This window comes from Paenibacillus wynnii (genome assembly GCF_030812855.1).
Taxonomy (GTDB): Bacteria; Bacillota; Bacilli; order Paenibacillales; family Paenibacillaceae; genus Paenibacillus_AQ; species Paenibacillus_AQ wynnii_A.
Genome location: NZ_JAUSTK010000004.1, coordinates 1 through 56,241, shown reverse-complemented (window position 1 = coordinate 56,241; position 56,241 = coordinate 1). Strand labels below are relative to the sequence as shown.

Sequence of the window (56,241 nt, the reverse complement as noted above, 5' to 3'; positions counted from 1 at the left end):
TTCCCTGATTGCGATTAGTTCGAACGAAGTGACTGGGGACTATATTGCGGGTAGCGTAAATACAAATCCAGTAGTAATTCGTAGAATTATCAGTATGTTAAAAAGGGCGGGGTTAGTGGATGTACGTCCTGGGATAGGAGGAGCTTTTTTACTCAGAGCACCTGAGGTGATTACGTTGCTCGATATTTATCGATCCGTAAATTTGATTGAAGATAACCAATTATTTGGTGTTCACGAAGAATCTAATGTGCGATGCCAAGTCGGACGTAACATTGAGAAGGTTCTTCAATCCGAATTGAAAGAAGCTCAATCCGCTATGGAACTCAGGTTGGCTCAGACGACTTTGAGCCAGATCACAGCTAGGTTCAAATAAATGAGAGCTCGTTAAGAGCTTTTATTTTATAAATTCGTTGTAACTTAAGTGGTTATATCTAAAAATGAATTCAACAAACTAATTTCTTGGAGGTAAGAAAAATGAAAATGTTAATAACAGGTGCAACAGGGAAATTGGGAACAAAAGTTGTAGAATCTTTATTGAAAACTGTACCAGCGAGTCAACTGGCTGTTAGTGTACGAAATCCAGAAAAAGCCGAAGGACTGCAAGCTCGAGGAGTAGAGGTTCGGTATGGAGATTTTGACCGCCCCGAAACATTGGATACTGCATTTGCAGGAATCGATCGGTTATTACTCATCTCGGCAGATGGGGACAACGAAACAAGAATTCGGCAGCACACGAATGCGGTAGCTGCAGCTCAACGAGCGCAAGTTGGATTTATTGCATATACCAGTGCAACGAATGCAAGTGAGAGCGCACTATTCCTTGCTCTTGTACACCGTGTCACCGAAGAAGCCATTCTCAAAACGGGAATTCCATATACCTTCTTACGTAACAATTGGTACTTGGAGAATGAGATTGGGAATATTCAAGGCGCTATTGCAGGTAATCCATGGGTAACCTCTGCTGGCACTGGTAAGGTAGGTTGGGCACTGCGAGAAGAATACGCGGAGGCAGCTGCAACAGTATTGGCGGGGATTGGACACGAAAATAAGATCTACGAGCTTGCGGGTAAACTGATGACACAAGAAGAACTAGTCACTGCAATTGGATCGGTATTAGGTAAAGAAATACTTGTGCACCAGGTCGATGATGCCAAGTTTGCTGAAATCATGACAAGCGCTGGTGTACCCGAATTCGTTATCCCAATTCTCGTAGGTATTCAGAAAGGCATTCGGGAAGGTACATTGGAGATTGAAAGTAACGATTTGGAAAAACTGCTCGGTCGTCCAGTTACGCCAATCAACGAGGCTCTGATTCAAATCATTAACGATATATCTTAAACATCATAAGAAAATTGAAATCCGACCTTCGTAAATCGAGGTCGGTTTTTTAATGTTTTCAATGCTCCCATGGTATTTTGCTCTATATAGCAAAATCGCTTGCCTTGGAGTTAACTCCAAGGAGTAAACTATATTGGAAGGAACAATATCTTTTGGAGAGTGGGGAACTATCAAATGGAGTATGTAAAACTTGGGAATTCCGGCTTAGATGTCTCTAGGCTTTGTCTTGGCTGTATGAGCTTTGGTGAAGAGGGACGATGGGTTCATCAATGGGTACTTGATGAAGAGCGCAGTCGTCCAATTATTAAACAAGCTCTTGAGATGGGCATCAATTTTTTTGATACGGCGAATGTATATTCAGATGGAACAAGTGAGGAAATTGTTGGACGAACTTTAAAGGATTATGCTAATCGAGATGAAATTGTCCTAGCGACGAAAGTTCATTTCCGCATGCATCAAGGTCCAAATGGTTCAGGACTTTCCCGAAAGGCAATCATGAGTGAAATTGATAAGAGTCTTAAGAGACTAGGAACAGATTATGTGGATCTGTATCAAATTCACCGCTGGGATTACAATACTCCTATCGAAGAGACGATGGAAGCGTTGCATGATGTGGTTAAGGCTGGGAAGGCAAGATACATTGGGGCTTCTGCCATGTATGCGTGGCAGTTTCTAAAGGCATTACATGTAGCTGAGAGAAATGGGTGGACCCGATTTGTATCCATGCAGAATCATTTAAACCTCGTGTACCGTGAAGAGGAGAGGGAGATGCTGCCGCTTTGTAAGGAAGAAAAAATCGGAGTTATTCCATATAGCCCGCTCGCTTCTGGAAGATTGACGCGTGATTGGTCAGAAACAACATATCGTTCCGAGACCGACCAAGTGCAGAAATCTAAATACGATGCGACTGCAAATACTGACCTATTGATTGTAGAGCGGGTTGCAGCAATCGCAGAAAAACGTGGCGTTCCCCGCGCTCAAATTGCACTTGCCTGGTTGTTGCAGAAAGAACCAGTAACAGCTCCCATTATCGGTGCAACGAAAATATCTCATATCGAAGATGCTGTAGCTGCTCTTTCAATTACGTTAACACCTGTAGAAATTGCGGAGCTGGAAGAGCCGTATGTTCCTCATCCGATAGTTGGTCCTATTCTGATACAATCTGAAAGAGGGAAGTGAAATGTGCATGTTGATAGCAGAAGTAAGTCGAAAATATGATTTATCACAGGATACTCTCCGCTATTATGAACGCATCGGACTTATCCCACGGGTTACACGCAATAAAAGCGGAGTAAGGGATTATACGGAAGAAGACTGCAGGTGGGTTGAATTTATTAAATGTATGCGGGGCGTAGGTCTTCCAGTTGAGATATTAATTGAGTATGTAGGCTTGTTTCAACAGGGTGATGAAACGATGGATGCTAGAAAAGAACTCCTGATCGAGCAGCGTATACAGCTCGTAACAAGAATGGAAGAGATGAAGAAAGTGTTAGAACGTATGGATGATAAAATTGCAAGATACGCACAGACAGTTCTTGAAAAAGAAAAAACTCTAAACAGGCCTCAAGTATAGAACTAACCTCAATTGAGAAAAATATGGGAGAGATATAAACAGAATAGGAGTGAGTATTTGGAAATCACACTAGGAGCAGATGAGGTAATTAGTCGAATTAAGCAATTACAATTAAATGGAGAAACAATTAGTAAAAAACAAGTGAAGCAGAATGATCCTGAGTTAATGCGCAATGCATTGTTTTATTTTCCGAGTTGGGACCATGCATTAAAAAATGCAGAGATATCGTAAATGCGTGGCTGAGCAACCAAGAGTCGAGGAGCTTGCAGGGGTATAACCATGCAACCCCTCGTTTTTTTTGACACTTGGTTTGAGAAAGCAAAGAATATTGATACAGTAGTAGTTGAATTTGTCCAAGGTGAACCCTTGGAAGGTGGATGGTATGGTTTAAAGATTGGATTTCGAGAAGAATTACAATCAAATATTCCTCTATGTTAATTTGGGTTATAGTCCATACATTCAGAACGGACGGCGCATATCATGTATTAGGAAATCAAAAAGGAGGGGAAATCAATGGGATGTGCTGAAGTTGGACACGGATTTACTTCTACGGCTGCAATTTTGGTTCTTTATATTTTGTTGGTAATTATTTTATCTGCTGGTTTCTTTGTTTAATAGCAAGATCGTATAAAGTAAGAACAAGAGCCTACACTCCTAGGCTTTTGTTCTTTTTTTAGTTCAGCCCGCTTTTTTGCTTTTGCGATCATATCTGGGCGAATATCTATACCTACTACATCATGACCCTGAGCAGCTAAATAACAAGATGTTCTGCTAGTGCCATATCAAAATATTCCATGTATTGAATTTTTCGAAATGCCTAGCCTTAACATGAAATTATTAATTATACACATTTGAAAAACATTACATGTATAGTATTATAGAACCAGGTCTTTTAAACTACTTCACTCAAGTTCTTGGGATTCTTCATTAAATATTGGTTAACAAAAATAGACATAATTTTGTAGTATTACCAGGAGGATTTGAGATGGAAAAAGTGCTGATTGTCGATGACGCAGCTTTTATGCGTTTGAGTCTGCGAACACTATTAGAAACAAATGGTTACCAGGTGGTTGGGGAAGCAGAAAACGGAACAATGGCTATTCGAAGATATATCGAGTATAAGCCTGATATTGTTACAATGGACATCACCATGCCTGGTTGCACAGGAATTGAAGCACTAAAAGAGATCCTGAAAATAGATCCAAAAGCAAACGTAATTATGATTTCTGCTATGGGTCAAGAAAGATTAGTAAGAGATTCAATTATCGCGGGTGCTCAATCCTTTATAGTGAAACCTTATAATGAAGAACCTGTACTTAAGACAATTAAACAAATTGTTGAGAGAGAAATAATAGTCTAAGAAATTAAAGAGGAAACAAAGCATAGTTGCTTCTGAGATAGGTGCTGTCGAGGAATATACTATATTGACAAAAATCTCTCACGTACACTTTACAATTCCAGTAGGGAGAGTGCTATGATATCAGAAAAATTAAATATTGAGCAATGTATTAAGGGAGATATTCTTGCAAAAGATGTGTTTTCTGATACAGGATACCTATTAGTTGGGGCAGGAACAACCCTAAGTGAATTTATAATTTCAAAGTTATATGAACTTAGTATTGATAGTATTCAAGTATTGAGACAAATACCTGAGCAGAAGAAAAATGGTGAGACTAAGCAAAAGTTCTTAGAAAAATATGGAGAAAGTGTAGTGCTAATTAAAAATTTAATTGCTGATTTAAATTCTGGTAAGAATTTGGAACTTGAAGAAGTTGAAGCCATTTCTAATATTTTAATGGATCATTTCAAAGAAAGCGATATGATTGTGAAATTTATGCAAGAATTACGAAGTGCTGACGAATATACGTTTTACCATTCCATAAATGTTGCATTCTATTCGATGTTGATTGGAATGTGGTTAGGTCAACCAAGGAATGAGATACAAAAAATCGTTCAAGCTGGTTTGCTACATGATATAGGGAAGGTTAACGTACCATATAATATTTTGAATAAACCAGAAAGATTAACAATAGAAGAGTACGAAATCATCAAAAAACATCCAATGTATGGATTCGAAATGCTCAATAAAATAGAGGGTATTGATTCAGATATTAAGCATGCGGTCCTCTACCACCACGAAAGAATGAACCGTACAGGGTATCCTTTTAAGTCCTCCCCTGAAGATATAGGGTTATATCCCCGTATTATAGCTGTAGCTGATGTGTTTGATGCTATGACTTCAAATAGAGTCTACAAAAAAAGAAAAACACCGTTCGATGCTTTTGAAATGTTTCTAAGGGTGGGGTTTTCTGAATTTGATATATCAGTTTTGAATACTTTTCTAAATCAAATACCAAAATATCTTGTGAGTGCAAATGTTTTGTTAAGTAATGGTAAAATAGGACAAATTGTCTATGTACCACCTCAAGAAATAACCAAACCAATAGTCTCGACTGAATCAGGGTTCATTGATTTATCCATCAGTACCACAATAAAAATAGTTGAAATGTTGTAAACACTAAAAAATAAGTTATTACACTTGTATGTGTTAGCAAACTCAAAAGATACTAACCTATCCGTTAGTGTCTTTTTGTCCTTCAATGGTAATACTGGGTACGATTCTTACTAGCGAGAAGTAACCGTTTCATTAGAAGAATCAATAAGGTGGGATCCTACTTGCTTAACATGGCTTCATCTGATATGGGCAAAATGCTGAACAGCCACCTCTGCCTCATCGTTGCGAGGTGGAGATGGCTGTGTCCATATACTGCTGTCATTGCCGTGAGGATAATCTCTCCGGCCTTATTCTTTAAAATTCTCTGTCCGGTAATTGTGTTACATAACTGTCGGACAGATGCAGGAGTTCCAAAGCACGGTTGAATTCATCTTCTGTAGATTTAAGCGATTGGTTGCCGTCGCCAGATAAGGTATAATGCTGGCCGTCCTCGAACCCGCTGCCGGATAAGAAAAGCTCTTCGTTATTGACGAAGGATCCGGTCGGTAAATAATAGCGCTGTGGCAGCAAATTATAGGCGGTCTGATTCATCAAATCCTGTCCAAAATGAATATGGTTCTCCAGAGAAACGCCTAATAAATTCGATACCGTCGGTAGAATATCAACCTGTCCGCCCAGTTGATTATTTACGCTTGGAGTCGCAACCCCACCAGAAGCCATGATAAGTGGAATATTAATCAGATCGCGCTCTGTATACACATGTCCCAGTATTTCCTCCATCAAGACTTTATCTTCATCTTTCATCGAGAAAATGGGGAGTCCGCGATGATCGCCGTACAATACGACTAGGCTATCATCCCATACACCGTTTTGCTTAAGTTCTGCGATAAACTGGCCAAGCGCATAATCTGCATAATTCTGGGCTCGAATGTAATCACCAATGAAGGTTCCCTCGTATCGTTCGGGCAACAGCATTTGGTATTTGCTTTCCGGAATGGAGAACGGATTATGCGATGACATCGAAATGACCTGCGAATAGAAAGGTTCGTTACTGTCATTCATTCGGGCCAGTTCAGCAGCTGTCTTCGAATATAGTACTTCGTCGGACGCTCCATAAAATACAGTATCGTCTTCGCCGAAAAAGGCCTTGTCATAGTACTGATTAAATCCCAGCGCCCTGTATAGCTCACCACGATTCCAGAAATCAACTTCATTCGTATGAAAGGTTGCGGTGTCGTAACCTTGCTCCTCAAGAAGTTTAGGTAAGCTTGGAAGTTCCTTGGGAGCGTATAACTCCGTAGCGGGACCATTCGGCGGAACATAAAAGGAAGTGTTCACGATAAATTCAGCATCGGAGGTGTTGCCTTGCCCGACTTGCTGGAAGAATCGTGGGAAATAGATACTGCTGTCCGCAAGCTTATTCATATTCGGAGTGATTTCATGTCCATCAATCGACAAATGGATTAAGAAGTTTTGAAAAGACTCCATTTGAATGATGATCAAATTCTTACCTTTGGCGGCTCCATATAAGAGCGGTTTGGACTGAGTTTGAATGCCTTTGGTCTGATCAATGACAGATTGAGTAATTTGGGAGAACTCGATCTGCTCTTCCTCTTCATCTGCAAGAAGGGCGTAAGCTTCGTAATTCAGAATGCCCATTTGCTCGGCTTGGACATTTTCATTCATACTGGCCTGATTCGGGAAGATATTCATCATACATATAGCCAAGGATATACAGAACAAGGCAGCGACTACTCTCCGGTTGCTAGGGCGTGACATGGATTTTTTCCAGGCCAGTGCTTTCTTCCGGCTGAGCATAACCAGGCTGATAATAATAATATCCAGAAAAATAAGCATATATTGAGGATGAATGACTGCAAAAATACTCTTCTTGACGGCTCCCACTTGCTTGGCCTGGCCGATCACCTGTGAAGTAGCTATAAAACCAAAGTGATTATGGTAGACAATCAAGGAGAAGAACAAAATAGTAATCAATAAATTGACGAACATGTAGATATGAATCTTCCGTTTCGTGGCGAACCATTCAATCAAGCAGAAGATGATGAGTATAAAAGGAATCTCCTTGAACCATGTACTCCAGGTTGGCCCGTCTTCGAACAAGTAATACCAGGCAAAATAACTTTTCGCAAGCATTATCAAAGAGAAAAACAGTATGGATCTTTTGCTGAGAGTGCGAGGTACCTTCAACCGCATTGCTTATGCGCATCCTTTGCTTTGAAATTAGTCATTCTACTTTAACTAATACATTCTATTACATAGAAGGTTTCATAATCAACTATAAAAGATTACTAGAAATTTCTACATAATACACAGGATGGACTATTCCTATATCGCCAAATATGATGGGGGATTTTCAAACGAACAAGAGGAACACAGAATGTCCCACGCTTGAACGACGGGAAACGAAAGTCTTCACTACACGAACGGCAGGTTAATTCAACGGCTGCATTGAATAGTTATAGATAGCAAATTTAAGAAATGTAACTGAAAGGGAAGAAGTTAATGGGGATAAACTCAAAGGTAGAAAGAAAGAAAAGCTATGGTGGTCGGTGACAGTTTCTGATTCATTTCACGTAAACGCAGCTGCATCAAACGTGAATGCGGTTAACGGAAGTATCATTCAGCATCCTTACTTAACCATCCAGGTCCTTAAGGAGAAAAAGCCGATATACATTCGACCAGGCATGACCAAGCAGAAGGTAGATCAATTACTAGGTAAGCCTATTGAAATCGAATACCCGGGCTTCAGAGGCTACGCCTACGGTAACAGCACCTCAACGATACATGTCACTGTTGGCTATCTTAACGGTAAAGTAGCCTCTATTTATACTTCGGGTTACGAAATATCTTTAAATGGCCAATTTAAGTTTGGAACCCCTTGGAAGAACGTCTTGACGAAGCTCGGACCGCCTTCTCAAGTCAAAGAGAATACATATGATTATGTCTTTCAATTGATAAACGGAAAACTCAGACGGATTTATGGTACGGCTATTCAAGAAGGAAAGGGTAAAACGGACGTTTACACGTTAAGATTCTACATCAGTGAGTCAGGTAATGTCCGAGGGATATCTGTCGTTCAGGCAGCCTGATCCAACCAAACCAACCTTTACAGAGGAAGAAATCATTGGCATTAGTAATGGAAAAGAAAAGCCGATTTCGCTGGGTATGCATCGTGAAACAGTAGAAGCAACAAACGGTAAGCCTGATGGACAACTTTCCTATATGGTTGACATGGATACGACGGAACGGTATCCGTATATTATCGCGGAGATATCGTAGCTGCGATTCTTGTTGATCCTTCACCTGAAGTGCAAACCAATAAAGGGCTTCGAATGCCGGCGAGCCGAAAAGAAGTGATTCGTATCTATGGAGAACCTGCATTCAACGACCAAGACAGCTTAACCTACAACTTCGAAGCTGTAGGTGATCGGTTACAAGCGATGAGTATGTTCAAACAACTAGATAACAGGTATTGGAAGAATATAAAATACTCATTAACCTTCCTTACAAATGAGTCCAACCTTGATCAAATTGAATACTTTATTCTCCATGATTTTGATTTTTTTTTTACGATGAGTACACGAATAAGCAGATCACCATACCAAAAAGATGAGGTCGTTACTGAAGAACTACCTCATCAAAAAATTGATCAGTAAAGGGAAATTAAATTAGTACTTAGTATGGCTACTGACAATCTAGATGAAATAAATTCAGTACCATCCCATGTCAAAAGGTTTTCTACGTACCCTAATGTATCCGAATTAGTAGTGCCGATAATTCGTTGAATAGCAAGTAAATCATAACTATTACTTTTTTCGTTTGTAACAATGGGATATAACGCACCTAAAGCAAGAACCTCTCCTTTTACGGGTTGTTTTAGTTTGCCATCTTCGTTGTAGTATTGTGATAAATATTCTTCGCCCTTGTAGCTAATGTCAATAGTGAATAGCACGTTAAATTGGGGATTCCCGATGCTTACCTTGTAAAAATCCTCATAGTTTACCTTGAATTTATATTCAGTGTTGTATTTTTCAACATTAAACATTTCTTGTAGATTGTTATCCTTAAAGGAATACACATAGAATATGCCATATCCGCCGCTTCCTCCAGAATCAATACTTATTAAAATATCCGCTACGCTATCCTTAGAAAAATCCCCCAGAAATAGTCTAGCATTATATCCCGCATTGTATTGAAGATTTACCGTTGTAGTTTTGTTAGAATGTCCATCTTGGATAACAAGTGTAATCTGATCAGCAAAGTCTCCAGTTCCTTCTGGTTTATTTCCGTATAAATATAAGTTATCTATTGTGCCGTCTCCAGTTACATCTGCTTGCTTCATATCCAGTAAAGTAATGTTTCTGGAATGAGTCAAGTTACCATACCCACGGTCTCGGTATATTTGGTTTAAATATTGGCGTGGAGTTCCAAAGTAAATCTTTTGTCTATATTGCGGATTATTGGATTCATAATATATATAGATAGGGGCATCAAACAATACAGGATAATTAGCGTAAAAGTATTGGTTTCCATAAACAATTCCTTTTATAGCTGCGTTCATTTCTTTTTTGAATAGGTTAAAACGAAATTCAGCAGTAATATCAGACATATATATTCCTCCATGAAAATTGGGTTATAATCCATACATTCAGAACGGACGGCGCATATCATGTCATAGAAATCAAAAAGGAGGGGAAATCAATGGGATATCCTGAAGTTTGTCACGGATTTACTTCTACGACTACAATTTTGGTTCTTTATATTTTGTTGGTAATCATTTTATCTGCTGGTTTCTTTGTTTAATAACAAGACCATATAAAGCGTATTAAGCAAGAACAAGAGCCTATACTGCTAGGCTTTTGTTTTTTTAGTATGGTGACTTATTTATTTAGTTCCAATCACAAGAATATATCCGATGTATTCTTCATAACTGTCCATTATATTATTGTACTTACTTATTACTTCCCAAATGGAGAGGTCAAGAAAGGAACCCACATCAATTTGTTGATAATAGTCTGGATGCTCAAAAAGATCCTCACTTGATTTAGGAAACATGAAGGGACCCTCAATCTGTGAACGAATAAACCCAATGGTTTTTACTAAAGCGGACCAATCCTTAATGTCCCATAGCTTCTCAACGTGATAAAATTTTGTGATTTCTTGATTGATTTCTGTAGACATGGGTTTTCGTTGGATCATTTCTCTGTCAAAAAGTTGGCCTCCAGGCCGCAAAACCCTGTAATATTCCGATAATGCCTTCCCCGTATCGGTGAATATAGATACAGACTCGACAAGAATCACATCAAATGATTCGTCAGGAAATGGCAGTGAAAGGGCGTCTCCTTCCAAGAAATTTACCGTTGCATTCTCTTTTTCAGCCCGCTTATTTGCTTTTGCGATCATATCTGGGCGAATATCTATACCTACTACATCATGACCCTGAGCAGATAAATAACAAGATGTTCGGCCTGTGCCACAACCCACTTCAAGAATTCGAGAGCTAGTGGGTAGGGGATATTGTTCAAATTGCTTTAAAGTGGCAGCAAATCCTCCAGGATGAGCGTTACCAATACCTAATTTGGCCAGCATGTCGAAATATTCCATGTATTAAATTCCTTTCATCGCAGGTTTTACCTTATAGTATGTAAGAAAATTAACTTTGCACCGCAGTTGAGGATTTTATTGACTAAGGACATTCCTTACCATTACAGGAGAGTATAAGCTAGGGTCGCACTATCTGGATTCTCCGAAAATGAAGTAGATACCATTTTTAACCTGCTGGAAAGAGTCAGGAAAAATGTTGAAAAAGACTGGGAGTTTGTAAAAAAGGGAAACAAAAGAAATTATTGATTCATTAAAAGGAGGACAAATAAAATGACTATAAAGAATTATCAAATACCTCTTCGGAATTCTATTTTATTTATTCATATTCGGAAATTGCTGGGTTTTAAAGATAAACGCTAATGAAATTCAAACTGAAATAATGGATAATGATTCGCTTGAAATCGAGAGGATTTATATAAAGAATAAATTTCTTAAACAGGGGCTTGGTAAATATCTAATAAATAAAGCTATAGAAATAGCGATAGAACGGAAAAAAGAAACGATCTGGCTAGGGGTTTGGGGAAAAAACGAAAGCGCAATTACCTTTAATTTTGGATAAGGAGAACAAATACTTATATGGACATTTTGCACGCCCTAATCCTCAGTGGAAGGATATTAGCAATCAAATTGTCTTAGCCATTTTTTATGGTCCGCATTGTTATATCTCTCCTTCATGGTATGAAACAAATAAAGCAGTTCCAACATGGAATTATGTAACTGTCCAAGTATACGGCGAAGTCGAACTTATTGATGATTAAAAAGAGTTAATGGAACGATTAAGCGCAGAATGAAGCAAGGAAAAGAGTCAGGAGCCAAGAAAGGCATGTGGACTAATGGTAAGCCGCCATTTCCCTACTATTATGATAAGAACACAAAATCGGTATTGGTGGATGATATAAAGCGGCCAATTTATAGGGCGATTGTTGAAAAATATCTGAGTGGAATCAACCTCGGGCATATCGCTATTTGGTTATCGGATAACAAGCTACCTACGCCATACAACATTAAGCGGGATGGAAGGGACAAAGGATGGTCCAATGTAACTATACAAAGGCTGCTATTGAGCGAAATTCATCTCGGCTACATCACTTACGGGAAAACACGAACAAAGCGTGGTCAAGTGGAGATTGTTCCTGAAGATGAACGAATTAAGGTCATGGGAACATGAGAAATTGAAGACACAGGAAGAACATGATGCCATCGTAGAGCGTTTAGTGAAGAATAGGCTGATGATGAATCCCAATAGCCGGAGAAATCTTTTTCCCCTGTCGGGACTACTCTACTGTGAGAAATGCGGCTGTAGAATACAGTTCAGAGTGGGCCAAAGCAAGAAACAAGGTCAATACTGGAGCGCATTATGTTATCAGCATTATAAGGATGGGAGCAAATGTGAGCAGAAGGGCAAGGTGTTGGACGATGAGTTTTTTAATGCTTTATATGAGCGTATCATCAATGTGGACCCGAACATTTTGTTGGAGATTGAACTACAAGGTCGCGGTTATTTATCAAGGCTAATTTAACTTTTCTCTTGTTGAATCAGTCTGAAAATAATACACCTCCGCTGTTGAAGGTGTTCTCATTGGATGACGGCGAGGATTCAAACACCGTTGTTATAAGGCGAATTTTATAGCAGGCGGATTATCTTGTCGTCAGAAATTTATAAAAAGCTTTATCTCACATCATTCATGATTTCATGCTTATAAATTTCAATGCCTACCACTTACAAACGTTTATACACCATACACCAAGTGAGTTTCAATCTTATGGAAGCATTCTAAAGAATAGCATTAGATTATCGCATACCCTACTTACACAATGTCTTATCCGCTACAAAGATATTTTCTATGATATAGTAGTCTTTGATTGTATGGTCGGGGCGGGTGCCTTGCCCGCTAATTTGTTGGGAATGTAGGAGGTACTTATGGAAGTTGAAAATCAAGTTTTTTCAGTCAAGCAGCCCCGGAAGAAAATCGTTAATATCATTATAGATGGGATTTCCGGTATCTTTCTTCCACTGGTGAATATTTTGAGCGCGGCGGGAATTATGAAGGGTTTGTTGGCTGCCGCAGTAGCATTAGATCTGTTAAACAATAAGGAAGGTACCTATTTGGTGCTGAATGCGATGGCTGACAGTCTGTTTTATTATCTTCCCGTTCTTCTGGCATTTACATCGGCTAAAAAATTCGGGGCAAACCCATTTAGCGCCGTAGTCATTGCCGGAGTGCTGTTGCACCCCAGTCTTAGCACTCTCTTTGGAGACGATCAAACGATTAACTTCTTTGGGCTAAGTATTACCCCTGTTACATATCCAGCCAGCGCGATTCCTATTCTTCTGGCGACGGGCTTGCTGCTATATATCGAAAGATTCTGTTTTAAAGTTTTACCCGAAGTTATCCGAGGCTTCTTCACCCCCTTATTTTCAATAATTATAGTCTCATCCATTACACTATTGGTCTTTGGTCCAATGGGTATGGTCGTGGGGGATGCGCTCGCAAAAGGATATAGCTTTGTGTATAATCTCAGTCCGGTCGGTGCGGGAATAGCTCTAGGGGGGGCCATCCAGGTGATGGTCATATTTGGACTACACTGGAGTTTGGTGCCGCTTGCTATAAACAATATTACAATCAATGGTTCGGATACGATTTTAGCCTTGATGGGTCCGGCTGCTTTCGCCCAGGCAGGAGCGTCATTGGCGGTTTTCTTTAAAGCCAAGGATAAAAAGTTTAAAACTCTGTCATTATCCGCATCGATTTCAGCATTATTCGGTGTCACAGAGCCCGCGATGTTTGGTGTGAATCTCCCCTTGCGTAAGCCGATGGTTGTCGTTTGCTGTGCCGGAGCCGTTGGCGGTGGAATCGCTGGAATCTTTCACTCGGCTGCGATTTCTTTCGCCTTCCCTGGATTGGCAACCTTGCCGGCTTATTTGGGGGACGGATTCAGCGGCTTCCTTATCGCCTGCGCGACGGGATTAGTCCTATCTTTTGTTGCAACCCTGCCATTAAAACTGGCTTTGGATCCTGCCGAACATTCAGTAAACGAGTAGATGTCGGAAATTGAATTTCTCGCTCAAAAAAGCTCCAGTCTGCATTACCTACGTGCAACATACGCTCAGATACTACCCCTAGGTAGTGTCTTTTTTTCTTCCAGAAAGATGGCACGTCGGTGAATTCCACTCATTTAAAAGGAGTACCAAAAATGTAGTTTCTTTCTTAATCTCCATCCCTCAACTCCTGTCCTCCACCTTAATTCATCCTTTTAGATCTTACCCTAACTAGACACTATTAATTATTGCTATAGCCACATCGTATCAATCGGTAAATAAAATACCCTTTTTAAAAAGCTACGATTTCCATCTTAAATATGGTAAAATAACCCTGAAAACCACATTTTAGGAGGGGTTATCATTGTATCTTCAGCATGCATCTTTAGTGGACATAAATAAAGGTTCATTAACTGAAAATTTGACCCATTTGTATAAACGTTACTCTAAAGTTGAACCATACATAAACGCTTTTATTCCAGAGGAAAATTTGGAAGCACGCTTTTTTAATGATGCGAACTGTTTATTGGAGAAGTTCCCCCATCAAGATAATAGACCCGCTTTTTTTGGCATACCTTTTGCAATTAAGGATTTGATGCACGTTAATGGTTTTCTAACTCGGGCAGGTTCCAAACTGCCCTCTGATGTTTTGACAATGAGCGAAGGATCCTTTATTTCAAATCTTCGATCAATGGGGGCAGTATTTGTAGGGAAAACTGTTACAGAAGAATTTGCTTATCATAGCGTAATACCTACCCGCAATCCACATAATATTGATCATACATCTGGCGGCTCAAGCGCTGGTTCAGCTGCTTCTGTGGCCGCTGGAATATGTCCCATAGCAGTGGGCACTCAGACACTTCGTTCTGTCATTGCTCCTGCCTCATTTTGTGGAGTGGTTGGCTTTAAACCAAGTTATGCTCGTGTTGCATTAGATGGGGTTATTTTACTGTCGCCATCCTTTGACACAATCGGATTTTTCACACAGGACATAGAAAGTATGCAATATGCAAGTTCTCATTTAATTCCTAATTGGCGATCCTTCCATTCAGATAAAAAACCTATTCTTGGTGTTCCAAGTGGTATGTATATGAATTTTATGTGCGATGAGGTTAGAGGTGCTTTCGAAAATCAGCTTAAATTATTGGAGCAAGCTGGGTATACCATTCGCAATGTAGATATGCCCTGGGATGATTCCTTCATAGCTGGTGATGCAATGATTAAAATGGTACAAGCCGAGATGGCGCAGGTTCACGAAATCTGGTTCCGAAAGTATGAGCATCTGTATGGCTCTTCAGTAAGGGAGGCCATTAAAAACGGTCAATCTGTGCCTTCTGAGGAATTAGAACAATACCGTGCTGGACAATTGAATTTAAGAATTGATTTGGAAAATACCAAAATAAAAAATGGCATTGACTTATGGGTTTCACCCGCTCAAGGAGGAGTAGCACCAAAAGGTTTTGAAAAGACAGGTTGGGCAGGGATGACAGCAGTCTGGTCTTACGCAGGACTTCCAACGATAAGTATACCCGTAGCTAAAATTGATGGCATGCCTTTAGGTTTCCAATGTATTGATAGTCATGGGAATGATGAAGCCCTATTATATTGGACAAAGGAAATAGAACGTAGTTTGTTATCTAAATAAGTTGTAAATTTAACATTTTAGTGTAAGTAAATAAAAAGGATATAATAATAACAATAATAATATAATAAAAAACATTACTAATTTATTGTAAAACAATATATCATATGATTAAATCATGTTGTCATTAAATGAGTGAGGTGTTTTAAATGAATGAATTTTTCTGGCTGGAATTGCAGTGCTTGCTTTGATGTATCTGGTTGCCTGAGATAGCCGTTAGAGATGCAAGAGTACTTCCAGATACGGCTTACTTCCTAATCCCCTTTTTAGTATGTGCATACGGACACTCAATAAACAGCGGGAAGAATAAACCTTAATTTTCACGTTTAAAGCTGTGCTATCTCCCTGCGATTTTCCCCAACCATTTGGGTAAACTAACTAACTGGTATGCGTGGAGTGAAGAAGCGTTTGATACCGCGAGAAGAGAAAATAAACCTATTTTCTTATCTGTTGGGTATTTGTAGTGGTGGAATAGTCAACCTGCCATTGGTGGCACGTCGGTAAATTCCACTCGTTTAATCTTAGTGTTCTCGTTACATTCCCAATTCAATTTCCGTTTCATTCTCTTATCTTTATTCCATTAATCTCTCGATGAACCTGAAATCATTCTTTTTCGAACCTCGGCCAAGTATATATGAAATACTCTGTACTTTTTTGTAACGATTGCACTAATGCAACCATCTCCTTCTGTGAAAGCGTCTAGTCGATAGGTAGGATAGAGAAAAGGTTTAAATTGTAAAAAATAGTAGTGAAATTGGAATTGGAACTTATAATAGTTATAGAAGATTAGTTCGATATTTACTACATTGTAAGGTGGGAGATAGGTGAAGAAGAAGGAGTTAATACGTATCTTTGATAAGCAAGCAACCTTATATGAGAAAAAAAGAGAAGGCCCAAAACAAAAACGTTGGCGTCAAAATCTTTTAAGTCATGCGAAGGGCGATGTGCTTGAATTGGCAGTGGGGGCAGGTGCGAATTTCCCATTTTATCCTTCCGGGATAAAGGTTACAGCGGCTGACTTTAGTGAGGCGATGCTTGAGAAAGCAAAAAGTGCGGCAAAACATCATCATATTGAAGTTGATTTTATTTGTTCTGATATTGAAGAAATGAACTTTTCCGATCAATCGTTCGATACTATTGTATCTACGTTATCATTTTGCAGTTATGATAATCCAAAAATGGTGTTAGATAAAATCAATCGGTGGTGTAGACCGAATGGGCAAATCCTTTTCATGGAGCATGGGATCAGCTCTAACCTTGCGGTTTCCGCTGTCCAAAAAGCACTTAATCCGCTTTTATATCGTGCCTATGGATGTCACCATACCAGGAACATTGTAGGACTGATCAGAGAGTCAGGTCTCAAAATCAATAAGGTGGAAAGCTACTGGCTTAACATGGTTCATCTTATTTGGGCGAACCCGAGGTAGTAACTAAATTATTATTGAAGTACTCAATTTGGATTGAAGCTGAACAGTGGGGTAATGGGAATGGAATATACATGATGGGAATATCGATGCAATAGTAACGTTTGAAGATTCAGAAACTCGTTGAAAAGAATCAACAAACTGGCGAGTGCTTACATGGTAAGTATTTTTGGGGAAGTGATATGGTACTTGTGGATGAATGTATTCGTAATCGCATTGATAATGAATGGCATCAGATCTATGGATATGCCTTTATCAGCTAAGAGGATATTTTCTGAACTGCTACTAACACACTTTGATTTACTTATTGATGTTTATAATTCTATAAATTCACATGATTACATAGCCTTAAAATATGTTGAAAACTCTTGGACTTGGTTAGAAATACAAGTTGATAATGATATCTTAGTATTAAGCGAGTTGAATTATGAGATAAGAATTAAAACAATTAATTTTATGAAGGATATTCAAGGAATAAACAGTAGTATCTTAGGTTCGGTCTTTTTTTCTAAGGTATCGAACTTCTATAATTTCCATAAGTTAGAGATGGACTAGCTGTGCGAAACTATGGTGAACGTATTAATGGGTTGCGGAGCACTCAAGGAACTTGATAGTCAACATGGAAAGATAAAGTCAATGCGAACTTCTTCATCCTATTTAAGAAAAAAATATTTAAATAACACTATACCGAAAAGAGACACTAACCAATAACCGTTAGTGTCTTTTCGTGTTTGCGCTCCTGCTGATTGTGAGTTCCCCGGAAAGTATATTGGAGAATCGTTATAAATTGACATTATCGGGTCACTAACATATAATCAATTCGAAAGTTATCGAAGTGTAATATCATTATAATCTCATAACAATGAAAGCAGGAGTTGATTGTATGAAAGTATTAATTTACGGTGCTGGGGTGTTGGGAAGTTATCTGGCCCATGTACTTGCAAGTGGAGGTAATGAGGTGACCATGCTTGCTAGAGGGAAGCGGTTGGAAGAACTTCGGAATGATGGGAATGTGATCCGCCATTATTTTCAATTGCATACTACGGTGGATAGAGTGAATGTCGTTAATATTTTGCGGCCGGAGGATGTCTATGATCTTATCTTTGTCGTGATGAAATATCCGGATTTCCAGGCGGTATTACCTGTTTTAGCAGCGAATCAGAGCAGGCATATTGTGATTGTGGGGAATAACGCCAGTCCTGGTGAGATGAGAGATTATCTACAGGCAAACAGTCCTGTGGAGAAAAAAGTAGCGTTCGCTTTTCAAATGAATGCGGGATGGAGAGAGAATGGTCGGATGGTGAGTGTGCGCGGTCCAAAAGTGCAGATGGTGATAGGCGGTTTGGGGGAAAAGCTGTCTTGGCGGCCGGTAATTGATCAAGCTTTTGCTAAAGCGAAGTATAAGCTTACTTATAATGATAGTATGGATCTTTGGCTGAAAAGTCACATGGTCATGATCCTGCCGATGAATTCCATAGGTTCTTCCTATGACGGCGACCTGCGCAAGGCCGCTAAAGACAGCAAGCTGCTGTATCAAGTCATTGATGCGTTAGATGAAGGTTTTCAGGTGCTTGAAACCCTCGGGTTTACGGTTACGCCTGCAAGTCAAGTTCAATGGGTCCGTAACAAACGGAAAGTGCTCTACGCCGAATTGAAAATTCTACTGTTAACCTCAGTCGGTAGAATTCTCTTGAGTGATAAAGCGGTGGGTGCTGACGAGATGTCGGCGCTGTTAGTCGCTTTTAATGAATTGAAGCAACAAGCGGAGATTCCGACACCTAATTGGGATCAGCTAACAAAGGTTCCCCCAACTGCCTATACTTAACCGCAGAGGGGGACTGTTCGAATTGACATGCCCTCTTTTGTAAGCTAGAATAATTCGATAGATATCGAATGGATACACAGTTGACTAGGGGGGCTTGTATTGGAAATCAAACAAATGGCTAAAATTTTCAAGGCCCTTTCTAATGAAAATCGATTGGAGCTCTTTCTCAAGATTGCCGAGTCCCATGAGACCAGTATAGAAGCTAGTGGCGGACTTTGTGTCGCTGATATCGCCTCTTGTCTGAATATCGGTGCACCGACCATTTCACATCATATCAAGGAACTGGCAAACGCGGAGCTTGTTGTAACCGAGAAGAAAGGGAAATTTCTATTATGTAAGGTCAACAAAGATCTGATATCAAAAATCACTGAAATGCTGGCTATGGAGAAAAAAGAAACCATTTAAAGCGTATCGAAGCGATCCAGAAAAGCTAATAGTCTAGAATAGGATGAATTAAAAATGGCATACTCTACAGCCTTATCACAGGGAATTTCCATATTACTCTATATTCACGGTATTACAGAGGAGCACTGTTTTAACTTTTTATCTACCAAGGTAATTTCAGAGCAGTTAAATATACCTGTTCCAACAACGGTTAAAGTCATCCGAAACTTGAACAATGCTAGACTGACTATTGCCAAAGAAGGGGCTAAGGGCGGCATACTGCTGGCAAGGCCTTTATCAGAGATTACAATATTGGATGTTTTTCTGGCCGTTGAACCTGGAAAGGCTTTGTTCAAACTCCATACAGATGTAACACTTCAGGGAAAAGAAGTTGATGAAGTCAAACAAAAGATCGCCGATAGTCTACAAGCAGCCGAGATGGCCATGCAGAGTCATTTAAAAGAAATAAAGTTAACCGACTTATTGGATTAAGAAAAAGGTTAACTTTATTTTTTGATATAACTATATATAATATATATTTAGAATATACCGTATGTTTTATAATTTTTATAAAAAGGAGCAGTCAAATGAATTTGGATTCTAAAGTAGTAGAAGCCATTAATGGGGTCAAAATCCCCCAATTAGGTTTTGGGGTGTACAAAATTACGAAAGAGGTAGAGTTTAAAACAGCGATAAGTGAGGCTATTAGAATAGGTTACCGGCATTTTGATACCGCTAAAATATATGGGAATGAAGAAGCTTTAGGAAGAGAAATTCGGAATAGTCAAATACCTCGTGAACAATTTTTTATCACGTCTAAAGTCTGGAACACGGATCATGGTTATGAAGCCACTAAGAAGGCCTTTGAACGAACTACTAAAAAGCTGAATGTAGATTACCTTGATATGTACTTAATCCATTTCGCCTCATCTAACTATATAGAAACGTGGAAAGCCATGGAGGAATTATATTTTGAAGGCAAAATCAAGGTAATTGGAGTTGCGAATTTTGAGATTCAGCACCTTGAAAAACTAATGAAACACTCCAAGATTTCCCCGATGATCAATCAGATTGAGACTCATCCAGAATTTCCGCAAAATGACCTGCATGACTATCTCAAGGAACATCAGATTTTGCACGAGGCCTGGGGTCCACTAGGTCAAGGGAACAAAACATTGCTGAAGCATCCGGAATTAAAAAAAACCGCTGATCAATATCATAAAACGGTGGCTCAAGTCATCTTGCGTTGGCACTTGGAACGGGGAGTAATCATTATTCCAAAATCATCAAATCCAAAACGAATAGAAGAAAACAGCCAGATATTTGATTTTGAGCTGACCGGCGATGATATAGAAAAGATCGACCAGCTGAATACAGGTAAAAGGTATTCGATCAACCCAACGGGTTATATCGTTAATCCTATTTATAATAAGCTGATGAAGATTTTAATAAAATAAAAAATCCATAATGATTAGGGTTACCCAATAGAAAAACTCCCTCGGAATAATATTAGAGCACATTATCAAGTTAATCTAAAAGAGACACTAACCCCTGTTAGTGTCTTTTGGCCCTCCATTGGGTAATACTAACAATGGACCATACTGCCAAGGAGGTTACATAAATGGAGATTAAAGAAGGCTAAAAAGCCTAATCAACTGATAAATGAGAAGTCCCCCTATCTACTACAACACGCATATAATCCCGTGGATTGGTATTCGTGGGGAGATGATGCTTTCGTTAAAGCCGCCGAACAGAATAAACCAATTTCCCTAAGTATTTGTTATTCAACTTGTTACTGATGGCACGTCGGTGAATTCCACTCGTTTAATCTTAGTGTTTTCATCCCATTCCCAATTCAATTTCCGTTTCATTCTCTTATCTTTATTCCACTAATCTCTCAATGAGCCTGAATTCATTCTTTTTCGAACCTCGGCCATGTATATCTGAAATACTCCGTACTCGTTTTAAGGATTGCACTAATATAAACATCTCCTGCAACACCCCAATCCTGGTTCATGAAAGGAATAGAGGGACAAACAATAATCGTGGTGATTACATAGCGTTTGATACCAGACCTTGGCTCCGCTGAGTTTGTCGCTTTTGCGAGACTGATGATACGGATACCTCGGCGATATACGCCATATTTTCTGCTCACCCTTGATATGCCAAAAAATAATTATTTGGTATAACAGGGGGGCATCGAGGAGGCAAGAAGTTGTAGGATAATAATAAATACTTCATCACGATCAATACGTTTGTATATTCATTCAAGCTATCCATGTTTTCCATTTGCGGTGTATAATTTTGGTAGTCTAATACAAAAGTAATTGGAGAATTCGATAAATGAAGAATGACTATAAAGATAGAATTGATAAAGTAATTAAATACATAGAGGACAATAGTAATCAAAAACTCAATCTTGATCTATTGGCTGGTGTTTCAAACTTTTCGAAATATCATTTTACAAGAATATTTACTTCTATAGTCGGTGTGACTCCAGTTGCATTTGTAAATCAAGAGCGTTTACAAAAGGCTGTTTATTATTTGGCTGAAACCAATATGACTATTTTGGAAATTTCGAATCAATGCGGTTTTGAAACAGTGTCAACCTTCAATGCTCTCTTTAAGAAACACTATAATAAGACCCCAAGTGCCGTTAGAAATAGGGTACAGAAAAATAGCAATATTTCATCATACTTTAGCAATAAGCTAGAAGATGTGTCTCCACTTGAAGATTACAATAGAGATGGGAAAAATGAACTCTTAAAAAGGGCTTGGAAAAACATGATAACAATTAAGGAACTTCCAGAACATGAAGTGGCGTACGTTAGACATGTCGGGAGTTATTTGGATACTCGTGTAGCTTGGGACAAGTTGGTACTTTGGGCAAGCCAACAAGGACTTACTCCAAAAAACTATCAGTTTATAGGAATATCGTTGGATGATGGAAATCTTGTAGAAGAATATGCTTGTCGATACGATGCTTGTGTTACATTACCCAGTGGATTCGAGAGATATGAACATATGAAGCATGTGAAATTCAAAACACTTTCTGGTGGAATGTATGCTGTATATCCCTACTACGACACTATAGAAAAATTTGTTCTCGCCTATCAAAACGTATTCAGTCTATGGCTACCCAATAGTGATTATGATGCCGACGATAGACCATGCCTCGAATTTTGTATGAATGATCCTGCTAGCGATAAGGAAGGGAAATGTAAAGTCGATTTATATATACCGATCAAGAAGAGAATATAAATAATCGCTGGGAAGGATGATGATTATTGGGACACTCTATAGGTATTGTGGATTGGGTAGAAAAAAACGAAAAATTGGATGAATTATTAAATCAAGTGAACACCTTAACTACACATTCAATGGATCATGGATTTGAAGCTGAAGTTATGAAAATAAGCTCAGATAAAGAGAGCTTTGTATTGAAAGTATGGAATAAGGGTTCCAGGCCTGACATTAGTTTTCAATTTCATTTATTGAATGTCCTTTCTGAACGAGGGTTATCTGTCTCTAAGCCAGTGGGTTGGGGGATAAATCCAAACGCAGATGAGGTGTTGCTAACAACCTTTGACGGAATGCCTGTTCTTAAAGTGAATGAAAAGAAAATGATTGATATTGCAAAGATATTATCAAGAATACATCAAATCCCTGTAGATGAGATTGGAGATATACATTTTCCCAAGAACGACTTCATTGATTACTTTTTTCCTGGAGTAAGGGAACACGATGACTTAAGTAGTGTATTATTTTCTCTTGTTCCAATCATTCCAATACAGCAAGATCGTATAATTCATGGTGATTTCCATGTGGGAAACATTTTAGAGGAAAATGACCGATATACCGTAATAGATTGGACGAACGGACAATTAGGGGATTCCAGATATGATTTTGCGTGGGCACTTACTCTACAAAGTATATACATTTCGGAGCGATATGCACATGTGTTTCGTTCCGCTTATCTATTGGAAAATGATATTGAGCAAAAAGAACTTGAAGTTTTTGAAGCGTTGGCTTGTCTTAGGTGGATTTTGCTTAATAGAAACGGTGGTGTACCCAAACGACCTAATACAATAGAGAGGGTAAAAGGTTTAATAACAAATAATTCATTCTTAAAAGAGATGGAGTTTAGAGATATTCCGATAAAAAAAAGAAAATATGGAGCGGTGACGGAATGAACCTTGAAGCAGTTTTTGAACAGTTTCCTATCCTAAAGTCAGATGATTTCGTATTGAAGAAAATTGAAGATCAACATCTTGACGAAGTTTTTGAAATCTATAATAATGACAAAGTGTTTGAATACTGCGGCATAATACCCAAACACAATAAAGATACTGTAAAAAACATGATAGGGCATTTCGAGAGAGATTATAATAAAAGGTCAAGGGTTAAGTGGGGGATATTCGCCAATCCTAAACCCGATCAATTGCTTGGGATTATTGAAGCTGTCGACTTTAATCAAAAGGTAAACGTAGTGACGATTGGCTACTATTTGTCGGAATCACATTGGGGAAAAGGTAACGCTACCGAAGCGGTAAAAATATTACTCGATTTTTTGTTTGCGGATGTCAACGTCAACAGAATTCAGGCTGAAGTTATGCCTCTAAATGAGACTTCAAAAAAGGTATTGTTGAAGAATGGCTTCATCAAAGAAGGAACATTGAGACAAGCAACACTATGGGCAGGTAAAGGAATCGTCGATTTAGAAATATACAGTATTTTAAAAGAAGACTATGTAAATATGTTTTCAGTTGTATGACGCAAACGTAAACTATAAGATGACCAGTAAAAGTATAGAACTATAATGCAGGCAAGAGAAAAAGGAAGGGGACGAGTTTATTCGCTCCTTCCTTTTGTTTTATCATGTATAACGGGATCGGATAAATGAATATATGACTCTAACTGTAAACACAGCCACATCTAATTTATTCTACCGCCAGCACTCATCCCAACTGGTATGCGTGGAGTGAAGAAGCGTTTAATACCGCGAGACGAGAGAATAAAGCTATTTTCTTATCTGTTGGGTATTCGTAGTGGGGCCTAAGTCAGCTTGTCATTGATGGCACGTCGGTGAATTCCACTTATTAACCGCAGTATTTTATCCAATTACGATTCACTTCTAGCTACATTTCCTCTTAAGACTTTCCGCCATTAAATTCTTATCCACTCCACTATCTCATTAAAAGATATTTATCTCCATTCCATCTAGTTGTGTGATTAATAGTATTTGCTCACTCAATGGTTTTAGTTATTGAGCATGTAAAAGAGTTTGTTATAGGGTCATTCTCTTCTATGAGAATAGGTGCGGATACAAAACGTTATATATTTCAAATGAATAAGATAGGTATAATCTCCTAATTCCTCAGGAGCTTTGATGAATGTTTATGGTATAATCTGACTATAAAGGTAGGTATCTTTTTTGCTTATCAAACTTAACTCATCATGTTAGGAGACAAGTTATGTCATTATTCAATAAATTATTCGGTCAAAAACGTACTATTCAAAGCCCAACGTTTGCCAAAGACTTTACAAAAGAGAATTACCAACTTATCGCTCTTAACGAACTTCTTAATCAAGTTACCAATGAAGTGAAGAAAGAATCTATTGAGAAAGATATAATGCTTTTGAAATATGGTATAGATGGTGAAAATAATGTTTATTTTGAGTTAAAGAATTCTTTCTTACCAGTCCTATGTCTACATGATGTGAGGATTGAGTACGGAGATTATGTGGCTCAGCTAGACTTTGTAGTGATTTCCAACAAATTCACATGCATTTTAGAAACTAAGAAATTAAGCGGAAATATCAGCATTGACCAGGATGGTAATTTTGTAAGAACGATGAAAAACAAAAACGGTAGAGATTACAAAGAGGGCATTTACAGTCCTGTTACACAAAACACAAGACATGTAGACATTCTGAAACATGTACTTTCCAAAGAATTGAAGATCAATAATATGCCCATTCTATCTCTGGTTGTAATGGCTAATCCCAAAACCATCATTAAGAAAATTAAGTGTCCAGCAGAGATTGAAAAGACACTTATTAAGTACGATCAACTTAAAACTACATTAGAAAAATATCAGAATGACAAAGCAAACCAATATGATCTAGCTGAGAAGGACATGTATAGCATCGCTGAATTATTAATTAAGCTGAACAAACCAATCGATATGAATTTTGAGGCGAAGTATCAGATTGTTGTTGAAGCGTCTCAGATTGAAGCTGAGGACCAGATTGTCGCAGAAACGACTCAGATTGAATCGAGAAGAGATGAATCAGTACTTCGCGAAGAACTTACTGCGTACAGACTTAAGAAATCAAGAGAAGAGAATGTTAAGGCTTATTTTATTTATAACAATAACGAAATGGAAGAAATGATTGCTAAGTATCCACGAACAAAAGAGGAATTACTAAAGGTTAAAGGATTTGGAAAACTCAAAGTGGAGAAGTATGGTGAGGAGATTATATATATTTGAAGATGGAATTAATCATTAGAAATAGAAATTGAAGAAAATGGGCTGCTTACAAACTTGCTCAAAATAAAGATGGAGGGTGCTTTTGAATGCACATTGATAGATGCATCCTTTGCCAAGTCTTTTGAATAAACCAGTTTCCAATTTTAAATTACTTGGGTTGGTTTGGAACAATCTAATCAGGTGCTTTGTATTTTTTATTTGATTTAGTTAGTTTATAGCTTCTAAAAAATAAGGGAGAGATATATGGCTTACAGTCCTAATTACTCCAATCTTTATGTCTTAAGAGATGCTCCTTCCAATAGACCATTTAGGGGAATGTTTGTTAATCAGGATGACTGGGTTTTTGTTAAGCACTATAGTGGTACAAAGATACCTTCTCAAATCATATGTACTCAGCCCGCTTCTCCACGTTTATATCACGAGAAAATTATTGAAAAATTCGTTAGTGAGGGTATTAGTGGGTGGGATGTGTTTGAAGTGGATGTATTAGGTAAAGACGATGAACTTTTTACGGGTTATTTTGGGCTATCAATAAAAGGTAGATGTTCACCTGTAGACTTTTCTCGTAGTCTGATTGTTAATCGTGATTTTCCTGGTGGAAGTTTCCCTTATCTTAAAGGTAGATTTTTTGAGGATGATTATTGGGATGGTTCAGATATTTTTATGGAAGATACTGGTGGCGCAGGTGGGTTTCAATATTGTAGCGAGCGAGTAAAGAAGTTATTAGTTGAAGAAAAGGTAAAAAGCATTAAATTTGAAAGGCTTATAGATTTTGAAATAGATGTGAATATTATAAGGTCAGTAAGTCCAGAAAAGCTTCCTAAAGGAATCGAATTAACCAAATAAACCGCTAATATTGACATGCGACAAATGATACCAAAGAAATTTATTTATTAAAAGAGATATTTTTGGCGAATGCTATAGAAATAATTCTAAACAAGACACTAACCCCCCCGTTAGTGTCTTTTCTCCTTCTAACGGGTAATACTAACAATGACCCAAACCGCCTAAGGAGGTTACATAAATGGAGATTAAAGAAGGCCAAAGCCTAATCGACTAATAAATGAGAAGTCCCCATATCTACTACAACACGCCTATAACCCCGTGGATTGGTACTCATGGGGAGACGATGCTTTTGCCAAAGCCGCCGAACAAAATAAGCCAATATTTCTAAGTATTGGTTATTCAACTTGTCACTGATGGCACGTCGGTAAATTCCACTCGATCGATCTAAATTTTTCATTCTATTCCCCATTAATTTTCCGAATCTTCTCCGTATCACTATTTCGCTAATTTCTTGCTTTACTGGCATTCAGTCTTATTAATTTCCCATCACATGGGCCAATACGATGAAATCTTTTACATTCGACATTGGCAATGGTGGAAGAACATTTTTGGGTTGGATGTTAATCATTATCGTTACGATCAGAGTTGATTTGGAATTTTTATTGTGATAACTGATAGTTAATGTTTTCGGGATTTCATCTAATGAAGCCCCTGTGTCAGTTGTTACAAACGGAATATATGTTGGAAGCATAACTTTTTTATGAAACTTTTTTTTGAACATTATTACAGCTTCACGTTGATTCAAATTACCTAAAGGGTTCGCCATGATCACTGGCGGAACTCAAGCGATCATCATTACGTGATGCTAGTCCACCAAAAATAAGGAACAAATTTAGGAATAGAATGATTAAGTTCACACAGAATAGCCTCCTTTTCATCTTAATATGACAGTTTGAAATGATTATTATTCAGAAGCACTTCGTGAATATTTCCAATGCATATCTCAAGTATTGATGGGGAAAATATGAAAAATTGCGATAGGCGGTGATTAGTGATAAAGAAAATGGTCCTGTGTCTAATAGGGTTGCTTATGATATCACCAATGCCAGTAGAAGCTGTACCCGAATACGCTAAATGGGGTGCCATTGCAGTAAAGGAAACACAAATGCGATATAACGCAGACATCATTGATTACAAGCATCTTGGCCGCACGAAATTGACTCCAGAAACGGTCGAAGAGAAGTTTAAGATGTGGCTTAGAAGGCACGATGGTAAAGAATTTGGGGTGTACGTATCCATAAGAATTAACGTATCAACGGACGTTATCCAATCCATTCGTTTTACTGAAACGGATCGGTAATATGTCATTGTATAGTGGGGCAAATGATGCGATGTAAATACTATAGAATGCTAAAAGCGAAGGACTAGATCCTTCGCCTTTTTGTGTGAGCGGGCAAACAAACGATCAAACCCTATAGAGAATTAGGAGTTCCACGAAGGATATGCTTCCAATTGGGCGGCAGTTCAAAATCCTTTAAGTGGTTATATTTTATTAACTTGGCGGTTGGTCCCGCAGATACTTCTAAGGTCATTCGATCCATTCCCACGTAATTATGAGGCCCTACAAATGGCATCACATTCACGGTTATTAAAAAAGCAAACCCACGAAATCCATTTTTTCTTTTGATCTGAACTACATCGATGTCATAAGGAAAAACAAGAGGTGGTTCCTTAAAATTTTTTGAATAATAATTGTTCACTGCATCTTGAATAGTTGGCCTTAGAAAGAGCATAAGCATGTCTTGCAGTTGAAGCTCTGTAGAATCTTGTTGAGGTTTAGGTATATCTGAATGAGCTTCTGTTTCTAAGGGTGATATGATTAGCATCAGTGAGAAGAGGATAAGGATAATCTTAAGTTTGTTTTTCAAAGATAGCACCCCAATAATTGTTTCTGTTTACGTTCTCCTACCGTACAGAAAAAATGCAGAGAAAACAATAACGATTATACTCATGGGAATCAGATCCACAGAGATAAAGCCTAGACCTTAGGTGTTTATATTGCCACATATTTTTCACTAAGTAAGGAATTATAGCCATTAGGAATCAATGAAGGATGTGCGGGAAAAAAATGTTAAAAGTAATTTTCATCTTCAGTTTGTTGGTGGCAACAGCTAGTCCAATCGCTTTAGACTCTGTAAGTCAAACCAAATTCGAACAAGTAAAAAAATCTACTGACTTTAAACTGCTTTTACCGAGGGATTATACACAAAAGTGGAAGTTGGAAATCAAGGAACCTTATCCTGTTGATGCAACATCACCCATAACAAGAGTCAGGCTGCATTATTTTGATAAGTCGGGCCAAACATATATGTTTGGGATTGAGCAGCATAAAGCATTCGGTTACAAAATTAAAACAGAAAAAACAGTTTTGGATGTTCGTAATAAAACAAGCACAACAGTCATTGGTGAAGAAGAGTTCAAATTCGATACGCATGGTGAAACAGTTATATTTAAAGGAATTGAAGCACGGTTCGTGCCTTGGGCAAATCATATTCCAGGCGGATTTTTACGATGGGTACAAGATGGGACATATATAGAGATCGATAGCAATCAATTGTCTAAGACGGAAATGATTGAAGTAGCGATATCAATGAATTAACTTAGGATCACTTTTTATTGTTGATTTGGAAATAAAATTTGGATTAAGTGTACTGATTTTCTTACCTACGCAAACAATATACAACAGACGATTTCAATGAAGATAGCTAGCGGACAAATTCTATAGCAAAGTCACAACATCATTTTGGTTATATTATGAAAAGAATCTAAGAAAAGCGACATATGAACGGACGATTGAGAAAAACTTGCTTGCCTAAGGATTAACTGCTCAGCTAACGGACAGGATAGTTCGATAGCCTCATGGGTATAATAACAAAAAATGGAGGCTAATTCCCATGTGGTGGAGAGGTAGAGTGCATAAAATTATTTTGATTTGTGCAATAGGGGTAACCTACTTTACAGTAATGGATTGTGCTGAAGCTTACAGCGAAGAGTCACCCATTAAGTATAATGCAGATCTTCAACGTAAGTGCTTGGAAGAGATCCTTATTTTTGAACTTCGTCCTAAGATCATGAGCGTACTTCGTAAGGAGTATAATAATAACTATCTAATCTCCAACGCTCATATATTGCCAATAAAGGAATCAGATTCGTATCCTCTACAAGAGTTCATACTTGAAGGAAGAGTTACGACACAAGGTTCTACCTCAGATATAGTTCAAATTACTTTCAAAGTTAATATAGGCAGATACACAGTGAGTGGTTTTAATGTTATCGGTAAAGGAAAAGAATAAGTGCCAATTATAAATTGAGCTCCCTCGATATAATTTGGAGCTAAATGACCAAATAAGCATGCTGTCTAAGTTTTGTTTAACCTCTGATGATACTGTCAACTCGTGAAAAGACACTAACCCCCTCGTTAGTGTCTTTTTGCCCTCTAATGGGTATTACTAACAATGGGAACAGAAGGAGGAGGTTCAGCATGCCAATCAAAGAAGGCCAACAGCCTAATCAACTAATAAATGAGAAGTCCCCATATTTATTACAGCATGCCTATAACCCTGTTGACTGGTACCCTTGGGGCGAGGAAGCTTTTGCAAAAGCGAAAGCAGAGAATAAGCCAATATTCCTATCCATCGGATATAGCTGTTTTCATTGGTGCCACGTCATGGAACGCCAGTGCTTCAAGGACGAAGAAGTAGCAGAACTTCTTAACAAACACTATGTTGCTATAAAAGTAGACCGCGAGGAGCGGCCAGATATTATAGTAAAGTTGTTGACGCACCTCACAGACAAGCCATCCGTCCATGGAGAAGCAACCGCTTATGCATGCAGGAACTTTGCCTGCCGAGAACCGATTACGAATATGGAAGCTGTACGGTAGCAGCTTGCTTTTACTAGGGGAAAAGAATAGCCGTTCATGATCTTTGGCTGAACTTAGATTGTATTATGAAAATAGTGAATGGCTGGGAACGACATGAGCCAAGGAGTAGCAAGACCAATGTTACTAATGGAAGAGTCGCAATGATGGGAAGATGGTGCGGGAGAGTGGAGTCGGAGTATAGGCAGAGGAAGACAGACAGAAAGTAAGTAAGACATATGAACTGAACGCAGAACTACAGAACGACATCGACAGTAGATATGGACTGTAAAGACCTTATTTTGCTGAAAATTGTCTTTTGACAAACTATGCGGACAGAGGTTCCACTATTTGATGGATTGGGCACGTAAAATGATGATTTTGAATCCTATAGCGTCCTCTGAGTCCGCTTGATTATGGAATATGGAGTAATTAGCTAAATTGGGTCTTCTGTGTCCGCATACGCCACCAAATCCACCAAATCCACCACACCCACCCATACTCATCAGAAAGAGAGGTGCAGCCCGAGCCGCACCTCTCTTTCATTTACAATAAATCAATAAATCAACCTCCCGCACTCCCCTTATAGTAGGTGCGAAACACGATATCCTGATTATAGTTACCGAACCCTGCGCCGTATAAGGTTAATCCGCCGACATGGGCGGCATCTTCTTTGACTTCCAAGCGAAGTGTCCACTGGTTACGCTCAATGGCCAGTTCTGGCAAACCAATGTCAGACATTTTTTGGCCATCCAGATACGTACCGTTGGCATTGATCTGAATCTGCTTCAGGAATCCGTATTGATTCACATCGTCCCTCCACCATGCAGGTGTATAGGTTCCCCGACCCTCTCCCGAATCGCCGGGACTCGTCCAGTAGCCAAGCTCTGTCCCATTCAGAATAAAGCTGATGTCGGAAGGCCAGTTCCGGTTGACACCCGGTGCCTCGGAGCCCAGTTCCAGAGAAATCTCAATCTCCTCGATTTTTTGCGAGGATAGGAGGTAGTTGGGCAGTTTGAATTCCACATACCCTTTCCCGAACCAAAGAATACCTGCGTTCACACGCTCCGGATCCAAGAAGAAACGGGGATCATCGAATTGACCGATTAATTTACTGGTGGTAGCCAGTCCGCAGGTTGGAGCGATCTCGAAATCGTTATAGTGACCGATAGGGATGGAGATTTCATGAAACAATCGCGGAGCATTTTTAATAAAAGGAAACAGGATCTCAATCGCTTCCACTGCGAGGGTATTCATCTTATGGGTACCGCCGTCCAGCCTGATCATTTCTGATCTGACGATTCCGGTTTCTTGAAGCTTGCGCACATGCATGGATACGATCGCACCGCTTAATTTCAGATGGGATGCTAAATCTTTGTTGTTCATAGGCTGCTCAGCGAGCAGTCTTATTATATTCAGCCTCACTTCACTGGCTAAGGCTTCAAATAAAGGGAGCCAGTTCGTGTCTGCGGAAGCTTTTATCAATGTCAGCCCTCCAGGATTCTCAAATCTATAGTTATTCTAAGACAGAATCAATGAATGTACAAATGCATTGCCAAAAAAATAGTTGCAGAAGTCAGGATATACTCCTATTATAGTATTTAAATTAACATTTACGCAACACGGTTAATTAGAACATTAATTCAAGGAGCGATTAAACCAATGGCTAACAAAGCAACCATGATCGTGGACAAGGATTTTGTTATCGGTGATATTGATGCAAGAATTTATGGTTCATTCATTGAACATTTAGGAAGAGCCGTATACGGAGGCATTTATGAACCTGGTCATCCGCAATCTGATGAGAACGGTTTCAGGGAAGATGTGCTGGAATTAATCAATGAGCTTAAGGTGCCGATTGTCCGTTACCCGGGTGGCAACTTTGTCTCCGGTTATAACTGGGAGGACAGTGTCGGTCCTAAGAGCGAACGTAAACATAGACTGGAACTTGCTTGGCGTACGATTGAGACGAATGAGTTCGGTTTCAATGAATTTGTAGATTGGGCGAAGAAAGCCAATACGGAAGTGATGATGGCCATTAACCTGGGAACCCGGGGCATTGATGCTGCCAGAAACATTTTAGAATACAGTAATCATCCTTCTGGAACCTACTGGAGTGACCTTCGCCGCGAGCATGGATATGAACAACCCCATGGGATTAAAACCTGGTGTCTAGGTAACGAAATGGATGGTCCTTGGCAAATCGGGCATAAAACAGCACATGAATACGGTCGCCTTGCCCTAGAGTCAGCTAAGGTTATGAAATGGGTTGATCCTACCATAGAGCTGGTAGCCTGCGGCAGTTCAAGTATCGAAATGCCAACCTTCCCGGAATGGGAAGCTACAGTGCTTGACCACACCTATGATCATGTAGAGTATCTGTCCATGCATCAATATTATGGTAACCGAAAAGATGATACGCCAACCTTTTTGGCACGGTCCCTTGAGATGGATGATTTTATCCGTACCCTTATTGCTACCTGTGATTATGTAAAAGCCAAAAAAAGAAGCAAGAAGAAAATGTTGTTATCGTTTGATGAATGGAACGTTTGGTATCACTCTAATGATGCGGATAGCAAAATGGATCCTTGGAGTATCGCTCCGCCACAGCTCGAAGATGTTTATAACCATGAGGATGCTTTACTTGTAGGCTGCATGCTGATTAGTCTTTTGAAGCACGCGGATCGCGTCAAAATGGCGTGTATCGCTCAGTTGGTCAATGTTATTGCACCGATCATGACCTCTAAGCTGGGAGGTACGTGGAGACAAACGATCTTTTATCCTTATATGCATACCTCCGTATATGGCCGTGGGAAAGCACTGGTTCCTTTAATTAACTCTCCAAAATACGATTCCAAAGAGATTACGGACGTGCCTTACCTGGAATCCGTTGCCGTTCACAATGAAGAGTTGGGCGAAGTGACGATCTTTGCCGTTAACCGTCATTTGGAATCCGAGTTGCTGTTCGAGATTGATCTTCGCAGCTTCGGAGCTTGCACGCTGATTGGACATACAGTAATGGAAAGCGATGATCTCAAAGCTGCAAATACAGAACAACAGCCTGATCGTGTTAAACCGCATAATAACGGCGGCGCAGTTGTTGACGGAGCTAAAGTGACAGCCTCACTTGCAAAAGCATCTTGGAATGTCATTCGTCTGAAGGTGTAGATTTTGTATGGATTTTACTAATCTCTGAAAGAAGGTACTTACACATGGCTAACCGTTTAACTGTCAATACAGATATTACAAAAGGGATCATTAACCGTAATATTTATGGGCATTTTTCCGAGCATTTAGGGCGTTGTATTTATGAAGGTCTGTGGGTGGGTGAAGATTCACCGATCCCCAATACGAACGGAATCCGTAATGACGTTGTAGCTGCACTCAAGGAAATGAAAATCCCTGTACTTAGATGGCCGGGTGGATGTTTCGCCGATGAATATCATTGGAAGGATGGAATCGGTCCTAAGGAAACCCGCAAGCGGATGATAAATACCCATTGGGGCGGTGTTGTAGAAAATAACCACTTCGGTACACATGAGTTTATGATGTTGTGTGCAATGCTGGAATGCGAACCGTACATTAACGGAAACGTAGGTAGTGGTACCGTACAGGAAATGTCGGAGTGGGTGGAATATCTCACGTTTGAAGGTGTATCCCCAATGGCTGAGCTGCGTAAAGAAAACGGGCGGGAAGAGCCTTGGAAAGTTAAATATTTTGGCGTTGGCAATGAGAACTGGGGTTGTGGAGGAAATATGCGTCCTGAATTTTATGCTGATTTGTACCGTCAGTTCCAGACCTATGTACGAAACTATGGTGACAACAAGATCCATAAAGTTGCTTGCGGCCCTAATATGGATGATTACAATTGGATGGAAACGGTAATGAAAAATGCTCACCAATTCATGGACTCCATTACGCTGCATTATTACACGATTCCAGGAGAATTCTGGACCGGAAAAGGGGCGGCTACAGGCTTCCCGGATGTGGAGTTCACTGGAACTCTGAAAAAGGCATTTTACATGGAAGAATTGATTACCAAGCATACAGCGATCATGGATCAATACGATCCGGAGAAACGGGTGGGCCTGCTGGTGGATGAGTGGGGAACCTGGTACGATGTTGAGCCGGGAACCAACCCGGGTTTCTTGTTTCAACAGAACACCATCCGGGATGCATTGATTGCCGGAATCTCGTTGAATATTTTCAATCAGCACTGTGACCGTGTACAGATGGCTAATATTGCTCAGCTCGTTAACGTGCTGCAATCGGTTATTCTGACCGAAGGCGAGAAAATGATCTTAACGCCTACTTATCATGTATTCAACATGTTCAAGGTGCATCAAGATGCGCAGTTACTGGACATTCATCTATCAAGCGTAGAACTGGGCAGCGGCAAGGAAGATTATCCACAGCTTTCCGTATCCGCATCCAAGAATGATGCAGGCCAAATCCATATCAGTATTTGTAATTTGGATCATCTGGCGGGTACAAATGTGGAGTTGGATTTACGAGGCCTTATGGGTAGTCAGGTGACAGTGAAGGGAACAACACTAACTTCCGATACTACTGACGGACATAACACCTTCGACAATCCTGACCGCGTGGCACCTTCTGAATTCACATCATTTTCTTTGGAGGGTACTTTGCTGACATTGGATCTTTCAGCAATGTCTGTTACGGTTCTCGAATTGACTGCGGAATAGAAGGTCAAAGGTATGAACAATGATCGGTCTTGCAAAGGATGTCGGGATGATTATCAAGTAACAGAAGTGCAAATCAACCGAGTTCTATCTTCACCTATGTTCAATAACGCGGAGCATTCCGTTCCGGACTCGATCTATGAGGAACGTTTACTTCATTGTAAGGAATGCCCGAAGCTGGTCGGCGGATATACATGCTCTCTCTGTGGATGTATCGTGCGAATTACCGCCAAGCTGAAAGAGAAATATTGTCCGCTTCCGGGTAATCCTTTGTGGCGTCCCTATACAGAGAGTGAGTAAATATATTCCAGGCTGCCCTGTCTATGATTGGGCAGCCTGTTTTGGTAAGAAAGGATGATGGCTATGATCAAAATAATCACGATCCTTATACAAACCTTATTCCGCCGTACGATTACCCGAACCATCTTTCTTTCCTACCTTTTTATAAACATTCTCCTTGTTTTTCTGCTGGGTTATTTCTCCATCCGAGATTCTACCGCCACCATTACAGACCAGGCTGCACAATTATTTAACTTTAATCTCGAAGAGGCTAAGCGGCCATTAGTACCTCTAGCTGGACATTACTCTGTTATAGCACTAATGAAACCCAAACCCGGTTGGACACCGGATGCCGACGAGCTTATTCAACATGAGCGCAACATTGCCGATTTAGCTTACGGGATCACTGCCTATCAAAGCTTAATAAGCGACGTTCTTATATTGGGGAGAAACGGTTACGTGAATAACGTTGCCGGCCGTAATTTACTGCGTTGGGACTACCCGTTTACGGAGCAGACTTGGTTCATGACAGCGGTAACCGAGAATGCTGACAAAGGTTTTAAGACAAACGGATTGTTCGAATTAAGCTCTTACCAGGACAATGAAGATATTTTCATGATAGATGATAAACGGACAATTATAGTGAATAAGCATAGCCGATGTTCATGACCTTGACCGTAATTGTCCTTATCCCTATCTTTATCTTCTTTGTGGTCATGCAGAAACAAATTGTTAAAGGAATTGTAGGAGGGGCCGTTAAAGGTTAGAAAAGATTACGACAAGGTGGATTGGTTTTCACCCCGGCATGGGCTTCTGCATAGAATGGAGCAAATCCATTTACGGAGGTCTCAATATATATGTCGACATTAAACACCGGACAACAGTCCGTTATCTATCAGGCGGATCCTGCTGTAATCCAACACCTGCAAGGTGTAAAGGAATCCTTGCATCAATCCTGCAAACCTTACATGAACCACAATGTGAAGGTGCAGACGCTAGACGGTCAAATGCATGAAGGGGTCATCAGCGGGCTTGATAATAAGCACTTATACTTGAGTGTGACCGTCACCGTCACGCAGGAAACGACTCGCGGGTACTATAACCCTTACTATAAACCGTATCCAGGTCATTATCCAGGGTATTACCCAGGTTATTATCCCGGCTATCCGTACCCTGGCTACGGTTATAATAATGTTATTTTACCACTTGCTCTGTTCGATCTGCTTGCCATTGCTTTGATTTAAAGTATTGCTAATCCATTAAGCAAAGCCTCCTCCACATGCAAGTGGCAAGGAGGCTTTTTCATGGAGCGATAAGGACAACAACTGCAAAATAAGCAGGAGTGCTTTGAAATTGAAAACAAACAATGCAGATACCATATACGATGCCATTGATGATGCGGCGTTCAGATATGTATAACCTGTTTTCTCGCTATGCAAAAAAAAGAGCGTGGAAAAGCTCCACGCAAACAGCAGTTCAGAGAGTTGTCAATAAGCGTTACGAGACTAGTACCCTTCAGAGACAAGGTCAAGCGCTCCGGTAGCCGGATCGATAATCATGCCGTGAACGGGTATGCCCGGTGGAAGTAATGGATGTTGTCTTATTAGCTCCACAGTTTGAATTACCCCATCCTCAACATTGTCAAACCCGCGCAGCCATTTCGTCAGTTTAATTCCTGAGTTTTCCAAGGTAGACAATACTTGTTCCGAAATCCCGCGTTCCTTGATGGAGTTAATCATCTTATCAGCGTTCAAGGAGGCCATGCCGCATTCATAATGACCCACGACGATAACTTCATCTGCATCCAGCTCATACAATGCAACCATGACACTGCGCATAACGCTCCCGAAAGGTTGGGAAATAACAGCACCGGCATTTTTAATGATTTTGACGTCACCATTCTTGAAGTTCATAGCCTTTGGCAGGAGTTCTACCAAGCGGGTATCCATGCATGTGATAATGAGAATTTTTTTATCCGGATAACGGCTAGTAAGGTAGGATTCATATTCTTTTTTCTCTACAAAGTCCTGATTAAATTCCATGATTTTTGACAATTGACTCATACAGTAATTTCCCCCTCCATATTTACCCGACAGTGCTCATCTTACATACAGGAGCTTGATTTAAGGATGTATTTTCATTAGTGCGCATATCTCTTACGAGAATATTATTACCATATATCTGTGAATCACTATCCAGCTTAAACGAAGAGAACCGTTCTTCTGCATCCAACCTCATTTTGTCCTCATAAAATATCTCTTGTTGGCGGCTGACTACAAAGCTGAGAGAACCAGCTTCAATACGGGTATCTTCGTTAGTTGCTTCGTTCATAATGAGCAGGACATTAATTCCGTCACATCCGCAGTCCACCGTATCATAAAAGAGTTTGAAGATACCGGGTTGATCCCCAAGTCTATCTCTTAGTTTCTTCTCAGCGAGCGGTGTCACTTGAATTATCATGGGTTATCATCACTCCTTTAAAGTTTTGTGAATACAAAGTATTTCAAATTAGAATTGAATACCTTGAAGTTGATTATACGTATTTAAAAAAGTATCATCAAGAGGAGATAAGTAAAACAGAGAAAGTGGGTGTCCCGAAATGGAACAACACGTAACGGAAGAGTGGGAGAAATTTAGCGCACTATTATCCAAAATCAGTGGATATAATGAAGCGATTGGTCTGCTGCATTGGGATTTGCGCACAGGTGCGCCGCGTAAGGGAGCCGAAATTCGTTCCAGAACTGTGGGGATGCTGAGCGGGGAATCCTTCAGGTTGGAAACCTCGGCGGAAATGGGACGTTTTACAGAGTTTTTCAGCCGCCCGGCTATTATGAATCAACTGACAGAAATCCAGAATAAAATCGTAAAGGATTGTCGTAAGGAGTACGAACGCAGCAAAAGCATCCCTCCTGAAAGATACGAGGAATACGCTGTGCTGGCCGCTCATACGGAGACGAAGTGGGAAGAGGCGAAAGAAAATAATGATTTTGCCTCCTTTGAGCCTTTCTTAAGCAAGATTGTTGAATTCAAGAAGGAGTTTATTGATTATTGGGGTGTAAAAGAAACACGCTACGATACGCTGCTGGATATGTACGAGCCTGATCTTACGGTGAAAAAGGTAGATGAAGTGTTCAGCCGTCTGCGCAGCCGCCTTGTTCCTTTAGTGGAAGCGATCGCGGAGTCACCTAATAAACCCGATACAGAGTTTTTAAATCGCATATTTGAGAAAGATCAGCAGGAGAAGTTCGGCCTCTTTATTCTAGAGCAAATGGGCTATGACTTCGATGCAGGGCGGCTGGATGAGAGTGTACATCCGTTCGCGACTGGACTCAATCCTGGAGATGTCCGCATCACTACGAATTATTTACTGGATAATGTGACAAGCGCGGTATTTAGCTCCCTTCACGAAGGCGGACATGCGCTGTATGAGCAAAATATCAACAAAGAGCTCGTTGGAACTCCTCTGGCTCAAGGAGCATCCATGGGAATCCACGAATCACAGTCCAGGCTGTGGGAAAATATGATTGGTCGCAGCCGTCCCTTCTGGCAACGGTATTTCAACGATCTGCAGCAGCATTTCCCTGAACAGCTTGTAAATGTTGAAGTTGAAGATTTCTACTGCGCTATTAACAACGTATCGAATTCTTTAATACGTATTGAAGCGGATGAGCTGACCTACAATTTACACATTATTATCCGATACGAGATTGAGAAACTTATTTTTAATGAGGGGCTTGCGGTAAAAGATCTGCCTGCAGTGTGGAATGCGAAGTATCAAGAATACTTGGGTATTACACCCCCTACAGATAGCTTAGGAGTACTTCAGGATGTGCATTGGTCAGGTGGGGATTTCGGATACTTTGCGTCTTATTCACTCGGCAATATGTATGCCGCACAAATGCTAAATACTCTCCGCAAGGAGCTTCCTGAGTTTGACGAGCTTATTGCAGCGGGGAACCTGCTTCCGATCAAAGAATGGCTCACAGACAAGATCTATCGGTATGGAAAAAGCCTGACTCCTTCGCAAATCATTGAACAAGTGACCGGAGAGCCGCTGAACCCGGATTATTTGGCTGATTATCTGGAAAAGAAATACACCGAGCTTTATAAGTTGTAATTAAAGTTTCCCGGGTGGTCTTTCGGTGCAGTGGAAGGGCACCCGAGGAACGTCTATAATAGTATAAAATGATTCACGGAAGGATTTGGCATGGCGAATACTCATACTTATACCCGCAAGGAAGAAGTGGCGAACGCGGTAACCCATGGTATCGGAGCCGTATTAAGCGTCGCTGCACTTGTAATTTTAATTGTTTTTGCCAGTTTGAAGGGGAATGTCTGGCATGTGGTCAGCTTTTCGGTTTACGGCACGACGATGATGCTTCTCTATTTTAATTCCACCTTGGTGCACAGCTTAAAGGAAGGTAAGGCAAAGGATTTTTTTGAATTTCTAGATCATTCTTCAATCTATTTATACATTGCTGGTACGTACACACCCTTTTTGCTTGTTGCACTTCGTGGAACATTGGGCTGGAGCTTGTTTGGCGTTATCTGGGGTATTGCCATCTTTGGGGTTCTATTCAAAGCCTATTTCGTTAAAAGATTTCTATTTATGTCTACTATTTTTTATATAGCCATGGGCTGGCTAATCGTTATCGCCTGGAATCCACTTTCTGCTGTAGTGTCACCCGGAGGCATGATGCTGCTGATGGCAGGCGGGATTCTTTACACGCTGGGTACGATTTTTTATGTATGGAGAGGCTTCCCTTACCATCATGCGATCTGGCATCTGTTTGTGCTTGGCGGAAGCACTATACACTTCTTGGCCGTATTCATTTACCTGCTGCCCATCCATTGATTTAGGCTTAATTTCTGATGGAAATCATGGAATTTAGACAAAGAAAAAGATGACAAGCAAAAAGGCTTGACATCTTTCTTTGTTTTCGGTATTATAAGGGACGTTGTAGAGCTGTAAAGTGTTTTGCCTTGACGAAGGGAGTGCCCTTAATGAGTCAGGATAACAAGCTAGAGAAAACAAACCGAATTAATTTGCTTTTCGCTTTCTACGAACGGCTGTTAACGGATAAGCAGCAGACGTTTCTTAAATATTATTTTCATGATGACTTCTCCTTGGGAGAAATTGCCGCTGAATTCGAAATTAGCCGTCAAGCTGTATATGAGCATATCAAACGGGCGGAGCAAGTGTTGGAGAACTACGAGGACAAGCTCGGATTACTCGGTAAACATGAGAGTCGTAGTCACTATATAGATGAACTGCGCAGACTGCCGGAAATCGGACTGCTGTCAGAAGAATATAATTTACGTTTCGCAGAAATTATGGACCGTTTACAGAGCTTGGATTAATGAAGAAGGGAGGCGGCAGAATATGGCGTTTGAAGGTTTAAGCGGAAGACTACAGAGTGTGTTCAGTAAACTGCGCGGCAAAGGAAAAGTTTCCGAGGATGATGTAAACGAAGCTATGCGCGAAGTTAGGCTGGCCTTGCTGGAAGCAGACGTTAACTTCAAGGTAGTGAAGGATTTCGTATCCAAGGTGAAGGAGAAATCCATCGGCAAGGAAGTGATGGATAGCTTTACTCCCGGCATGGTCATTATCGATATCGTTAATAAAGAATTAACGGAATTGATGGGTGGCAGCCAAGCAAAGCTGGCGAAGTCAAACAAGCCGCCGACTGTTATTATGATGGCGGGTCTGCAGGGTGCGGGTAAGACGACAACCTCTGCCAAGTTGGCGAAACTCTTACAGAAGGGTAATCATCGGCCATTGCTTGTGGCAGGAGACATTTATCGTCCTGCTGCGATCAAGCAGCTGGAGGTCCTGGGAGAGCAGATTAAGGTTCCGGTATTCTCACTGGGCGACAAGACTAGTCCGGTGGATATCGCCAAACAAGGTTTACAGTATGCGAAGGATAATAACTTAGATTATGTGATTATCGATACCGCAGGTCGACTGCATATAGATGAAGATCTCATGGATGAACTTAAGCAGATTCACGCTGTAGTGAACCCTGATGAAGTCTTGCTGGTTGTGGATGCCATGACCGGACAAGATGCTGTAAATGTTGCTGACAGCTTCAACAAACAACTTGCCCTTACGGGTGTAGTATTAACCAAGCTCGATGGTGACACTCGAGGCGGTGCTGCATTATCTGTCAAAGCTGTTACCGGCTGTCCGATCAAATTCGCTGCTCTTGGTGAGAAGATCGACGCCTTGGAGCCTTTCCATCCGGAACGTATGGCTTCGCGAATACTGGGTATGGGCGACATGCTGTCGCTGATCGAGAAAGCCCAGTTCAACATAGATGCTGACAAAGCCAAGGAAATGGAACGTAAGATGCGTAATGCGGAATTTACGTTCGATGATTTCTTGGAGCAGATGGATCAAGTGAAGAAGCTTGGACCTATCGATCAGATTCTGGAGATGCTGCCTGGCATGAACAAAGCTAAGGGCATGAAGGATTTGAAGGTTGACGACAAGCAGATGGGGCGCGTTGAGGCTATCGTACACTCAATGACAAAGGCCGAGAAACATCAGCCAGAGATCATTAACCATAATCGCCGTAAGCGTATTGCAACAGGCAGCGGGACTTCAGTTGCTGAGGTTAACCGACTCATCAAGCAGTTTGATGAGATGCGTAAGATGATGAAGCAGTTCTCCGGCATGATGGGCGGCGGAGGCGGCAAAGGCGCTAAGAACGCCATGAAGCAGCTCAAAGGCATGGGCGGCAAAGGTATGAAGTTCCCTTTCCGTTGATCTTTTGAACTTGATCTTAATCAGTTGATTGGTCTTCCCGATGGTCCATAGTACAACATAGGATTATCCTTATGTTTTCTAGATACCGCAAGCATAAAGCGTGTCCCGTCAGGGACGTAAGCGATCATAACACCCAAACGTCCTAGGTAGCGCCATACTGAACACCATCACCAATACGTTTTTGGTGCGGGTGTCCAGAGGGTGCAACCCTTGGGGCCCTCCCTTGGAAGGGAGGGTTTGGGCGGGATCGATATTCTTTTAAGGAGGTGAATTTCGTGGCAGTACGTATTCGTTTGAAACGCATGGGTGCACATAAAGCGCCATTTTATCGTGTAGTGGTTTCTGATTCCCGGTCCCCTCGTGACGGTCGTTTTATCGAGGAAATTGGTTATTATAATCCGATTGAACAACCGGCAGTAGTTAAGATCGATGAAGAGAAAGCTCTTAAATGGCTTCAAACAGGTGCACAAGCATCTGATACCGTTCGCAACTTGCTTTCCAAAGCAGGCGTGATGAAGAAGTTCCATGAGCTTAAACAACAGAAATAATGACTGAATGTGAGGGTGTCCTCTATGGAAGAATTAGTTGGAGTTATTGCTAAGGCTTTAGTGGATCATCCAGATGATGTGACTGTACGGACCGTTGAGAAGGATCACCTGATTGTATATGAACTGTCCGTACATCCTGATGATGTAGGGAAAGTCATCGGCAAACAGGGACGGATCGCGAAGGCGCTACGTACGGTAGTCACATCTGCAGCAGTCAAAAGCGATAAACGTGTAACTGTAGATATTTTATCTTAAGTAGATCGCACAATGAGGGGCTCGGGATAGTATATCCCAGCCCCTTTTTGTTCTATTATATAGAGTAAGAAGGATTAATGAACGTTGCTAAAGGAGAGGTTCACATGACGGAAGATTTATTAACCGTAGGCAGACTGGCAAATACACACGGGATTCGCGGAGAAGTAAAAATATTGTCTTATTCTGATTTCCCCGAAGTGCGTTTTGCACCCGGCAAAAAGCTACTCGTGGTGCCGGAGAATGGGAGTGCTTTTGATGTAATCGTGGAATCCACACGCGAACATAAAGGGATGTATATTACAAAGCTTAAAGGTTATACCAATATCAACCAAGTGGAGAAATATAAAGGCAGCCTGTTAAAGGTGCCAAGCACTGATTTGGTGGAACTGCCGGATAACGAATATTACTTCCATCAGATTATTGGATGTGCGGTTTATACAGACGAGCCAGGTACAGAGCCGCTGGGTATGATCACTGAGATTTTGACCCCGGGAGCTAATCATGTATGGGTTGTCAAACCTTCTAAAGGGGCTGATATCCTTATTCCGGTTATTGACGAGGTCGTGCTTGATGTGGATGTACAAGCTCGCCGTGTAACGATTCATCTTATGGAAGGGCTGCTGTCATGATAAGAATTGATGTGCTGACGCTGTTTCCTGAAATGTGTGAAGGCGTTTTTGGCACAAGTATTCTTGGCAAAGCCCGTGATAAAGGCATTGTATCGTTGAATGCTGTCAATTTTCGTGATTTTTCCGGCAATAAACATAATACGGTAGATGACACTCCCTATGGCGGAGGCGGAGGGATGGTTCTGAAGCCCGATCCGATCTTTGCGGCGGTTGAACACCTGTTGTCCCCTTTACCCGCTGAAGAAGCTGTTAAACCGCGTATTATCCTTATGTGTCCTCAAGGCAAGACCTATACCCAGAAAATAGCTGAGGAGCTGGCTCAAGAGCAGCACCTTATCTTTATTTGCGGGCATTATGAGGGGTATGACGAGCGAATCCGCGAGCATCTGGTAACGGATGAACTTTCCATTGGCGATTATGTACTTACCGGCGGCGAACTCCCGGCTATGACCGTTATTGATTCCATTGTCCGCCTTCAGCCTGGAGCGTTAGGCAATGAGACATCTGCAGTATCTGATTCGTTCAGCACGGGACTGCTCGAGTATCCACACTATACGCGCCCAGCGGAGTTTCGCGGCTGGAAGGTACCGGATATGCTGCTAAGTGGACATCATGCCAATATCGATGTGTGGCGGCGTGAGCAGGCGCTGCAGCGTACCTTAGAACGCCGGCCTGATCTGTTAGAGACAGCAGAACTGACCCCGAAGGATAAACAGATTCTGGAGCGGTTAAAAGGCAGTAGTTCCTAATACGTAGATCTTAATACAATTTTTATAGTTTAAAACTTAAGCACTTTATTGACGTGATCTCACGTTAGTAAAGTGTTTTTTTTTATATCCGCAGAAACGTAAAAAAAGTTTTTGAGATTTGTCATCAAAAGAAATATCGGTGCATATACTGATAAAGTGTGTTAGCAAGCTGATTTTTGGGTAATAAGTAGTGTAGCAGATTAACACATGCAGCTATGTTGCATTTTATTAACGAAAGGAATGAACCGGAGTGACTACGAAAACGCGCGAAGAATTCAAGCAGAACGTGGACGCTGTCCAAAAAGAAGCGGAGCAGCTCCGTACTGTGAGTGATATTATCGATTTTTATAAAAATCGTAAATCTTAAAAATTCCATTGAGAAATAATTTTTCATTGGAATAACCACATAGGATGAGAAATAAACCATTAAGGTCAGGTGAACTGCATGTTCGCGGCTTTAATGGTTTATTTTGTTGTAGGGTATTAAGATTTAATCTGTAAAGTGACTCGATTCGGCTAATGTGAGGGGGGATATTACGAAATCAAAGGTAAAAGTGTACTTGAAAGGGCTAGTATAAGGGGAAATCGCGAAACCAAATGTAAAAGTGCACTTGAACTGGCAGGTATGAGAGGAAATCGCGAAACCAAATGTAAAAGTGCACTTGAACTGGCAGGTATGAGGGGAAAACATGAAATCAAAGGTAAAAGTGCACTTGGATCGGCTGGTATGAGAGGAAATCGCGAAATCAAATGTAAAAGTGCACTTGGATCGGCTGGTATGAGAGGAAATCGCGAAATCAAATGTAAAAGTGCACTTGAATCGGCAGGTATGAGAGGAAATCGCGAAACCAAATGTAAAAGTGCACTTGAATGGGCTCGTGTGTGGGGATATCACGAAATCAAATGTAAAAAGGCCATGAAAAAGACCGTCCGAAGACGGTCTCTCTACCCGGGGCGCTATTTAAAGCTTGTAAGGCCTTGATCCGTATCCCGCGCCACCAACGTAAATATTATTGATTGTTGGTTCGGGTAAGGGATACGTTCAACATGTCATGCTTGATGTGAACGCACCTCCTTTCCTTGTAGGGAGAGTATAGCACAGCCCAGTAGAAATATCCATAAAATTTTAAAGAAAATTAAGTATTTAAAAATAATAGATTCATAGTATCAATTATCAATCGTAATCGCACCGATGGAGGAGGATAATGAGATTAAGGGTCCGCCGCCATTGATCTCACTTTTACCATCCTCCGCCCCGTTTATAACACCAAGTTCACTCTCAATTTCAAGGCTGCATTGAAGTGATTTTGCTAGCGATGCGGATATGCTTCCAATATCTGTTTTGACCTTAAGACTGCTCTTAGCCTTCATATCGGCAATGTCCAGATGAATACTGCCGGTATTAGATTCTACTGTAGATTTTCCTGTAAACGCTGCTCCTGATATTTTTACAGCTCCTACATTGCTGACAATACGGTAGGTTCCTTGCAGATCATGAAGTTGTACCTCGCCCACATTATTAGTGATTTGGTACATATCTACGCTCTCGGGGACTTCTATACTATAATCTATACTGAAATTGGAGTAGTCGAATTTGTCTTGAGCCCAAGTCCACAGATCCTTTTTCGGATTGTTCTTTACATGTGTCGATGCGGTTATTTTGTCACCATTCAACTGGATCGATACTTCTGCATTGTCCATGATTTCCTGACGGTCAGCCTCATGATTGGAATTGTTGTCGAACCAGATCGTAGTATTCACAATGATCTGATTACCTGATGCAGGTTTTACTTCAATCGTTCCCACAGGATTATTGATGCTCAGAACTGTTGAGCTGCCTACTTCCTTAGCTGCAGATAACTTTTTGCTGATTCCCTTGGTTATGATGTGCTCAGATAATTTAATTGCAGAATCCTCTACCGTCTGCTCCAGGCCGGCTGCCGCTTCGCCTAGATCCTGCTGAAGTGCAGTCCCAAGATCCTGTCGAACTTCGTTTTCTCCAATGAGTTCCCAATTGTTGTCCGCTTTGCCAGGGAGCTGTGTACAACCCGCCAGCAGTACCATAGATAACACAACTGCTGCAAGTATCGGCTTATAATTTTGTCTCATTTAGTAAATCCTCCTTATTATATGGTCATTCTTAGTGTTGAATGTTATGTACTATGATTCTGTACTTATATCAGTATATGAGATGGGAATTTATTGGAAAAGGGGCTGAGGGAGGAATTACATACTGGACTTTAGACCAGGATACTTCGATACAGCACCAAAGTTTAACGGAGGAAGTTAATCTGTAGCAAATTCGCTTGTCCCTCTAAAAAAGGTTATCTTATAATAGAGAATATATTTCAAATGCCGTAAGAGAGAAGGTATGGCAAAATGCGATACGCCGTTATTATGTTCCTACTACTAGTATTATTGGCATTCATTTATTTTTTTAACCGCCGAAGAAGAGACCAGAAAGCGGATCAGCGTGTCTCCAAAAATAATGTTATCTCCATGGACAGGCACCGCAATACCAAGAGAAAAAGCGGGGAACAGCCCTGCTCCTCCTGTAAAAAGAAAAATGGAAAGCTAATATTCTACGCCCAGGACAACGGTACAGTGGTCGGATTATGCAAGGACTGCCGTACAAAGGCGAAGAAGCAAGATATGTTACCCATTTAATAGATAAATATAATAATATAAGTTGAAATAAATATTCCATTATGGTATTATTATTTCTGTTGTGTGGAATACGGTGGTCCTCTGCGGATAATGATGGAGAGCTAAGTTCTCTCTGGAAGAGGCATGAACACCTGTACGGAAGGAGGAAGTCATAAATGAATATCCTACAAGCTATTACGCAAGAGCAACTTCGCAAAGATCTCCCTAATTTTCGTCCGGGTGACACTTTGAAAGTGCATGTAAAAGTTATCGAGGGAACTCGTGAGCGTATCCAGTTGTTCGAAGGCGTTGTAATCAAACGTCGCGGCGGTGGAATCGGTGAGACTTTTACAGTTCGTAAAATCTCTTACGGTGTTGGTGTGGAAAGAACTTTCCCATTCAACTCGCCTAAAATCGAAAAAATCGAAGTATCCCGTCGTGGTAAGGTTCGTCGTGCGAAACTTTACTATCTTCGTGAACTACGCGGTAAAGCAGCAAGAATTAAAGAAATCCGTCGCTAGTATAGTGACAAAAGGAAGGGGCTTGATTTCAAGTCCCTTTCGTTTTATCAAAATACAAAGAATTACTATTCATAATAGAGCGCTGGGGAATGGCTTCTCCAAAAAGGCCTCCTGAAGGAGTATCTGTGGAGGGGTTTTTGGCGGGAGTTTTTTTTGTGTTGAATAGTAATGTCAGTATAAGGAGAGGATGGTGAACTATGCAGCAGGATTTGCCGCAGGGACCAGGGGAGACTGGAGAGTCTAGCCAGCAGCTTCCTCCCAAGCAGAAAAATGAAGTGTTGGAATGGTTGAAGGCTATTGCGATTGCTTTAGTACTGGTTGTTCTGATTCGCTGGCTTTTGTTCAAACCGTTTATTGTAGACGGGCCTTCCATGAAGCCCAATTTCCATACCGGAGAACGGGTAATTGTTAACGAGATTTTATACGATATTAGATCTCCTAAGAGGGGTGAGGTCATCGTATTCCATGTGCCGTCAGAGGGCAGAGATTTCATTAAGCGGGTAATTGGTGTGGCTGGTGATAAGGTGAAAGTAGAAGGGGATGTCGTTACAGTTAACGGTGAACCGGTGAACGAAACTTATATTCAAGGTGCGATCGATGATTCGCATAAAAATAACGCTTTGTATAATGATAAGAACTTCCCTAACGAAAAATTCACGGACGGCACTGTGCCGGAAGGGCATATATTCGTAATGGGCGATAACCGCTCAGATAGTACAGACAGCCGGATGATCGGCTTTGTACCTTTGAGGGATATAGTGGGACGGGCAGATTTAATATTCTGGCCTGTGAAAGATATTGAATTGATTAACCATTAATGTATAGAAGTCAAAGGAGGTGACGGCAATGGCCATACAATGGTTTCCTGGTCATATGACGAAGGCTAGACGGCAAATCGAGGCTAAGCTGAAACTGATTGACGTTGCAATAGAACTACTCGATTCCCGTCTTCCTCTTTCCAGTCGCAATCCGATGATTGATGATATTTTGCGGGACAAGCCAAGGCTTATTATATTGAATAAAGCCGATTTAGCGGATCCGGAAGCAACACGGAAGTGGTTGGCATACTTTAAGGCAGAAGGACATGTCGCACATCCTGTAGATGCTTCTACTGGAACAGGTATTAAAGAAATTCCGGAGCAGGTCAAACTGCTCCTAAAGGAAAAGATTGATCGGCAAATTGCTAAAGGTATGAACCCGAGGCCTTCCCGTGCTCTTATCGTCGGTATCCCTAACGTAGGGAAGTCTACATTGATCAACAAAATGGCCGGGAGGCACATTGCTGCGGTCGGTGACCGTCCCGGTGTAACCAAAGGTCAACAATGGATCAAGACTGGTGGAAATTTGGAGCTGCTGGATACCCCGGGTATTCTGTGGCCGAAGTTCGAGGATCAAGAGGTGGGTTACCGTCTGGCGGTAACGGGTGCCATCAAAGAGGAAATCCTCAATATTGAGGAAATTGCTTTTTATGCAGTGAAGTATCTGGTTAAGGATTACGGATCCAGATTTAAAGAGCGCTTCGGAATTGAGAAGCTTCCTGAAGATTTGGAGAATCCGGATGAGATCGTGGCTGTTTTAGAAGCTATAGGACGTAAGCGTGGTTGTCTGATCAGCGGCGGACGGGTAGATCTTGAAAAGGCCTCCCGAACACTTTTGCATGAGCTGCGTGAAGGTAAGCTTGGCCGTTTTACGCTGGAGACTCCATAAACCAGCGCTACATAGAACGGGAAATAAAGTTGTAAATGGATGGAAGAGCCAGCCGATTGTCGGTTGGCTCTTTTTTTATTTTTCTTGTCTAAAAGTCACTTTTTGAACAATTTAACAAGACTATAGAGGGATGACCCCATAAGCGTTCCTATGGTAAGCTGATGTGTAAGCGTTTTGGAGAATTTATAATTGGCGGTGAAGGTAAAGTGAGTACTATTGATATGCTGTTATATGAAAAAGAGTGCTGGGAGCAGTCTTTTCGCCACATTGCTGGTGTAGATGAAGTGGGTCGGGGTTGTTTATTCGGAGATGTTGTGGCGGCGGCCGTTATTTTACCGGAGGGACTTATTATTGAGGGTGTGGATGATTCCAAAAAGCTGTCTGCCAAGAAAAGAGATGCCTTATTTGAAGTTATTATGGAGCAAGCTCTGGCAGTCGGCGTGGGGCATGTGGATTCCCGTGTGATCGATGAGATTAATATAAAACAGGCTTCAAGATTAGCTATGAAAAAAGCGATTGAGGGCTTAAATCAGGTCCCGGATTATATGCTGGTTGACGCCGAAAAGGTAGATTTGCCTCTCCCTCAGCGGGCTATTATTAAAGGGGATGCGAACAGCCAGTCGATTGCTGCTGCATCTATTGTGGCCAAAGTAACGAGAGACAGACTATGTGAAGGTTTGTGGCATGAGTGGTATCCGGATTATGGAATTGCGATACATAAGGGGTATGCGACCAAATTGCATAGGGAACAAATTACGACTCTAGGGGCGACACCGATGCATCGGCGCAGTTTTCTAGGGAGAATAATGGCAGAACAGCAGACCCTTTTTTAGAGTGAAACAAAATGAGAGTCATATGCCGATATAAATACTAAAGATAATAGGATAAAAGATAAAAGTTAGTAGATAGAAAGAATGTTGAATAGAAGGGAGGGTGCAGAATGAACATTGGATCCATGATTCGTGGACTTCTCGGAGATAGCAAGGTGGGAGAACCGAAATCGTTAGAACTAAAAGAAGGGCAGATTGTGCGTGGTGTCGTTCTTAGTGTATCGGAATCGGGTAAAGAAGCGGTTGTCCAGATCCAAGGCACCCCGGTTCGTGCGGAACTGGAAACACCGTTGCAGGTAGGGCAAACGATGAATCTTCAGGTGTCTCCTCCCGGCGAGGGAGGTCTTCCCGTATTAAAGGCCGTATCCATGGGTGAAGCTGCTTTGGTCTCTCCGCAAAGTATGGGCGAAGCGTTGGAAACTTTGGGTCTATCAGATGCTAAAGCAGGTCGTGAAATTGTACAGGCGATGCAGGCCGGGGGAGTTCCTCTTACCAAGGAAACTGCGGAGATGCTGAAAGCAGTCATGAATGCCAAGCCTGCGGGAGTTCCGACAGAGCAGTGGCTGGAAGCCGCAGTTATCTCCGTTAAAAGAGGGCTGCCAGTTACAGCTGAGAGTGTAAAGGGATTGCAGCAAGCTGTCTTTGGACCGCAGCTTCATCAGCTGTTAGCCAATTTGGAGGAGCAGTTAAATGTATGGGTAGGGCAAAAGAATGGAGGCGGAGAAGGAGCGACATTAACAGGTGTTCCTATCCTTCCTTCTTCTGAGGCCGAGATTACAAATAGTATGCCGAAAGCTTCAAGCACAGGGGAAACAGCATTACTAACGGCAGCGGACGATGGAGTCTCAGACTCAAGCACAGGGAAGTTACCCCTGAACAGCTTGGAGAAAGGTATTACATCATCCAAAGGAACGGGAGCTGTCCCTACCGGAAACGGTGATGTGAGTCAAGCGGTAAACCTAACGGATGAGGCCTCGGACGGAGGGCGTAATCTACCTAGCGGGGTTCGTACTGGAGCGGGGGAATCCGCAGTTACTATTGGCAATGGGTTTACTCAAGTCCCGAATGGTTCTGCAGCGGTGGGAGCTCCAGGAACCTTAGCAGGGAGTAGTCCAGCGAGTCAATTGCAGGATATGAACGGTATATCCGGTGCGGAAAAAGGCAATGTGAATTCAGCTAGTAATCTCCCTGTAGGTAAAAGTGCCGAGGGTGCTGGGATTGCAACTACAGCAGTTAAAGTTGCTGGAGATGGAGGTGGTTCTTCCGCAGCAGTGAAAGATCCGACTGCTGGAGTCACTACAGGGGCCGCTGGCAACCTTACAGCGGTTATGGAGGGTGCTGGCAATCGTACAGCTCCATCCGCTCCTGCCCTGCTCGCGAAGCTGCAGGGCGTGCTTACGGAGCTGCGCGGCACCCTGCCGCAGCTCGCCGCTGTCCCGCTCGCTGCCGCGGCGGGACAAGAACCGGCCCCCGCTGCGGGGACACCGCGCGTGGGGGACAGCCCTGCAGCCGCTGCGCAGCCGCTGCAGGGCGCACCCGCTCCCGCCCACGACACGGAGTCGTGGGTGGGGCGGGTGCTGAAGCTGCTCGGTGCGGAGCACGAGCAGCAGGCCGTACGCGGCGGGGCAGCCATCGCCGCAGAGGCGCGTCCCGTGGCGGCAGGCACCGCCACGGATGGGCGTTCAGCGCCGATGTCATCGGCGCTGAACGCTTCTGTCGGCGAGGGAGAGAACGCCGACACGCTAAAGGGCGTGCTGCTGCAAGTACTGGGCAGCAGCGAGGTTCCGCCGGCTCTCAAGGAAGCCGCCAGTCAACTGGTGCAGCATATGACCGGTCAGCAGTTGCTGCTGAACACGGACCGTACGGCACCTTTTGCTCAGGTGACCCTGTTTTTGCCCCTTCAAGGGCCGAATGGGGAAGAGACAGCATCCGTCCATATTCAATCTAGACGGGGACGGAAGGGCGAACTCGATGCGGCAAATTGCCGACTATGGTTCGATCTGGACATGAAGCGGCTGGGTCAGACACTTGTTGACGTTCAGGTGGTGGATCATATCGTAAGCTTGAAGCTTCATAATAATGAACCTTGGGTCCTGGAACTGCTGGAGAACCGGCGTGATGAGATCAAAGCAGCGGTAGAATCAATTGGATACCAGCTGTCAGGACTCAAAACAGAGCCGCTCCCCGTTCTTAAAGCAACCGATTCTGATAAAAATCTTGGGAAGCTTACTGATTTTGTTCCCGATTCCTATAAAGGGGTGGATTATCGGATATGAATGAGCAGCCCGATCAGGTTTCACAAAGACTCAAAAAAGCAGTCGCTCTCAAATACACTCCCGGCCAAAGTGAAGCTCCGATAGTAGTAGCCAAGGGTCAAGGAGCTGTGGCGGATATTATATTGCAGAAAGCTAAGGAGAATGGTGTTGCTGTACAGGAGGATGCCGCATTGGTAGAGGTGCTGTCGAAGTTGGATCTTGACCAGCAAATACCGGCTGAACTTTATCAGCTGGTGGCCGAGGTACTGAGCTATGTTTATCAAAGCGACCGGGCAGCGGGGGCGCGGAAGTTGAAATGAACAATCTGACTCCTGGAGCGAAATATAACCGCAAACAGAAGGGAAATGCCGCTGAAGAAGCTGCTGCTCAATATTTATCTTCCTTAGGCTATGAAATCATTGAACGGAATTGGCGATGCCGTAGCGGTGAGATTGACATTATTGCCTGGGAACGGGGTCGTCTTATTTTTGTGGAGGTACGCAGCCGTAGTAATAGAACTTTACAGGGAAGTCCGGAAGAGTCAGTAAACGTTCGCAAAATACAACAAGTACGCAGCGTAGCGGAATTTTATTTGTATATAAAACGCCAACCGGAGGGTCCTCTTTCTTTCGATGTAATCAGTGTGATATTGAATAGCGATTTGAGCGTGGCCTCATTGAACCATATCAGGGAAGCCTTTTAGGCTGAGATCTGTATGGATTTGGTGAAATATCGACAATTATTTTGTAAAAGATCAATCAGGCCCGCTTCAAATGGGTCATTTCCAAAAAGAAATGGGTAAACAGTTAGTGTACTTTTTCAAAGCCAAGTAAAGGTGGGCTGTCCGAGTGAACGAAAAACCCTTTGAAATCCAAGTGAGTTTTGCATGTCAGCATTGTGAACGGAAAATTGAAGTGGTATTCAGCGGGGAGCCTGTGTCCGTTGTATGCTGCCCGGATTGCCGTAAAACATTTACCGTCATGCGGCCAACTGTGGCCGAAGAAATATTGATTGATTGGGAAAATGAAGCCATGTTCCAAAAAATTCGTGCGGATAAGACGCAGTCCAATAATAGCAGTTTAATGGCACTGGTTATACAAGTGGTGGAACTCTTAACCTGGCGAGATAAAGGCGATGGACAGGTTGAGGCCATTAGAGCTATGCGTGAATGGCTCATTGAGAATGAATCGGTATCACCCATTGCAGAATTTATCCAGATTGCTGATAAACGACGTCGATTCCGCAAATGATAGGTAATGAAGTGAACACCCTGTATAAAGCTCCGAGCTTCCCCAGATATTGGAGAGCCGGAGCTTTTTTACATTAGCGCCTCATAGTACAATGGCTAAGAAGACTGAAGGGATCGAAAGGGGATTTGTTAACAATGGGTAATGTACTCTTTACATCAGATCACCATTTTGGGCATAAGCATATTATTGATTTTGAATCCCGTCCGTTTTCAGATGTGGAGCAGATGAATGAATTCATGATAGAAAGCTGGAATTCTGTTGTAGGAAAAGAGGATCAGGTTTTTCATCTGGGTGATTTTTCATTTCTGAACAAGGAAGCTACAAAGGCAATTCTCGCAAGACTAAACGGCTACAAAATACTGATCATGGGTAACCACGATCGTGGCAGGGGTCGGGATTGGTGGCTTGATGCAGGTTTTGGTGAAGTGTCTGCATATCCGCTGATTTATAAGGATTTCTTCATTCTCTCCCATGAACCTATGTACATGAACAAGCATATGCCTTTCGTAAATGTGCACGGTCATATTCATGGTCAGAAATATGAGGGCAACAGTTATTTCAATATTTGTGTGGAGCACTGGGACTATAAGCCGCTGACCTTTGAAGAAATCAGAGCAGCGGTGGTTCCAAGTGAAGAGGGGTAATTGATTTACCATTCTTGATGAGGTTACTCCTCAACCGACACTTGCCGATCCAAATTGCGGTATTGAACAGCTTCCGCCAGATGCGCGGAGGTAATTTCAGAGGCGCCGTCCAGATCGGCGATGGTACGTGACAGCTTGATAATGCGATCATGCGCGCGCATGCTAAGCCCTAGCGTTTCCAAGATATGATGAAGCATTTCTGCTTCTTCCGCTCCAAGTCCGGCAAAACGGCGAAGGGCTGTACCGGATAATTCACTATTCCAGGATATGGATAGATTCTTGTACCGCTGCATTTGGATGATCTGTGCTGCAGCTACATGAGCCCGCATTTCCATAGAAGAGAGAACAGGCCCTTGGCGGTCCAATTCTTTAGGTCGGGGTACATCAACCTGCAGGTCGATACGATCAAGCAGCGGCCCTGATATTTTGGACCGATACAGAGCTATACGAGCAGGACTGCAGGTACACCGCTGTTGCGGATTTCCGCTTCCCAGAAATCCGCAATGACACGGATTCATCGAACAAGCCAGCATGAACTGGGAGGGAAAAGTAAAAGCCGCCCTTGCCCGGCTAATTGTGACCAAGCCATCCTCAAGAGGCTGGCGCAATACCTCCAGAACGTTGCGAGAGAACTCCGGGAGCTCGTCCAGAAACAGAAGCCCTCGATGAGCAAGGCTGACCTCTCCCGGTTTGGGGATTCCGCCACCTCCAATGAGTCCAGCGGCCGATATCGTATGGTGAGGTGAACGAAAGGGGCGGCTGCGCAGCAGTCCGCTGTGAGCATCCTTCAGCTTACCGGCAGCGCTGAATATTTTGGTGACCTCCAGTGCTTCGCTGTCAGAGAGAGGAGGCAGAATGCCGGGCAGGCGTTTAATCAGCATCGTTTTTCCTGTTCCGGGAGGGCCAATGAGTAGAATGTTATGCATTCCGGCTGCAGCAATGGTTAAGGCTCTTTTGACATGATATTGTCCAATTACATCACTGTAATCGTCATCCATCTCGGATTCGGGAGAGGAGCTGGCGGAGGGGAGGGATATTTGGGGTATATATTTCAAATGTTCCAATGAAAGAGCTAAGACAGGCGGCTGTTCTTTGGTAGCTGAACCAAGGCTGGTGGTAACAGGGAATCCCATAGAAGAGGTTGCTGTTGTCTGATGTTCTTGCTCTATACTTATAGCCCCTGTATGTTGCTTATATGATCCATGTTCACCTACAGAATTCCTATCCGTATCGGGCGGCGGAGTAACTTGGCCCGGGTCAGGCAACTCTCTCAGATGATCGGCGGCATACACAGTCATGCCGCTGATGAGTGAAGCTTCCGCTGCGTTCCCGCGCGGAAGGAGTACGGCCCGAAAGCCTGCCCGACGGGCGGCTTCCACCATCGGCAGCACACCGGTCACTGACCGCAGGCTGCCGTCTAGAGCAAGCTCTCCGATCAGCAGCATCTCCCCGGCAGCAGGCATGACAAGCTGGCTGCTTGTCGTGAGGATGCCCAGGGCGATGGCTAGATCGAAGGCCGAGCCTTCCTTGCGCAGGTCCGCCGGCGCAAGGTTGATAGTGATACGCTGCTGAGGATAGCGGTACCCGCAGTTTTTTACAGCAGCCCGAACCCGTTCTACCGCCTCACGAATGGCGGAGTCGGGCAAACCGATAATATTCGTCTGAGGCAATCCGTTCGCCAAATCTATTTCGACCCCGATCATTACGCCCTCTATACCATATAAACATGCACTGTGCATTTTTCCATACATAACAAAAAAACACCTCTTCTCTGGGATTGAGCCCTATGCGGGCTGTAAGGTTCCAGAAAAAGGGTGCTTCCTCATCTTCCGATTTTTAAACTTTGTTATTTTATTATGGCTCTTTCTCGAAATCAGTGCTTGATTTTCCGTTTACGTCACTGTGCCGGGAACGATTTCGATTTAACTTCGCCTGATGTTTCACCGGGTTT

At 41.8% G+C, this 56,241-nt stretch carries 63 protein-coding genes and 9 pseudogenes (1 of these 72 only partly in view); 62 read left to right on the top strand and 10 right to left on the bottom strand.

Translation table 11 applies throughout. The features are described from left to right. The 7 genes from J2T20_RS05645 to J2T20_RS05615 form a co-directional block, all read left to right on the top strand. On the top strand, window positions 1-373 hold the 3' portion of the coding sequence (locus tag J2T20_RS05645; protein ID WP_307586416.1) for an Rrf2 family transcriptional regulator. The gene continues 44 nt to the left of window position 1, outside the view; only the last 373 of its 417 coding nucleotides appear in the window; its start codon lies beyond the left edge, outside the window; its stop codon occupies window positions 371-373. Between the two features lie 101 nt (window positions 374-474). After that, window positions 475-1,338, top strand: coding sequence for an SDR family oxidoreductase (locus J2T20_RS05640; protein ID WP_307586414.1), 864 nt, complete (start codon window positions 475-477; stop codon window positions 1,336-1,338). A 174-nt stretch (window positions 1,339-1,512) separates the two neighbouring features. Beyond that, on the top strand, window positions 1,513-2,517 hold the full coding sequence (locus J2T20_RS05635) for an aldo/keto reductase (protein ID WP_307586412.1): 1,005 nt from the start codon (window positions 1,513-1,515) through the stop codon (window positions 2,515-2,517). Window positions 2,518-2,524: 7 nt separating this feature from the next. Further along, entirely contained in the window at window positions 2,525-2,911 is a 387-nt protein-coding gene (locus J2T20_RS05630) for a MerR family transcriptional regulator (RefSeq protein WP_307586775.1), read from the top strand. Between the two features lie 57 nt (window positions 2,912-2,968). After that, window positions 2,969-3,142, top strand: a complete 174-nt coding sequence (locus tag J2T20_RS05625) for a hypothetical protein (RefSeq protein WP_307586410.1) — start codon at window positions 2,969-2,971, stop codon at window positions 3,140-3,142. 48 nt (window positions 3,143-3,190) lie between these two features. Further along, the gene (locus J2T20_RS05620) at window positions 3,191-3,349 is read left to right on the top strand and encodes a hypothetical protein (protein WP_307586408.1); all 159 of its coding nucleotides are present in this window, start codon (window positions 3,191-3,193) and stop codon (window positions 3,347-3,349) included. A 75-nt stretch (window positions 3,350-3,424) separates the two neighbouring features. Further along, window positions 3,425-3,526 (top strand): sporulation protein YjcZ, encoded by a 102-nt coding sequence (locus J2T20_RS05615; RefSeq protein ID WP_084146909.1) that lies wholly within the window; start codon window positions 3,425-3,427, stop codon window positions 3,524-3,526. Here J2T20_RS05615 and J2T20_RS05610 read toward each other — a convergent pair. Further along, window positions 3,523-3,678: pseudogene (locus J2T20_RS05610) on the bottom strand (methyltransferase domain-containing protein); the annotation flags it as partial. The gene J2T20_RS05615 and the pseudogene J2T20_RS05610 overlap by 4 nt on opposite strands. 218 nt (window positions 3,679-3,896) lie before the next feature. Between J2T20_RS05610 and J2T20_RS05605 the strand changes: the two are divergent. Together J2T20_RS05605 and J2T20_RS05600 are read left to right on the top strand one after the other, a co-directional pair. Further along, a complete protein-coding gene (locus J2T20_RS05605) occupies window positions 3,897-4,271 on the top strand; it encodes a response regulator (protein WP_307586405.1) in 375 nt (124 codons plus the stop codon). A 114-nt stretch (window positions 4,272-4,385) separates the two neighbouring features. Beyond that, window positions 4,386-5,426: an HD-GYP domain-containing protein gene (locus tag J2T20_RS05600; RefSeq protein ID WP_307586403.1), complete on the top strand. Its 1,041-nt coding sequence runs from the start codon at window positions 4,386-4,388 to the stop codon at window positions 5,424-5,426. A 294-nt stretch (window positions 5,427-5,720) separates the two neighbouring features. Here J2T20_RS05600 and J2T20_RS05595 read toward each other — a convergent pair whose 3' ends face one another. After that, window positions 5,721-7,580, bottom strand: a complete 1,860-nt coding sequence (locus J2T20_RS05595; protein WP_307586401.1) for an LTA synthase family protein — start codon at window positions 7,578-7,580, stop codon at window positions 5,721-5,723. Window positions 7,581-7,936: 356 nt separating this feature from the next. Here J2T20_RS05595 and J2T20_RS05590 point away from each other — a divergent pair, with 356 nt between their 5' ends. The 3 genes from J2T20_RS05590 to J2T20_RS05580 are packed head-to-tail and all read left to right on the top strand — an operon-like array spanning window position 7,937 to window position 9,043. Then, a complete protein-coding gene (locus J2T20_RS05590) occupies window positions 7,937-8,476 on the top strand; it encodes a CAP-associated domain-containing protein (protein ID WP_307586399.1) in 540 nt (179 codons plus the stop codon). Next, entirely contained in the window at window positions 8,442-8,666 is a 225-nt protein-coding gene (locus tag J2T20_RS05585) for a hypothetical protein (protein WP_307586397.1), read from the top strand. The genes J2T20_RS05590 and J2T20_RS05585 overlap by 35 nt, the downstream gene beginning before the upstream one ends. A 53-nt stretch (window positions 8,667-8,719) precedes the next feature. Next, on the top strand, window positions 8,720-9,043 hold the full coding sequence (locus J2T20_RS05580) for a hypothetical protein (RefSeq protein ID WP_307586395.1): 324 nt from the start codon (window positions 8,720-8,722) through the stop codon (window positions 9,041-9,043). On the opposite strand, the gene J2T20_RS05575 is transcribed toward J2T20_RS05580, so the two are convergent. Both J2T20_RS05575 and J2T20_RS05570 read right to left on the bottom strand, forming a co-directional pair. After that, window positions 9,037-9,996, bottom strand: a complete 960-nt coding sequence (locus J2T20_RS05575) for a staygreen family protein (RefSeq protein WP_307586394.1) — start codon at window positions 9,994-9,996, stop codon at window positions 9,037-9,039. The two genes, J2T20_RS05580 and J2T20_RS05575, sit on opposite strands and share 7 nt — an antisense overlap. Before the next feature lie 275 nt (window positions 9,997-10,271). Next, window positions 10,272-10,991 carry a class I SAM-dependent methyltransferase gene (locus tag J2T20_RS05570; protein WP_307586392.1) on the bottom strand — a complete coding sequence of 240 codons (720 nt, stop codon included), beginning with the start codon at window positions 10,989-10,991 and terminating at the stop codon, window positions 10,272-10,274. Between the two features lie 123 nt (window positions 10,992-11,114). Between J2T20_RS05570 and J2T20_RS05565 the strand changes: the two are divergent. From J2T20_RS05565 to J2T20_RS05450, 24 genes and pseudogenes are all read left to right on the top strand, one after another. Then, a pseudogene (locus tag J2T20_RS05565) lies at window positions 11,115-11,237 on the top strand (MarR family transcriptional regulator); the annotation flags it as partial. Between the two features lie 32 nt (window positions 11,238-11,269). Continuing rightward, window positions 11,270-11,538 (top strand): annotated as a pseudogene (locus J2T20_RS05560) (GNAT family N-acetyltransferase); the annotation flags it as partial. Then, window positions 11,528-11,746: pseudogene (locus J2T20_RS05555) on the top strand (FMN-binding negative transcriptional regulator); the annotation flags it as partial. The pseudogenes J2T20_RS05560 and J2T20_RS05555, both read left to right, overlap by 11 nt. Window positions 11,747-11,814: 68 nt before the next feature. Next, complete coding sequence (locus J2T20_RS05550) at window positions 11,815-12,159, top strand: recombinase family protein (RefSeq protein WP_307586391.1); 345 nt, start codon at window positions 11,815-11,817, stop codon at window positions 12,157-12,159. Further along, window positions 12,131-12,511 carry a zinc ribbon domain-containing protein gene (locus tag J2T20_RS05545; protein ID WP_307586389.1) on the top strand — a complete coding sequence of 127 codons (381 nt, stop codon included), beginning with the start codon at window positions 12,131-12,133 and terminating at the stop codon, window positions 12,509-12,511. The genes J2T20_RS05550 and J2T20_RS05545 overlap by 29 nt, the downstream gene beginning before the upstream one ends. Window positions 12,512-12,912: 401 nt before the next feature. After that, window positions 12,913-14,034: a PTS transporter subunit EIIC gene (locus J2T20_RS05540; RefSeq protein ID WP_307586387.1), complete on the top strand. Its 1,122-nt coding sequence runs from the start codon at window positions 12,913-12,915 to the stop codon at window positions 14,032-14,034. A 361-nt stretch (window positions 14,035-14,395) separates the two neighbouring features. Then, window positions 14,396-15,676 (top strand): amidase, encoded by a 1,281-nt coding sequence (locus tag J2T20_RS05535; protein WP_307586385.1) that lies wholly within the window; start codon window positions 14,396-14,398, stop codon window positions 15,674-15,676. Between the two features lie 154 nt (window positions 15,677-15,830). Next, window positions 15,831-15,966, top strand: a pseudogene (locus J2T20_RS05530) (DUF2975 domain-containing protein); the annotation flags it as partial. A 72-nt stretch (window positions 15,967-16,038) separates the two neighbouring features. Next, a complete protein-coding gene (locus J2T20_RS05525; protein WP_307586382.1) occupies window positions 16,039-16,137 on the top strand; it encodes a DUF255 domain-containing protein in 99 nt (32 codons plus the stop codon). A gap of 360 nt (window positions 16,138-16,497) precedes the next feature. After that, window positions 16,498-17,100: a class I SAM-dependent methyltransferase gene (locus J2T20_RS05520; RefSeq protein ID WP_307586381.1), complete on the top strand. Its 603-nt coding sequence runs from the start codon at window positions 16,498-16,500 to the stop codon at window positions 17,098-17,100. Window positions 17,101-17,676: 576 nt separating this feature from the next. Further along, a pseudogene (locus J2T20_RS05515) lies at window positions 17,677-17,763 on the top strand (GNAT family N-acetyltransferase); the annotation flags it as partial. A 217-nt stretch (window positions 17,764-17,980) separates the two neighbouring features. Beyond that, complete coding sequence (locus J2T20_RS05510; RefSeq protein WP_307586379.1) at window positions 17,981-18,922, top strand: ketopantoate reductase family protein; 942 nt, start codon at window positions 17,981-17,983, stop codon at window positions 18,920-18,922. Between the two features lie 99 nt (window positions 18,923-19,021). Further along, window positions 19,022-19,327: an ArsR/SmtB family transcription factor gene (locus tag J2T20_RS05505; RefSeq protein ID WP_307586377.1), complete on the top strand. Its 306-nt coding sequence runs from the start codon at window positions 19,022-19,024 to the stop codon at window positions 19,325-19,327. Between the two features lie 54 nt (window positions 19,328-19,381). Beyond that, a complete protein-coding gene (locus tag J2T20_RS05500; protein WP_307586375.1) occupies window positions 19,382-19,798 on the top strand; it encodes an RrF2 family transcriptional regulator in 417 nt (138 codons plus the stop codon). Window positions 19,799-19,893: 95 nt separating this feature from the next. Further along, window positions 19,894-20,763, top strand: coding sequence for an aldo/keto reductase (locus J2T20_RS05495; protein ID WP_307586373.1), 870 nt, complete (start codon window positions 19,894-19,896; stop codon window positions 20,761-20,763). Window positions 20,764-20,907: 144 nt separating this feature from the next. After that, window positions 20,908-21,102 (top strand): annotated as a pseudogene (locus tag J2T20_RS05490) (DUF255 domain-containing protein); the annotation flags it as partial. Between the two features lie 547 nt (window positions 21,103-21,649). Then, a complete protein-coding gene (locus J2T20_RS05485; protein WP_307586372.1) occupies window positions 21,650-22,567 on the top strand; it encodes an AraC family transcriptional regulator in 918 nt (305 codons plus the stop codon). Window positions 22,568-22,593: 26 nt separating this feature from the next. Next, window positions 22,594-23,499 carry an aminoglycoside phosphotransferase family protein gene (locus J2T20_RS05480; protein WP_307586371.1) on the top strand — a complete coding sequence of 302 codons (906 nt, stop codon included), beginning with the start codon at window positions 22,594-22,596 and terminating at the stop codon, window positions 23,497-23,499. After that, on the top strand, window positions 23,496-24,080 hold the full coding sequence (locus tag J2T20_RS05475) for a GNAT family N-acetyltransferase (protein ID WP_307586369.1): 585 nt from the start codon (window positions 23,496-23,498) through the stop codon (window positions 24,078-24,080). The genes J2T20_RS05480 and J2T20_RS05475 overlap by 4 nt, the downstream gene beginning before the upstream one ends. A gap of 164 nt (window positions 24,081-24,244) precedes the next feature. Then, window positions 24,245-24,355 carry a DUF255 domain-containing protein gene (locus tag J2T20_RS05470; RefSeq protein ID WP_307586774.1) on the top strand — a complete coding sequence of 37 codons (111 nt, stop codon included), beginning with the start codon at window positions 24,245-24,247 and terminating at the stop codon, window positions 24,353-24,355. A 425-nt stretch (window positions 24,356-24,780) separates the two neighbouring features. Continuing rightward, window positions 24,781-25,800 (top strand): NERD domain-containing protein, encoded by a 1,020-nt coding sequence (locus J2T20_RS05465; RefSeq protein ID WP_307586367.1) that lies wholly within the window; start codon window positions 24,781-24,783, stop codon window positions 25,798-25,800. 243 nt (window positions 25,801-26,043) lie between these two features. Beyond that, complete coding sequence (locus J2T20_RS05460; protein WP_307586365.1) at window positions 26,044-26,646, top strand: hypothetical protein; 603 nt, start codon at window positions 26,044-26,046, stop codon at window positions 26,644-26,646. Window positions 26,647-26,859: 213 nt separating this feature from the next. Continuing rightward, window positions 26,860-26,997 (top strand): annotated as a pseudogene (locus tag J2T20_RS05455) (DUF255 domain-containing protein); the annotation flags it as partial. Between the two features lie 640 nt (window positions 26,998-27,637). Beyond that, a complete protein-coding gene (locus tag J2T20_RS05450) occupies window positions 27,638-27,946 on the top strand; it encodes a DUF3889 domain-containing protein (RefSeq protein WP_307586363.1) in 309 nt (102 codons plus the stop codon). A gap of 112 nt (window positions 27,947-28,058) precedes the next feature. Here J2T20_RS05450 and J2T20_RS05445 read toward each other — a convergent pair whose 3' ends face one another. Continuing rightward, entirely contained in the window at window positions 28,059-28,514 is a 456-nt protein-coding gene (locus J2T20_RS05445) for a DUF3888 domain-containing protein (protein ID WP_307586361.1), read from the bottom strand. A 200-nt stretch (window positions 28,515-28,714) separates the two neighbouring features. On the opposite strand from J2T20_RS05445, the gene J2T20_RS05440 reads away from it, so the two are divergent. The 3 genes and pseudogenes from J2T20_RS05440 to J2T20_RS05430 form a co-directional block, all read left to right on the top strand. After that, complete coding sequence (locus tag J2T20_RS05440; protein ID WP_307586359.1) at window positions 28,715-29,245, top strand: hypothetical protein; 531 nt, start codon at window positions 28,715-28,717, stop codon at window positions 29,243-29,245. 295 nt (window positions 29,246-29,540) lie between these two features. Continuing rightward, entirely contained in the window at window positions 29,541-29,939 is a 399-nt protein-coding gene (locus J2T20_RS05435; protein ID WP_307586357.1) for a hypothetical protein, read from the top strand. Window positions 29,940-30,127: 188 nt separating this feature from the next. Beyond that, a pseudogene (locus tag J2T20_RS05430) lies at window positions 30,128-30,409 on the top strand (DUF255 domain-containing protein); the annotation flags it as partial. A 660-nt stretch (window positions 30,410-31,069) separates the two neighbouring features. Here J2T20_RS05430 and J2T20_RS05425 read toward each other — a convergent pair. After that, entirely contained in the window at window positions 31,070-31,990 is a 921-nt protein-coding gene (locus J2T20_RS05425; RefSeq protein WP_307586355.1) for an ArsR/SmtB family transcription factor, read from the bottom strand. Window positions 31,991-32,167: 177 nt separating this feature from the next. Here J2T20_RS05425 and arfA point away from each other — a divergent pair, with 177 nt between their 5' ends. The 5 genes from arfA to J2T20_RS05400 all read left to right on the top strand — a co-directional run bounded on the left by arfA (window position 32,168) and on the right by J2T20_RS05400 (window position 36,731). After that, on the top strand, window positions 32,168-33,673 hold the full coding sequence (gene arfA, locus J2T20_RS05420; RefSeq protein ID WP_307586353.1) for an arabinosylfuranosidase ArfA: 1,506 nt from the start codon (window positions 32,168-32,170) through the stop codon (window positions 33,671-33,673). A 44-nt stretch (window positions 33,674-33,717) separates the two neighbouring features. After that, a complete protein-coding gene (locus J2T20_RS05415) occupies window positions 33,718-35,211 on the top strand; it encodes an alpha-N-arabinofuranosidase (protein ID WP_307586351.1) in 1,494 nt (497 codons plus the stop codon). Between the two features lie 12 nt (window positions 35,212-35,223). After that, complete coding sequence (locus J2T20_RS05410; protein WP_307586349.1) at window positions 35,224-35,508, top strand: DUF6171 family protein; 285 nt, start codon at window positions 35,224-35,226, stop codon at window positions 35,506-35,508. A 63-nt stretch (window positions 35,509-35,571) separates the two neighbouring features. Then, on the top strand, window positions 35,572-36,156 hold the full coding sequence (locus J2T20_RS05405; protein ID WP_307586347.1) for a hypothetical protein: 585 nt from the start codon (window positions 35,572-35,574) through the stop codon (window positions 36,154-36,156). A 188-nt stretch (window positions 36,157-36,344) separates the two neighbouring features. Then, the gene (locus J2T20_RS05400) at window positions 36,345-36,731 is read left to right on the top strand and encodes a hypothetical protein (protein WP_307586345.1); all 387 of its coding nucleotides are present in this window, start codon (window positions 36,345-36,347) and stop codon (window positions 36,729-36,731) included. Between the two features lie 261 nt (window positions 36,732-36,992). On the opposite strand, the gene J2T20_RS05395 is transcribed toward J2T20_RS05400, so the two are convergent. After that, a complete protein-coding gene (locus tag J2T20_RS05395; RefSeq protein ID WP_307586343.1) occupies window positions 36,993-37,550 on the bottom strand; it encodes a beta-class carbonic anhydrase in 558 nt (185 codons plus the stop codon). A 22-nt stretch (window positions 37,551-37,572) separates the two neighbouring features. Then, window positions 37,573-37,947: an iron-sulfur cluster biosynthesis family protein gene (locus tag J2T20_RS05390; RefSeq protein ID WP_307586341.1), complete on the bottom strand. Its 375-nt coding sequence runs from the start codon at window positions 37,945-37,947 to the stop codon at window positions 37,573-37,575. 139 nt (window positions 37,948-38,086) lie between these two features. Here J2T20_RS05390 and J2T20_RS05385 point away from each other — a divergent pair, with 139 nt between their 5' ends. The 8 genes from J2T20_RS05385 (at window position 38,087) to trmD (ending at window position 44,437) form a co-directional block, all read left to right on the top strand. Continuing rightward, window positions 38,087-39,604 (top strand): carboxypeptidase M32, encoded by a 1,518-nt coding sequence (locus J2T20_RS05385; protein ID WP_307586339.1) that lies wholly within the window; start codon window positions 38,087-38,089, stop codon window positions 39,602-39,604. A gap of 90 nt (window positions 39,605-39,694) precedes the next feature. Continuing rightward, entirely contained in the window at window positions 39,695-40,342 is a 648-nt protein-coding gene (gene trhA, locus J2T20_RS05380; RefSeq protein ID WP_307586337.1) for a PAQR family membrane homeostasis protein TrhA, read from the top strand. A 149-nt stretch (window positions 40,343-40,491) separates the two neighbouring features. Beyond that, complete coding sequence (gene ylxM / locus J2T20_RS05375) at window positions 40,492-40,848, top strand: YlxM family DNA-binding protein (protein WP_307586335.1); 357 nt, start codon at window positions 40,492-40,494, stop codon at window positions 40,846-40,848. Window positions 40,849-40,870: 22 nt separating this feature from the next. Further along, window positions 40,871-42,256 (top strand): signal recognition particle protein, encoded by a 1,386-nt coding sequence (gene ffh, locus J2T20_RS05370; RefSeq protein WP_307586333.1) that lies wholly within the window; start codon window positions 40,871-40,873, stop codon window positions 42,254-42,256. Window positions 42,257-42,531: 275 nt separating this feature from the next. Then, window positions 42,532-42,804, top strand: coding sequence for a 30S ribosomal protein S16 (gene rpsP / locus J2T20_RS05365; protein WP_036688604.1), 273 nt, complete (start codon window positions 42,532-42,534; stop codon window positions 42,802-42,804). 24 nt (window positions 42,805-42,828) lie between these two features. Next, on the top strand, window positions 42,829-43,059 hold the full coding sequence (locus tag J2T20_RS05360) for a KH domain-containing protein (protein ID WP_307586320.1): 231 nt from the start codon (window positions 42,829-42,831) through the stop codon (window positions 43,057-43,059). Between the two features lie 104 nt (window positions 43,060-43,163). Further along, the gene (rimM, locus tag J2T20_RS05355) at window positions 43,164-43,688 is read left to right on the top strand and encodes a ribosome maturation factor RimM (protein ID WP_307586318.1); all 525 of its coding nucleotides are present in this window, start codon (window positions 43,164-43,166) and stop codon (window positions 43,686-43,688) included. Beyond that, entirely contained in the window at window positions 43,688-44,437 is a 750-nt protein-coding gene (gene trmD, locus J2T20_RS05350) for a tRNA (guanosine(37)-N1)-methyltransferase TrmD (RefSeq protein ID WP_307586772.1), read from the top strand. Before rimM ends, trmD begins: the two co-directional genes overlap by 1 nt. Window positions 44,438-45,604: 1,167 nt before the next feature. Here the strand turns inward: trmD and J2T20_RS05345 are convergent. Then, window positions 45,605-46,546 carry a hypothetical protein gene (locus tag J2T20_RS05345; RefSeq protein WP_307586316.1) on the bottom strand — a complete coding sequence of 314 codons (942 nt, stop codon included), beginning with the start codon at window positions 46,544-46,546 and terminating at the stop codon, window positions 45,605-45,607. A 270-nt stretch (window positions 46,547-46,816) separates the two neighbouring features. Here J2T20_RS05345 and J2T20_RS05340 point away from each other — a divergent pair, with 270 nt between their 5' ends. From J2T20_RS05340 to J2T20_RS05295, 10 genes are all read left to right on the top strand, one after another. After that, window positions 46,817-47,104, top strand: a complete 288-nt coding sequence (locus tag J2T20_RS05340; RefSeq protein ID WP_307586314.1) for a hypothetical protein — start codon at window positions 46,817-46,819, stop codon at window positions 47,102-47,104. A gap of 155 nt (window positions 47,105-47,259) precedes the next feature. After that, a complete protein-coding gene (rplS, locus tag J2T20_RS05335) occupies window positions 47,260-47,604 on the top strand; it encodes a 50S ribosomal protein L19 (RefSeq protein ID WP_307586311.1) in 345 nt (114 codons plus the stop codon). A 197-nt stretch (window positions 47,605-47,801) separates the two neighbouring features. Then, window positions 47,802-48,422, top strand: coding sequence for a signal peptidase I (lepB, locus tag J2T20_RS05330; RefSeq protein WP_307586309.1), 621 nt, complete (start codon window positions 47,802-47,804; stop codon window positions 48,420-48,422). 28 nt (window positions 48,423-48,450) lie between these two features. Further along, the gene (ylqF, locus tag J2T20_RS05325; RefSeq protein WP_307586307.1) at window positions 48,451-49,311 is read left to right on the top strand and encodes a ribosome biogenesis GTPase YlqF; all 861 of its coding nucleotides are present in this window, start codon (window positions 48,451-48,453) and stop codon (window positions 49,309-49,311) included. 161 nt (window positions 49,312-49,472) lie between these two features. Next, window positions 49,473-50,144 carry a ribonuclease HII gene (locus J2T20_RS05320; protein ID WP_307586305.1) on the top strand — a complete coding sequence of 224 codons (672 nt, stop codon included), beginning with the start codon at window positions 49,473-49,475 and terminating at the stop codon, window positions 50,142-50,144. Between the two features lie 107 nt (window positions 50,145-50,251). Next, window positions 50,252-52,417, top strand: a complete 2,166-nt coding sequence (locus J2T20_RS05315; protein ID WP_307586302.1) for a DNA ligase — start codon at window positions 50,252-50,254, stop codon at window positions 52,415-52,417. Then, on the top strand, window positions 52,414-52,716 hold the full coding sequence (locus J2T20_RS05310) for an EscU/YscU/HrcU family type III secretion system export apparatus switch protein (protein WP_307586299.1): 303 nt from the start codon (window positions 52,414-52,416) through the stop codon (window positions 52,714-52,716). Before J2T20_RS05315 ends, J2T20_RS05310 begins: the two co-directional genes overlap by 4 nt. After that, window positions 52,713-53,099: a YraN family protein gene (locus J2T20_RS05305; protein WP_307586297.1), complete on the top strand. Its 387-nt coding sequence runs from the start codon at window positions 52,713-52,715 to the stop codon at window positions 53,097-53,099. The genes J2T20_RS05310 and J2T20_RS05305 overlap by 4 nt, the downstream gene beginning before the upstream one ends. Before the next feature lie 145 nt (window positions 53,100-53,244). Next, a complete protein-coding gene (locus J2T20_RS05300; RefSeq protein WP_307586295.1) occupies window positions 53,245-53,646 on the top strand; it encodes a hypothetical protein in 402 nt (133 codons plus the stop codon). Window positions 53,647-53,780: 134 nt separating this feature from the next. Further along, entirely contained in the window at window positions 53,781-54,290 is a 510-nt protein-coding gene (locus J2T20_RS05295) for a metallophosphoesterase (protein ID WP_307586293.1), read from the top strand. A gap of 23 nt (window positions 54,291-54,313) precedes the next feature. Here J2T20_RS05295 and J2T20_RS05290 read toward each other — a convergent pair whose 3' ends face one another. Further along, window positions 54,314-56,041: a YifB family Mg chelatase-like AAA ATPase gene (locus tag J2T20_RS05290; RefSeq protein ID WP_307586291.1), complete on the bottom strand. Its 1,728-nt coding sequence runs from the start codon at window positions 56,039-56,041 to the stop codon at window positions 54,314-54,316. Between the last annotated feature and the right edge of the window lie 200 nt (window positions 56,042-56,241).

Coding starts and splice junctions, on each gene's coding strand:
- J2T20_RS05605 (WP_307586405.1), top strand. CDS start 3,897: ATGGAAAAAGTGCTGATTGTCGATGACGCAGCTTTTATGCGTTTGAGT.
- J2T20_RS05460 (WP_307586365.1), top strand. CDS start 26,044: ATGGCTTACAGTCCTAATTACTCCAATCTTTATGTCTTAAGAGATGCT.
- J2T20_RS05495 (WP_307586373.1), top strand. CDS start 19,894: ATGAATTTGGATTCTAAAGTAGTAGAAGCCATTAATGGGGTCAAAATC.
- ylxM (WP_307586335.1), top strand. CDS start 40,492: ATGAGTCAGGATAACAAGCTAGAGAAAACAAACCGAATTAATTTGCTT.
- ffh (WP_307586333.1), top strand. CDS start 40,871: ATGGCGTTTGAAGGTTTAAGCGGAAGACTACAGAGTGTGTTCAGTAAA.
- J2T20_RS05415 (WP_307586351.1), top strand. CDS start 33,718: ATGGCTAACCGTTTAACTGTCAATACAGATATTACAAAAGGGATCATT.
- ylqF (WP_307586307.1), top strand. CDS start 48,451: ATGGCCATACAATGGTTTCCTGGTCATATGACGAAGGCTAGACGGCAA.
- J2T20_RS05620 (WP_307586408.1), top strand. CDS start 3,191: ATGCAACCCCTCGTTTTTTTTGACACTTGGTTTGAGAAAGCAAAGAAT.
- J2T20_RS05550 (WP_307586391.1), top strand. CDS start 11,815: ATGTGGACTAATGGTAAGCCGCCATTTCCCTACTATTATGATAAGAAC.
- arfA (WP_307586353.1), top strand. CDS start 32,168: ATGGCTAACAAAGCAACCATGATCGTGGACAAGGATTTTGTTATCGGT.
- J2T20_RS05475 (WP_307586369.1), top strand. CDS start 23,496: ATGAACCTTGAAGCAGTTTTTGAACAGTTTCCTATCCTAAAGTCAGAT.
- rplS (WP_307586311.1), top strand. CDS start 47,260: ATGAATATCCTACAAGCTATTACGCAAGAGCAACTTCGCAAAGATCTC.
- J2T20_RS05340 (WP_307586314.1), top strand. CDS start 46,817: ATGCGATACGCCGTTATTATGTTCCTACTACTAGTATTATTGGCATTC.
- J2T20_RS05290 (WP_307586291.1), bottom strand. CDS start 56,041: ATGTATGGAAAAATGCACAGTGCATGTTTATATGGTATAGAGGGCGTA.
- J2T20_RS05410 (WP_307586349.1), top strand. CDS start 35,224: ATGAACAATGATCGGTCTTGCAAAGGATGTCGGGATGATTATCAAGTA.
- J2T20_RS05405 (WP_307586347.1), top strand. CDS start 35,572: ATGATCAAAATAATCACGATCCTTATACAAACCTTATTCCGCCGTACG.
- J2T20_RS05510 (WP_307586379.1), top strand. CDS start 17,981: ATGAAAGTATTAATTTACGGTGCTGGGGTGTTGGGAAGTTATCTGGCC.
- J2T20_RS05570 (WP_307586392.1), bottom strand. CDS start 10,991: ATGGAATATTTCGACATGCTGGCCAAATTAGGTATTGGTAACGCTCAT.
- J2T20_RS05295 (WP_307586293.1), top strand. CDS start 53,781: ATGGGTAATGTACTCTTTACATCAGATCACCATTTTGGGCATAAGCAT.
- J2T20_RS05575 (WP_307586394.1), bottom strand. CDS start 9,996: ATGTCTGATATTACTGCTGAATTTCGTTTTAACCTATTCAAAAAAGAA.
- J2T20_RS05315 (WP_307586302.1), top strand. CDS start 50,252: ATGAACATTGGATCCATGATTCGTGGACTTCTCGGAGATAGCAAGGTG.
- J2T20_RS05500 (WP_307586375.1), top strand. CDS start 19,382: ATGGCATACTCTACAGCCTTATCACAGGGAATTTCCATATTACTCTAT.
- J2T20_RS05465 (WP_307586367.1), top strand. CDS start 24,781: ATGTCATTATTCAATAAATTATTCGGTCAAAAACGTACTATTCAAAGC.
- J2T20_RS05600 (WP_307586403.1), top strand. CDS start 4,386: ATGATATCAGAAAAATTAAATATTGAGCAATGTATTAAGGGAGATATT.
- lepB (WP_307586309.1), top strand. CDS start 47,802: ATGCAGCAGGATTTGCCGCAGGGACCAGGGGAGACTGGAGAGTCTAGC.
- J2T20_RS05390 (WP_307586341.1), bottom strand. CDS start 37,947: ATGATAATTCAAGTGACACCGCTCGCTGAGAAGAAACTAAGAGATAGA.
- J2T20_RS05485 (WP_307586372.1), top strand. CDS start 21,650: ATGAAGAATGACTATAAAGATAGAATTGATAAAGTAATTAAATACATA.
- J2T20_RS05635 (WP_307586412.1), top strand. CDS start 1,513: ATGGAGTATGTAAAACTTGGGAATTCCGGCTTAGATGTCTCTAGGCTT.
- J2T20_RS05580 (WP_307586395.1), top strand. CDS start 8,720: ATGCCGGCGAGCCGAAAAGAAGTGATTCGTATCTATGGAGAACCTGCA.
- J2T20_RS05615 (WP_084146909.1), top strand. CDS start 3,425: ATGGGATGTGCTGAAGTTGGACACGGATTTACTTCTACGGCTGCAATT.
- J2T20_RS05540 (WP_307586387.1), top strand. CDS start 12,913: ATGGAAGTTGAAAATCAAGTTTTTTCAGTCAAGCAGCCCCGGAAGAAA.
- rimM (WP_307586318.1), top strand. CDS start 43,164: ATGACGGAAGATTTATTAACCGTAGGCAGACTGGCAAATACACACGGG.
- J2T20_RS05435 (WP_307586357.1), top strand. CDS start 29,541: ATGTGGTGGAGAGGTAGAGTGCATAAAATTATTTTGATTTGTGCAATA.
- J2T20_RS05595 (WP_307586401.1), bottom strand. CDS start 7,580: ATGCGGTTGAAGGTACCTCGCACTCTCAGCAAAAGATCCATACTGTTT.
- J2T20_RS05400 (WP_307586345.1), top strand. CDS start 36,345: ATGTCGACATTAAACACCGGACAACAGTCCGTTATCTATCAGGCGGAT.
- J2T20_RS05545 (WP_307586389.1), top strand. CDS start 12,131: ATGAACGAATTAAGGTCATGGGAACATGAGAAATTGAAGACACAGGAA.
- J2T20_RS05440 (WP_307586359.1), top strand. CDS start 28,715: ATGTTAAAAGTAATTTTCATCTTCAGTTTGTTGGTGGCAACAGCTAGT.
- J2T20_RS05630 (WP_307586775.1), top strand. CDS start 2,525: ATGTTGATAGCAGAAGTAAGTCGAAAATATGATTTATCACAGGATACT.
- J2T20_RS05640 (WP_307586414.1), top strand. CDS start 475: ATGAAAATGTTAATAACAGGTGCAACAGGGAAATTGGGAACAAAAGTT.
- J2T20_RS05385 (WP_307586339.1), top strand. CDS start 38,087: ATGGAACAACACGTAACGGAAGAGTGGGAGAAATTTAGCGCACTATTA.
- J2T20_RS05360 (WP_307586320.1), top strand. CDS start 42,829: ATGGAAGAATTAGTTGGAGTTATTGCTAAGGCTTTAGTGGATCATCCA.
- J2T20_RS05320 (WP_307586305.1), top strand. CDS start 49,473: ATGTGTAAGCGTTTTGGAGAATTTATAATTGGCGGTGAAGGTAAAGTG.
- J2T20_RS05395 (WP_307586343.1), bottom strand. CDS start 37,550: ATGAGTCAATTGTCAAAAATCATGGAATTTAATCAGGACTTTGTAGAG.
- J2T20_RS05305 (WP_307586297.1), top strand. CDS start 52,713: ATGAACAATCTGACTCCTGGAGCGAAATATAACCGCAAACAGAAGGGA.
- J2T20_RS05345 (WP_307586316.1), bottom strand. CDS start 46,546: ATGAGACAAAATTATAAGCCGATACTTGCAGCAGTTGTGTTATCTATG.
- trhA (WP_307586337.1), top strand. CDS start 39,695: ATGGCGAATACTCATACTTATACCCGCAAGGAAGAAGTGGCGAACGCG.
- J2T20_RS05310 (WP_307586299.1), top strand. CDS start 52,414: ATGAATGAGCAGCCCGATCAGGTTTCACAAAGACTCAAAAAAGCAGTC.
- J2T20_RS05585 (WP_307586397.1), top strand. CDS start 8,442: ATGTCCGAGGGATATCTGTCGTTCAGGCAGCCTGATCCAACCAAACCA.